This is a genomic window from Parabacteroides sp. ZJ-118 (assembly GCF_011038785.1).
Taxonomy (GTDB): Bacteria; Bacteroidota; Bacteroidia; order Bacteroidales; family Tannerellaceae; genus Parabacteroides.
In genome coordinates, this window is sequence record NZ_JAAKDT010000031.1 from 1 (window position 1) to 41,719 (window position 41,719).

Annotated in this window: 32 protein-coding genes and 1 tRNA gene; 23 read left to right on the forward strand and 10 right to left on the reverse strand. The window is 48.2% G+C overall.

Annotated features, from left to right (window positions below):
* Nucleotides 1-444: 444 nt before the first annotated feature.
* The 3 genes from G7Y39_RS09360 to G7Y39_RS09370 all read right to left on the reverse strand — a co-directional run bounded on the left by G7Y39_RS09360 (nucleotide 445) and on the right by G7Y39_RS09370 (nucleotide 2,594).
* Entirely contained in the window at nucleotides 445-1,923 is a 1,479-nt protein-coding gene (locus G7Y39_RS09360; RefSeq protein WP_165157201.1) for a lipopolysaccharide biosynthesis protein, read from the reverse strand.
* Between the two features lie 109 nt (nucleotides 1,924-2,032).
* Nucleotides 2,033-2,233 (reverse strand): hypothetical protein, encoded by a 201-nt coding sequence (locus tag G7Y39_RS09365; RefSeq protein WP_165157203.1) that lies wholly within the window; start codon nucleotides 2,231-2,233, stop codon nucleotides 2,033-2,035.
* 279 nt (nucleotides 2,234-2,512) lie between these two features.
* Nucleotides 2,513-2,594 (reverse strand) — tRNA-Leu (locus G7Y39_RS09370).
* Between the two features lie 191 nt (nucleotides 2,595-2,785).
* Between G7Y39_RS09370 and G7Y39_RS09375 the strand changes: the two genes are divergently transcribed.
* From G7Y39_RS09375 to G7Y39_RS09480, 22 genes are all read left to right on the forward strand, one after another.
* Nucleotides 2,786-3,307 (forward strand): shikimate kinase, encoded by a 522-nt coding sequence (locus G7Y39_RS09375; RefSeq protein ID WP_165157205.1) that lies wholly within the window; start codon nucleotides 2,786-2,788, stop codon nucleotides 3,305-3,307.
* A 3-nt stretch (nucleotides 3,308-3,310) separates the two neighbouring features.
* The gene (locus G7Y39_RS09380) at nucleotides 3,311-4,522 is read left to right on the forward strand and encodes an alanine dehydrogenase (RefSeq protein ID WP_165157207.1); all 1,212 of its coding nucleotides are present in this window, start codon (nucleotides 3,311-3,313) and stop codon (nucleotides 4,520-4,522) included.
* 96 nt (nucleotides 4,523-4,618) lie between these two features.
* Complete coding sequence (locus tag G7Y39_RS09385) at nucleotides 4,619-6,466, forward strand: 2-oxoacid:acceptor oxidoreductase subunit alpha (RefSeq protein WP_165157209.1); 1,848 nt, start codon at nucleotides 4,619-4,621, stop codon at nucleotides 6,464-6,466.
* A gap of 23 nt (nucleotides 6,467-6,489) precedes the next feature.
* Nucleotides 6,490-7,497 (forward strand): 2-oxoacid:ferredoxin oxidoreductase subunit beta, encoded by a 1,008-nt coding sequence (locus G7Y39_RS09390; protein ID WP_165157211.1) that lies wholly within the window; start codon nucleotides 6,490-6,492, stop codon nucleotides 7,495-7,497.
* Nucleotides 7,498-7,786: 289 nt separating this feature from the next.
* Nucleotides 7,787-9,394: a phosphoenolpyruvate carboxykinase (ATP) gene (gene pckA / locus G7Y39_RS09395; RefSeq protein WP_165157213.1), complete on the forward strand. Its 1,608-nt coding sequence runs from the start codon at nucleotides 7,787-7,789 to the stop codon at nucleotides 9,392-9,394.
* 192 nt (nucleotides 9,395-9,586) lie between these two features.
* The gene (locus G7Y39_RS09400; RefSeq protein WP_165157214.1) at nucleotides 9,587-10,687 is read left to right on the forward strand and encodes a TlpA disulfide reductase family protein; all 1,101 of its coding nucleotides are present in this window, start codon (nucleotides 9,587-9,589) and stop codon (nucleotides 10,685-10,687) included.
* Nucleotides 10,688-10,768: 81 nt separating this feature from the next.
* A complete protein-coding gene (locus tag G7Y39_RS09405; protein ID WP_165157216.1) occupies nucleotides 10,769-12,307 on the forward strand; it encodes a YifB family Mg chelatase-like AAA ATPase in 1,539 nt (512 codons plus the stop codon).
* A gap of 279 nt (nucleotides 12,308-12,586) precedes the next feature.
* A complete protein-coding gene (locus G7Y39_RS09410) occupies nucleotides 12,587-13,450 on the forward strand; it encodes a DUF6261 family protein (protein WP_165157218.1) in 864 nt (287 codons plus the stop codon).
* Between the two features lie 170 nt (nucleotides 13,451-13,620).
* Complete coding sequence (locus G7Y39_RS09415; RefSeq protein ID WP_165157220.1) at nucleotides 13,621-13,914, forward strand: nucleotidyltransferase family protein; 294 nt, start codon at nucleotides 13,621-13,623, stop codon at nucleotides 13,912-13,914.
* Nucleotides 13,915-13,957: 43 nt separating this feature from the next.
* Entirely contained in the window at nucleotides 13,958-14,293 is a 336-nt protein-coding gene (locus G7Y39_RS09420) for a DUF86 domain-containing protein (protein ID WP_241159995.1), read from the forward strand.
* Between the two features lie 133 nt (nucleotides 14,294-14,426).
* Nucleotides 14,427-16,466 (forward strand): methionine--tRNA ligase, encoded by a 2,040-nt coding sequence (metG, locus tag G7Y39_RS09425; protein WP_165157222.1) that lies wholly within the window; start codon nucleotides 14,427-14,429, stop codon nucleotides 16,464-16,466.
* A 76-nt stretch (nucleotides 16,467-16,542) separates the two neighbouring features.
* Nucleotides 16,543-17,673, forward strand: a complete 1,131-nt coding sequence (locus tag G7Y39_RS09430; protein WP_165157252.1) for a DegT/DnrJ/EryC1/StrS aminotransferase family protein — start codon at nucleotides 16,543-16,545, stop codon at nucleotides 17,671-17,673.
* Nucleotides 17,670-18,695 carry a Gfo/Idh/MocA family protein gene (locus G7Y39_RS09435; protein WP_165157224.1) on the forward strand — a complete coding sequence of 342 codons (1,026 nt, stop codon included), beginning with the start codon at nucleotides 17,670-17,672 and terminating at the stop codon, nucleotides 18,693-18,695. Before G7Y39_RS09430 ends, G7Y39_RS09435 begins: the two co-directional genes overlap by 4 nt.
* 82 nt (nucleotides 18,696-18,777) lie before the next feature.
* Nucleotides 18,778-20,220, forward strand: a complete 1,443-nt coding sequence (locus tag G7Y39_RS09440) for a lipopolysaccharide biosynthesis protein (RefSeq protein ID WP_165157226.1) — start codon at nucleotides 18,778-18,780, stop codon at nucleotides 20,218-20,220.
* A complete protein-coding gene (locus G7Y39_RS09445) occupies nucleotides 20,202-21,047 on the forward strand; it encodes a hypothetical protein (RefSeq protein WP_165157228.1) in 846 nt (281 codons plus the stop codon). The genes G7Y39_RS09440 and G7Y39_RS09445 overlap by 19 nt, the downstream gene beginning before the upstream one ends.
* A gap of 52 nt (nucleotides 21,048-21,099) precedes the next feature.
* Nucleotides 21,100-22,191, forward strand: a complete 1,092-nt coding sequence (locus tag G7Y39_RS09450; protein ID WP_165157230.1) for a glycoside hydrolase family 99-like domain-containing protein — start codon at nucleotides 21,100-21,102, stop codon at nucleotides 22,189-22,191.
* A gap of 6 nt (nucleotides 22,192-22,197) precedes the next feature.
* Nucleotides 22,198-23,322: a glycosyltransferase family 4 protein gene (locus G7Y39_RS09455; RefSeq protein WP_165157232.1), complete on the forward strand. Its 1,125-nt coding sequence runs from the start codon at nucleotides 22,198-22,200 to the stop codon at nucleotides 23,320-23,322.
* 6 nt (nucleotides 23,323-23,328) lie between these two features.
* On the forward strand, nucleotides 23,329-24,201 hold the full coding sequence (locus tag G7Y39_RS09460) for a glycosyltransferase family 2 protein (protein ID WP_165157234.1): 873 nt from the start codon (nucleotides 23,329-23,331) through the stop codon (nucleotides 24,199-24,201).
* On the forward strand, nucleotides 24,194-25,135 hold the full coding sequence (locus G7Y39_RS09465; protein ID WP_165157235.1) for a hypothetical protein: 942 nt from the start codon (nucleotides 24,194-24,196) through the stop codon (nucleotides 25,133-25,135). The genes G7Y39_RS09460 and G7Y39_RS09465 overlap by 8 nt, the downstream gene beginning before the upstream one ends.
* 164 nt (nucleotides 25,136-25,299) lie before the next feature.
* Nucleotides 25,300-26,562 carry a glycosyltransferase family 4 protein gene (locus G7Y39_RS09470; protein ID WP_165157238.1) on the forward strand — a complete coding sequence of 421 codons (1,263 nt, stop codon included), beginning with the start codon at nucleotides 25,300-25,302 and terminating at the stop codon, nucleotides 26,560-26,562.
* A 2-nt stretch (nucleotides 26,563-26,564) separates the two neighbouring features.
* A complete protein-coding gene (locus G7Y39_RS09475; protein ID WP_165157240.1) occupies nucleotides 26,565-27,341 on the forward strand; it encodes a glycosyltransferase family 2 protein in 777 nt (258 codons plus the stop codon).
* Between the two features lie 23 nt (nucleotides 27,342-27,364).
* On the forward strand, nucleotides 27,365-29,869 hold the full coding sequence (locus G7Y39_RS09480) for a YfhO family protein (protein WP_165157242.1): 2,505 nt from the start codon (nucleotides 27,365-27,367) through the stop codon (nucleotides 29,867-29,869).
* A 43-nt stretch (nucleotides 29,870-29,912) separates the two neighbouring features.
* Here G7Y39_RS09480 and G7Y39_RS09485 read toward each other — a convergent pair whose 3' ends face one another.
* The 5 genes from G7Y39_RS09485 to rpsO form a co-directional block, all read right to left on the reverse strand.
* Nucleotides 29,913-31,040, reverse strand: a complete 1,128-nt coding sequence (locus G7Y39_RS09485) for a glycosyltransferase (RefSeq protein ID WP_165157243.1) — start codon at nucleotides 31,038-31,040, stop codon at nucleotides 29,913-29,915.
* A gap of 21 nt (nucleotides 31,041-31,061) precedes the next feature.
* Nucleotides 31,062-32,480, reverse strand: a complete 1,419-nt coding sequence (gene ahcY / locus G7Y39_RS09490; protein WP_165157244.1) for an adenosylhomocysteinase — start codon at nucleotides 32,478-32,480, stop codon at nucleotides 31,062-31,064.
* An 80-nt stretch (nucleotides 32,481-32,560) separates the two neighbouring features.
* Complete coding sequence (locus G7Y39_RS09495) at nucleotides 32,561-34,210, reverse strand: AMP-binding protein (RefSeq protein WP_165157245.1); 1,650 nt, start codon at nucleotides 34,208-34,210, stop codon at nucleotides 32,561-32,563.
* Nucleotides 34,211-34,223: 13 nt separating this feature from the next.
* Complete coding sequence (locus G7Y39_RS09500; RefSeq protein ID WP_165157246.1) at nucleotides 34,224-34,805, reverse strand: helix-turn-helix domain-containing protein; 582 nt, start codon at nucleotides 34,803-34,805, stop codon at nucleotides 34,224-34,226.
* A gap of 159 nt (nucleotides 34,806-34,964) precedes the next feature.
* The gene (rpsO, locus tag G7Y39_RS09505; protein WP_165157247.1) at nucleotides 34,965-35,234 is read right to left on the reverse strand and encodes a 30S ribosomal protein S15; all 270 of its coding nucleotides are present in this window, start codon (nucleotides 35,232-35,234) and stop codon (nucleotides 34,965-34,967) included.
* A 170-nt stretch (nucleotides 35,235-35,404) separates the two neighbouring features.
* Between rpsO and typA the strand changes: the two genes are divergently transcribed.
* Nucleotides 35,405-37,201 (forward strand): translational GTPase TypA, encoded by a 1,797-nt coding sequence (gene typA, locus G7Y39_RS09510; protein WP_165157248.1) that lies wholly within the window; start codon nucleotides 35,405-35,407, stop codon nucleotides 37,199-37,201.
* A gap of 87 nt (nucleotides 37,202-37,288) precedes the next feature.
* Here the strand turns inward: typA and G7Y39_RS09515 are convergent, their stop codons facing one another.
* Complete coding sequence (locus tag G7Y39_RS09515; protein ID WP_165157249.1) at nucleotides 37,289-38,980, reverse strand: hypothetical protein; 1,692 nt, start codon at nucleotides 38,978-38,980, stop codon at nucleotides 37,289-37,291.
* 267 nt (nucleotides 38,981-39,247) lie between these two features.
* Complete coding sequence (locus G7Y39_RS09520) at nucleotides 39,248-41,497, reverse strand: trypsin-like peptidase domain-containing protein (protein WP_165157250.1); 2,250 nt, start codon at nucleotides 41,495-41,497, stop codon at nucleotides 39,248-39,250.
* Between the last annotated feature and the right edge of the window lie 222 nt (nucleotides 41,498-41,719).

A 41,719-nucleotide genomic window follows, 5' to 3' on the forward strand; every position in this document is an offset into this window, starting at 1 on the left:
CCTCAAGGCGATAGTAGGCTTTGCGTTCACCCTTGCTGTTGGTTTTATAGACTGTTCCTATGTGCATGGGACAAAGGTCGGCATTGTACCGACGACAGCCAAAAGTCTGGGGGTACTACAGAGGGGGTATGGAACCAAAATAACCTGATTTTAACACATAGACACAGCAAAAACCGCATAAAACCATCGAAATTAAAGATTGTTTAACCTTACGAAAGGTCTATTGTGGCAATGTGGGTTACGTTTAGGGTGACGCAATGACGAAGTCAGGAAATATTCATATCGCCATACTCGCCAAAGACAAAATTACAGGAATTTTTGTACTGATAGATGAATTCCGGAAAGTTTCTCATGATATTTCTGAAATGACTTATGATCAATCTTGACTGTGCTTGCTATAACCGACTGACTATCGTTTGATTGTTCTCATCGAACGTCACAAAATCATGTTGTTCCTGTTTTTCCAACTCGTAGCATTACCTCACGGCAGATTGTCCGAACTTTTGCTATAAAATCATACTCCTTGGTGCATTGCATATATGCGCAGGTGGTTATGGCGCAGCAAAAGGTCTTTGCGGCTAATGAAAAGAACAAGTTCCAATCAGGAATGAGCAAGGACAATGAATAGACTGCTGCTCCCGACAACACCCCAGCTAAGAGTGGGGAAAGTAGACAACGGTAGAACCGTATCATTCTCCGACGTAGCGTATAACGGTATAATTGTAGGTAACACTGTATGAAGTTTAGAGAGACAGCAATACAGATGCACCAAGCGGTTGCTTCGAGTGAATGGAAATAGAAAATACCTGTAAGGATGCCGATAACTCCGGTAAAAGAAGAGAAGAGACCGCAAATGAACATCCCACGTGTGCTGTTGCCGGCTTGGTAAAAGGAACCGGAAGAGGATAGTATGATTTGGATGCCAACAGTTAGTGATAAAATTTTGAATACGGGAATGGAAGAAGTCCATTGGGAACCGAAAAAAAAGAGAATTAGTTCGTCTGCACAAAGAAATAACAATGTACTGAGTGGGATACCGATAAAAGCCAAAAGGCGTACAAAGTGTTCGTGAATATGCCCCAGTCGGTTCAGATCATTCTGATAGTCACTCAGAAAAGGATGCATTACAGGAGTAATGACAAAGGTGATGTTCTGCATGGGCAACTGTATTAACCTGTAGGATTTTTCGTAATACCCCAACATGTTAATTCCCATGTATTTACCTATCAGTAGTTTGTCTAGATTACTACTGAAGTAGGTGGCCATATTAAACAGAAACTGGTAGAGTGAGTAACTCCATATTTTTCTTATGCTTTCAATGCCGAAAGTAAAGCGCAGTTTTTGCGGATGTTTTCGGAGTGAAATCCAATAAACCAGCAGACTTGACAATATGGGTTGTATGACCAACGTATGCAGTCCTGCCCCTGCCAATGCGGCACCTATCGCCAGCAGTCCGGTGGCAGTTTGTATGATGAATGAACGGAACGCTATGAATTTGAACTCTTTTTCTTTATAAAAGAGGATGTTGGGAACAAGTGTAGCAGAAGAGAAGAACAGGTTGACGGATAGTAATCGGCAAAGTGTAATAAGTTGGTCATTTTGGTAATACTTTGCTATACTTCCTGATGACAAGAAAAAGAGTCCTCCCAAAAAGATGCCCAACCATACGGTAAATGAATAAATGTTGCTTAAATCATCGGAGGTCAGTTCTTTGTTCTGGATAATGGCAGCGGAGAAACCTATGTCGGTAAAAATGTTGAAAAAATTGATAATGACCATTGCAACCGCTACTATTCCGAATTCATCGGGCGATAACAGGCGGGCAAGAATGGCGGTGACTCCTAACGAAATGAGGATGCCGGAGTATTTGGCTACCGCTGTGTAAAATGTTCCGGAGAGTATTTGTTGTTTGATACTTGCCATTTTCTTTTTATTATATTGATACCTTGCTCCTTGATGGAAGAGTTCGCTTTGTATCGAAGGGCTTTCAGTGTCTTTTGCAGGTCGCCAATCGGGTTAGAGGTCTCGTCATCTATACGGTTTTTTCTTGCATATAAGAACCGGATTTCTCTCTTGCGTACAGCGATAAGGTCAAATAGTTTGTCATACGATGGTGCAGTGATTCGCTCATTGGAGCGCTGCCCTCTTTGAAATTAATAAGGCGGTTACTCTTGCCGAAGTCCAGCAAAAGATTCTTCAAAGTCTCGATTCTTTTATGCAGTTCCTTCCCCATAACGCATAATAAATATTGCCCGATATTTCAGCGACAGCCTTAAATTGAGGTCTATCGCTCACAAAGATACGATAAATAATTCAATTCTTATCCCATTGGTTGAACTAAGATGGCAAAATATTTGTCTGCGAGGATTGGCACAATCGCTTGTCCGATACAAAGTTCAATATTGTCAGTTTCACCCGTTAAGACAGCAGATGAATATCTTCCTCCAATTCGGTATGAATCATGATACACTAAAAGACCTTGTAAGCACGCTTACAAGGTCCTCTGGATTTGTGCGGCTGAAGGGACTCGAACCCCCACGCCGTGAAGCATCAGATCCTAAGTCTGACGTGGCTACCAATTACACCACAGCCGCATTTGAACCGTGCGCAAAGGTAATTCTTTTTTGCAAACCTGCAAATATTTGTGTTGTTTTTTAGCGAATACTGTTTTAGCGACCCAAACCGTAAAAGCCATCAGTCTATGATTTTTTAATGGATTCTTAGAAATAAAGAAGATAGAGTTTCCGGAAAAAGTTTACATTTGCGAAAACTATTGTAATAATGTATGAAACGTATTTTTTTGGTCGGATATATGGGGGCGGGCAAGACTACGGTGGGAAAAGCTCTCGCCAAGCTCGCCGGAATCTCGTTCATAGATCTTGATTACTACATCGAAGGGCGTTATCATAAGTCAGTTTCCCAGATGTTCGCCGAGAGAGGGGAAGAGGCTTTCCGGAAGATAGAACGGAATATGCTTCACGAGGTCGCTGAGTTTGAGGATGTGTTGGTTTCCACGGGAGGAGGCGCTCCTTGCTTTTTCGATAACATGGAGTTCATGAACGCTTCCGGCACGACGGTCTATTTGAAGGTGTCGGTTGAGGAGCTGGCGAAGCGTCTGGAGTTGTGCAAACATACCCGTCCGGTGTTAAAAGGACGTTCCGGAGAAGAGCTGAGGGCGTTCATCGCCGAGAGCTTGGAGAAAAGGAATCCGTTTTATACGAAGGCGTCCATAACTTTTGATGCCGAGAAGATGTTAACAGAATCGGATGTACACGACATATCGGACGCGTTAATGAAAATCCTATAGCATATGGAAGCGAATGATGGCCGGCAGGCACAGGGGGCTTATATCCCGCAGGAATTATTGAAAGAGATCAGCAAGGTGAATAACCGTTTGCTTATCGGTATTCCTCGCGAACGACGCGAGGCGGAGAAACGCCTGCCGTTGACTCCGGAGGCGGTGGATATGCTGACCGATTGCGGACACCGGGTGTTGGTGGAAAGTGGCGCCGGATTAGGCATCAACTATTCCGATAATCATTTCTCGGAGGCGGGGGCGGAGATTGTCGATACGCCTGCGGAAGTTTTTCAAGCGGATCTGATTTTGAAGATATTGCCTCCGTTGCCGGTGGAAATCGCCCTTATGAGACCTCGTACGACCGTTTTCTCATTGGTGCAGTTTGGTTTGTTCGCTCAGGAGGCTTTCGAGTTGATGATGGCGAAACGGATTACCGCGATCTCGTATGAGTTGATGGCGGATGACAAGAATCGTTTCCCGGTGCTGAATGTCACTTCCGAGATCGAGGGGGCGGCTTCAATAACGATCGCTTCCGAGCTGTTGAGCAATACCCAAGGCGGTAAAGGGATCCTGTTGGGCGGTATTCCGGGCGTATCCCCTACGGAGGTGGTGATCATCGGGGCCGGAAACGCCGGGACCGTAGCCGCGCGCGCCGCGTTGGCCTTGGGAGCATCCGTGAAAGTATTCGATGATGATATCAATAAATTGCGTATGATCCAACAGGTCCTGGGACAGGGGCTTTTTACTTCCACGTTCCATCCGAACGTGCTGCGCAACGCGTTCCGTAGCGCTGACGTGGTGATTGGGGCGATGCGTTATATCAATACGAGACATCGCTATATTATCGCCACGGACTTGGTGCGTACGATGAAAAAGGGAGCTTTGGTGATCGATCTGAGGGTAAGCCAAGGCGGTTGCTTTGAGACGACCTGCTGCTTGTCGAGGGAAGATCCTGCGGTATTCGAGCAATATGGGGTATTACATTATTGTAAACCGAATATCAGCAATCGGGTGGCTCGTACCACCTCGATGGCTTACAGCAATATATTCGTACCCTTATTGTTGTCGTTGGGCGACGCCGGTTCCGTACAAGGAATGATCAAATCGGATAAGGGTTTTAGGGCGGGAGTCTATATGTATTATGGGAAGACCGTGAACAGTTATGTGTCTAACCACTTTAATCTATCATCCAACAATCTGGATCTATACCTCTCCGCTTTTTGATGTGGAAAAGTTTTGAACTCGCGAAGTTTATGCTTTACTTCGCGGACGATTTAAACGGGATGTAGACAAATACGTTAATTTATAATAATACTATGTATGGTAGAACATTCAAAAGTAACCTCGCTAGATGAGGTTGTTATTCGTTTTTCGGGCGACTCCGGTGATGGTATGCAGTTGGCGGGAAACATTTTCTCTACAATTTCCGCGACAGCGGGAAATGGAATCAGTACTTTCCCTGATTATCCGGCGGATATCCGGGCTCCGCAAGGTTCTCTTACCGGGGTGTCCGGATTCCAAGTTCATATTGGGGCCGGAAAGGTGTTTACTCCGGGCGACAAATGTGATGTGTTGGTCGCTATGAACGCTGCCGCCCTGAAGACTCAGTACAAATTCGCGAAGCCCACGGCTTGCGTCATTATCGATACGGATTGTTTCCAGAAGACAGATTTAGACAAGGCCGCGTTTAAGACAGACAACCCGATTGAGGAGATGGGAATCAAGCAAGATGTGATTGCCGCTCCGATCTCCCAAATGGTGAAAGATTGTTTGGCAGACTCCGGTATGGACAACAAGTCTATGCTGAAATGTCGTAACATGTTCGCGTTGGGATTGGTTTGTTGGTTGTTCAACCGGGACTTATCCATCGCGGAGAATTTCTTGCGCGAGAAATTCGCCAAAAAACCGGCTATAGCGGAAGCGAACATAAAAGTGGTACATGCGGGTTATGATTATGGACATAATACGCATGCCTCCGTAGATCATACGTATCGGGTGGATACCAAAGTGAAAGCTCCTGGAAAATATATGGATATCAGCGGTAACAAGGCGACTGCTTACGGCTTGATCGCCGCCGCGGAGAAGGCTGGCCTACGTTTGTTCCTCGGCTCATACCCAATCACTCCGGCTACGGACATACTGCATGAATTATCGAAGCATAAATCATTGGGCGTGGCTACGGTTCAGTGTGAGGACGAAATTTCCGGCTGTGCTACCGCTATCGGCGCTTCTTTCGCGGGAGCTTTAGCGGTTACCTCTACCTCGGGCCCCGGTGTTTGCTTGAAGTCTGAGGCCATGAACTTGGCGGTTATCACCGAGTTGCCGTTGGTCGTTGTGGATGTACAGCGCGGAGGGCCGTCGACGGGCTTACCTACCAAATCGGAACAGACGGATTTATTGCAGGCGTTGTTCGGCCGGAATGGTGAGTCTCCGATGCCGGTAGTGGCTGCCGCTTCGCCCACGCATTGCTTTGACGCGGCCTATGCGGCTTGTAAGATCGCGTTGGAACATATGACTCCGGTTGTGTTGATGACAGATGCTTTCGTGGCGAATGGCTCATCTGCTTGGCGATTGCCGGATTTGGCCGATTATCCTTCCATCAATCCTCCTTATGTGACCCCGGAGATGAAGGGACGGTACACGCCTTATCAGCGCGATCCGGAGACCGGAGTCCGTTACTGGGCCATTCCGGGGCAAGAAGGATATATGCATATTCTGGGAGGCCTGGAGAAAGATAGCGATACCGGCGCGATCTCCACGGATCCGGAGAACCATGATCTAATGTGCCGTTTACGTGCGGAGAAGGTGGCGAAGATCCCTGTACCCGATGTGGAAGTACAAGGCTGCGCGGATGACGCCGACTTGCTGATCGTCGGCTTCGGCGGTACATACGGGCACTTGTATTCCGCCATGGAGGAGATGAACCGAGCCGGAAAGAAAGTGGCCTTGGCTCACTTCACGTACTTGAACCCGCTGCCAAAGAATACAGCCGAGGTGTTGAGGAAATATAAGAAGGCCGTAGTGGCTGAGCAGAATCTGGGCCAGTTCGCCGGCTATCTTCGTATGAAAGTAGACGGATTTGTTCCTTATCAATACAATGTAGTGAAAGGTCAGCCCTTTGTTGTCAGCGAGTTGGTGGAGGCTTTCACCGGCATCTTAAATAAATAATAACCATAAAGAACGTAAAGGCAATGAGCGAATATACAGCAAAAGATTTCAAGAAAGGACAACCGCGTTGGTGTCCGGGTTGTGGCGACCATTTCTTTTTGGCCTCCCTGCACAACGCGATGGCAGAGTTGGGGGTAGCTCCGCACGATACGGCCGTTATCTCCGGTATCGGATGTTCAAGCCGTCTTCCTTATTATATGAATACATATGCCATGCAGACGATCCATGGCCGCGCGGCCGCCATATCAACCGGGTTTAAGGTGGCGAACCCGAAAATGACGGTTTGGCAGATCTCCGGCGATGGCGATGGATTGGCTATCGGCGGTAATCATTTTATCCATGCGGTGCGCCGTAATATCGATGTGAACATGATCCTCTTGAACAACCGCATCTATGGATTGACAAAAGGACAATACTCGCCTACTTCTCCGCGTGGATTCGTCAGCAAGTCCTCTCCCTATGGAACGGTTGAGGACCCATTCCATCCGGCCGAGCTTTGTTTCGGTGCCCGCGGACGTTTCTTCGCCCGTGCCGTGGCGACCGATGCCCAAGGCACGGTGGAGGTCTTGAAGGCGGCAGCCAAGCATAAGGGAGCCTCCGTCTGCGAGATCTTGCAGAACTGCGTGATCTTTAATGACGGGACGCATGAGTCTGTTTACTCGAAGGCCGGCCGCGCGAAGAACGCGATCTACTTGGAGCATGGCAAACCGATGTTGTTCGGCGAGAACAAGGAGTTCGGTTTGATGCAAGAAGGCTTTGGCCTGAAAGTGGTGAAGATCGGAGAGAATGGCATCACGGAGAAGGATCTATTGGTACATGATGCCCATTGTATGGATAATACGTTGCAATTGAAGCTAGCCTTGATGGAAGGTCCCGATTTCCCGGTTGCCTTAGGTGTGATCCGCGATGTGGAAGCGCCAACCTACAACGAGGCTGTCCATGAGCAGATCGAGGAGGTCTCCGGCAAGAAGAAATACCATAATTTCCAAGAACTGCTGATGACGAATGATATTTGGGAAGTGAAAGAGTAACCCTTTCCTCATCCGCGGCAAGAAGCCACAAGCCCGAGTGAAAAACGGGATTGTGGCTTTTTTATTTAGGATTTGTTAATTGCATGGAAAAGAGTAATCATTGCTGAAAAATTTCCTTAATAAGGTGTGCGCGATAAAAAAAAATATTACTTTTGTACGGCGGTTAACAAGGTGGCGTCGCGGCAAGTTCCGAAAGGTCGGAGAGCCTCACCGAGTCGAGCTGGAGGGAGTAGAGAGAAGAGAGAAGAGAGAGAAGTTATATAAGTCAATCATTTAAATTAAATTCAAGATGGCTAATTTAGATTTAAGCAAGTACGGAATTGTAGACGTGAAGGAAATCATGCACAATCCGTCTTATGATGTTCTGTTCGCAGAAGAAACTAAACCGGGTTTGGAAGGCTTCGAGAAGGGCCAGGTAACCGAGCTGGGTGCTGTAAACGTGATGACCGGTATTTATACGGGCCGTTCTCCTAAAGATAAGTTTTTCGTAAAGAATGAAGCCAGCGAGGATTCTGTATGGTGGACTTCGGATGAATATAAGAATGATAACAAGCCTTGCTCCGAGGCCGCTTGGGCAGACCTGAAGGCTAAGGCCGTAAAAGAATTGTCGGGCAAACGTTTGTTCGTTGTCGATACATTCTGTGGCGCTAACGAGGCTACCCGCCTGAAAGTGCGTTTCATCATGGAGGTCGCTTGGCAAGCTCATTTCGTGACAAATATGTTCATCCGTCCGACAGCCGAGGAGTTGGCCAACTACGGCGAGCCGGATTTCGTATCCTTCAACGCGGCCAAGGCCAAAGTCGAGAACTACAAGGAACTGGGCCTGAACTCTGAGACTGCCACTGTTTTCAACTTGCAGACGAAAGAGCAGGTTATCCTGAATACTTGGTACGGCGGCGAGATGAAGAAGGGTATCTTCTCGATCATGAACTACCTGAACCCGTTGCGCGGCATCGCTTCCATGCACTGCTCCGCCAACACGGATAAGGAGGGTACCAGCTCCGCCATCTTCTTCGGTTTGTCCGGTACAGGTAAGACTACCCTGTCTACGGATCCGAAGCGTCTGTTGATCGGTGACGATGAGCACGGATGGGATAACGAGGGCGTCTTCAACTACGAGGGGGGTTGCTACGCGAAGGTTATCAACCTGGATAAAGAGAGCGAGCCGGATATCTACAACGCGATCAAACGCGACGCCCTTCTTGAGAACGTAACCGTTGCCGCCGATGGCAAGATCGATTTCGCGGATAAGTCCGTTACGGAGAACACGCGTGTCTCTTATCCGATCTATCACATCGAGAACATCGTCAAGCCGGTTTCCAAAGGCCCGCACGCGAAACAAGTTATCTTCTTGTCTGCCGACGCGTTCGGTGTATTGCCCCCGGTATCGATCTTGACTCCGGAGCAAACGCAATACTACTTCTTGTCCGGATTTACCGCTAAGTTGGCGGGTACGGAGCGCGGCATCACGGAGCCGACCCCTACGTTCTCCGCTTGCTTCGGCGCCGCTTTCTTGTCATTGCACCCGACAAAATACGGCGAAGAGCTGGTTAAGAAGATGGAAATGACCGGCGCTAAGGCTTACTTGGTGAACACCGGTTGGAACGGTACCGGCAAACGTATCTCCATCAAGGATACGAGAGGTATCATCGACGCGATCCTTGACGGCTCTATCAACGAGGCTCCGACAAAGAAGATCCCCTATTTCGACTTCGAGGTACCGACCGCCTTGCCGGGCGTAGATCCGGCGATCCTGGATCCTCGCGACACCTATGCCGACGCCGCCCAATGGGATGAGAAGGCGAAGGATCTGGCTGCCCGTTTCATCAAGAACTTCGCTAAGTTCACGGGTAACGAAGCCGGTAAGGCATTGGTCGCCGCAGGCCCTCAGTTATAATCGCTTAAAAGATCCCGGCCCGGGAAGGCCGGGACTTGAAACTTGCTCCATGGTGAAGCGCGGAATCATTGGTTCCGCGCTTTTTTTAGGACAATTGCGTTAATTTTATTATAAATGTAAAGTAGTTTTAAAAAAATATGCCTACCTTTCGCCTGAATTATCTGTTAGTAGGAAGCGCTTAAAGAGAGAGTAATGGTAAAAAAACTGACACTTATCATTGGTTTTATAATTTGTCTGTCGTCTTGTGGCAAGGATTATGTCTACCGGATCGAGGGGGAGCTCTCCAATCTGGAGGACCAGACCGTATATGCCGTATTTGAGAAAGAGAATTACAAGGTGGTCGATACGGTGGTCTGCACGAAACCCGGACAGTTCCGGATCGACCAGAAGGAGGCGGGGTTCCATTGCGTGACGCTCTTTTTCGAGGGTAAAGCGCGTTGGGTCACGGCTTACCTGGAATCGGAGGGGACCGTGAGGATCGCGGGCGACGCGAACGCTCCGTCGCTGCTGCAGGTAAAGGGGGGGCGGATCAATGATAAGCTGACCGCCTTCAAGAAAAAACTCGCCCCGTTACTGACGGAATTGACAAGGTTGTCGGACGCCTTGAACAGCAAGGACCTGAACGATACGATCAAGGAGACCGAGATCACCGCCCGCCTGGCGAATGTCAACAGGCAACTGGGCGAGGAGGCGGTCCGGTACGTGAAGGAGAACCCGGATGAGGAGGCTTCCGCCGTCTTGATCCAATCGTTCTTCTCCGATCCCGATGATACCCGCAAGATCGACGAGTTGCTGGCGCTGTTGAACCCGCGGCTGAAGGACTTCTACCTGGTAAAGGAGCTGGAGCAGTACAGCGCCCGCGCGAAGCGTACGGCCTTGGGGGCGGAGGCTCCCGGTTTCTCCGTGAGGAATATCTACGGGAATACGGTCGGCCTGGATTCTTTCCCGCGGAAATATCTGCTGCTGGCGTTTACCGCGCCCTGGTGCGATATGTGCCAGACGGAGGATCTGTACCTGGACAAGGTGGCGATGAAATATCCGAAAGAGCGGCTGGATATCCTCCTGGTCAGCCTGGACGACGATCCGGACAACGTACGGGAGGTGCTGGAGAAGGACAGCATAGCCTGGAATCTCGTGACAGACTCGGCCGGGCAGGCGACCCTGCTGGTCGATTTGTATAACGTGAGCGCGCTGCCGCGCTGCTTCTTGATAGACGAGGAGCATAAGATCCTGATGAAGACCGAGAATGGCGTCGAGGTCAAGCGGACGTTGGAGAGCTTGCTCGACGACTGAGCGATCGGGAACAAGATGAGGGGGGCGGTGCTCCTTCCCCCCCGGCTTTAATGTGTAATCAGTAACTCAAAATGCTTGACTATGTTGGTAAAATCCTATGCCGCCGCCGTGCAGGGCATCTCCGCCACGGTGGTCACCGTGGAGGTGAACTGCTCCAAGGGCATCCAATTCTTCTTAGTCGGCCTTCCGGACGTAGCCGTGCGGGAGAGCCACGAACGCATCATCTCGGCCTTGCAGGTCTGCGGGTATAAGTTCCCCCGCAATCGAATCGTCATCAACATGGCCCCCGCGGACATCCGCAAGGAGGGCGCCTCGTACGACCTCCCCCTGGCGGTCGGCATATTGGCGGCGGCGGGGCAGATCGACCCCTCCGCCCTGCCCGGGCTCCTGATGATGGGAGAGCTCTCCATGGACGGGACGCTCCAGCCCATCAAGGGCGCCTTGCCGATCGCCATCAAGGCCCGCGAGGCGGGCTTCAGGGGATTCATCCTGCCGCGGCAGAACGCCCGCGAGGCGGCGGTCGTGAGCGGCCTGGAGGTCTACGGCGCCTCCACCCTCAAGGAGGTGCTGGAGTTCGTGGATGGGAAGCGCGCCCTGCCGCCCACGGTGATCGACACCCGCGAGCTGTTCCAGGAGCGGCAGCGGCTCTTCGACCACGATTTCTCCGACGTGCGGGGACAGGAGAACGTAAAGCGGGCGATGGAGGTCGCCGCCGCCGGCGGGCACAACCTGATCATGGTAGGCCCCCCGGGAAGCGGCAAGTCCATGCTGGCGAAACGCCTCCCGACGATCTTGCCGCCATTCACCTTGCAAGAATCCCTGGAGACGACCAAGATCCACTCGGTGGCCGGCAAGATAAGCGGAGGAGCCTCCCTGATGGCGCGGCGCCCCTTCCGCTCGCCGCACCACACGATCTCGAACGTGGCGATGGTGGGAGGCGGCACCTTCCCGCAACCCGGGGAGATCAGCCTGGCGCACAACGGGGTCCTCTTCCTGGACGAGCTCCCCGAGTTCAACAGGAGCGTGCTCGAGGTGATGCGCCAGCCCCTGGAGGATCGCCAGATCCACATCTCCCGCGCCCGCTTCTCGGTGGAGTATCCCGCGGGCTTCATGCTGGTGGCCTCCATGAACCCCTGCCCGTGCGGCTACTACAACCACCCGGACCGTCCCTGCCTCTGCCCGCCCGGCGCCGTCCGGAAATACATGAACCGCGTCTCCGGCCCGTTGCTCGACCGGATCGATATCCAGGTAGAGATCGTCCCGGTCCCCTTCGAGAAGATATCCGGGCGGCAGCCCTCCGAGCCGAGCGCGGCCATCCGCGAGCGCGTGGTCAAGGCCCGCGCGATCCAGCAGGAGCGCTTCGCCGCCCACGACGGCATCCATTGCAACGCCCAGATGAGCGCCCGGCTGCTCCGCCAGTACGCCGTCCCCGACGCCTCCGGCCTCTCCATCCTCGAGACCGCCATGCGGCGCCTCTGCCTCTCCGCCCGCGCTTACGACCGTATCCTGAAAGTCGCCCGCACGATAGCCGACCTGGAGGCCTCCGAGCGCGTCGAGGTACGCCACCTGGCCGAGGCGATCCAGTACAGGAGCCTGGACCGGGAGAATTGGGGGGCGTGAGCGGCGGACGGCCGCTGCCATCCGGGAATAATTTCGTATATTCGCGAAAACCCGTTCCGACCCCTCGAGATCCATTTCCCGCGAGCGGGAAATGACTTTCGAGGGCTCGAGATGCCTTCCCGGGACAAGAAAACGCGTTTCGCGGCCTCGAGATCCACCTCCCCGGACGGGGAAACGGCTCTCGACCCCTCGAAATCCGCCCTTGGAGACCGGGAGGGGCCTCCCGACCCCTCGAACGGGTAAAAAAACCAGTAATAACCTTTTAAAAAAAAACTGATTATGGGTACATTCACTTTGATTCCCCCGATGTCGTTGGGGAACTTGAACAAGGCCGAGAAACTGAGCCTGTTGAAACGCTTCATGAAACTGATGCCGGCCGGCCCCGCCGATTCCGGCTCGCCGGACGAGCTCTCGGCGCAGGACGATGACGGAGTGCCCGCGCTCAACATCTCCGCCGACCAGGTGACGCGCATGAACGCCATCATCGACGGGCTGACCGAGCTGACGATGCAAGCCTCCTCCTCGGAGGAGACCCCGGAGATGCAGCAAGTGGAGGCCGACCGCGACACGACGGGCAACTACATCGTCCGCCGCGTGCTCGATTACCCCAAGCTGCCCCTGGCCGCCGAGCGTACCGCCGCCCAGCGGATGGAACCCGCCTTGCGCGGTTACCGCGACTTCGCCAACCTGCCCACGGCGCAGGAGACGGAAGTGATCAACGGCCTGCTCACCGACCTGGCCAAGCCCGAGTTCGCCGACTCGGTGGCCACCCTCCAGCTGGCGCCATACATCGCCGAGCTGCGACGGCTCAACGACCGCTACGCCGAGCTGACCGCCCAGCGCGACAAGTCGAGATCGGAACGCGCCGACAGCGCGACCTCCAAGGAGCTGACCGCCGAGGCGCAAGACCTGCTGGACGACATGTGCGCCCTGGCCAACGCCTCCAGCCTGTTGCAACCCTCGGAAGAGGCGCGCGTGTTCGTACGCGACGCGACGCACCTCTTCGCCCAGGTACGGACCGCCTACAAGCAACGCTCCAAGGGCACGCCCCCTGCCGCCCCCGGCACGCCGGAGCCCGGCGAGGGAGAGGAGCCCGCGTCTCCCGACGAGATCGCCGCGGCGATCGCCGCCCCGTCCGAGTAGCCGACGGACATCCGGGCACGGGGGGGGAGGGACCTCCTCCCCCCGTGCCCAAAAGCAGATGCTCCCGGCCCCGGCACGGATAAACGCGCGTAAAGCCCCCCTTCCTTCCGCGCGGAGTGACCCGCCGAATCGAATTATTCCGTATCTTTGTCCCAAAATCCGACATACTTATGCGATCGAAAGAAGAATACATAGAATTATTACGGAGCTATTTCTTGAGCAAGGCCAAGGCTTATGGAGTAGTTCGTATGGCTTTGTTTGGATCGGTGGCCCGTGATGAGCAAACAGATTCCAGTGATATCGACATCGCCTACGAGGGAAAGGCGGATATCCTCTTACGCTGCCGGATGAAGCAGGAGCTAGAGGCCTTGCTCGGCTGTAAGGTCGATATCATCCGTCTTCGCGAGCAGCTTGCCGGTACGGATTTCTTACGTAATATCTCAAAAGATCTGCTATACGTTTGAGTTTTCTCGCGTCCAGACTTTATTGAGCCGGATAGAAGGCGCGGTGCTTTTGATCCAGGATAAGGCATCTCAAGTCAAAAAGCCCGATGATTTTCTATTGGACCAGGAAGGTACCTTCCTTTTGGGGGGTATTTGCATGCAACTGATCTTTATCGGCGAGAGTGTCAAGACGATAGATCGTAAAACCTCCCATCGTTATTTGACGAACTATCCTGACATACCTTGGGGGCAGATCATGGGGCTACGTGATATTATTGCCCATGAATACCATCGTATCGATGAGGAAGAGATATTTAATATAATCAAAGTAGAGTTATCCCCTCTTTTATCGACCGTCCGGCGGATGAGACGGGAGTTGCCGGACTATATGCCTGAATGATATTCCATCCGTTTTCGCCGAATCGAATTATTCCGTACCTTCCCGCCGAAGAAAAAACAGATTCTTTGTCCTGCCGGTGTAGGATTCCCACGGTTTTTACCTAAATTTGCCCCCCGAAAAGAGAACATAAGGTATGGAAAAACATTTTAAGAGAACGCTGATTACTACGGCGTTGCCGTACGCGAACGGGCCGGTGCATATCGGACACCTGGCCGGGGTGTACGTGCCTGCGGATATTTACGCCCGTTACCTTCGGCTGAAAGGAGAGGAAGTGTTGATGATTGGCGGCTCGGACGAGCATGGGGTACCCATCACGCTGAGAGCGAAGAAGGAGGGAGTCGCGCCGCAAGACGTGGTGGATCGCTACCACGGTATCATCAAGCGATCGTTCGAGGAGTTCGGCATCACGTTTGACATCTATTCCCGTACCACCTCCGCCACGCATCACCGGATGGCCTCCGATTTTTTCCGCGCGCTGTATGATAAAGGCGAGTTCGTCGAGAAAACAAGCGAGCAATACTACGATGAGGAGGCGAGGCAATTCCTGGCCGACCGCTACATCACGGGCACCTGCCCGCATTGCGGGAACGAGAAGGCCTACGGCGACCAGTGCGAGGCCTGCGGCACCTCCCTCAGCCCGACGGACCTGAGAAACCCGAAATCCGCCATCAGCGGCAGCGAGCCGGTGATGCGCGAGACGAAGCACTGGTACCTGCCCCTGGACAAGTGGGAACCCTTCCTGCGCGAATGGATCCTGGAGGGTCATAAGGAATGGAAGCCGAACGTATACGGGCAGTGCAAGAGCTGGCTGGATATGGGGCTGCAGCCCCGCGCGGTGAGCCGCGACCTGGATTGGGGCATCCCCGTCCCCGTGGAAGGGGCCGAGGGAAAGGTGCTGTATGTCTGGTTCGACGCTCCGATCGGGTATATCTCCAACACGAAGGAGCTGCTGCCGGACAGCTGGGAGAGGTGGTGGAAGGACCCGGAGACCAAGATGGTCCACTTCATCGGCAAGGATAACATCGTGTTCCATTGCATCGTGTTCCCCGCCATGCTGAGAGCGGAAGGCTCCTACAACCTGCCGGAGAACGTCCCCGCCAACGAGTTCCTCAACCTGGAGGGCGACAAGATCTCCACCTCCCGCAACTGGGCGGTCTGGCTGAACGAGTACCTGGTGGACATGCCGGGCAAGCAAGACGTGCTGCGCTACGTCTTGACGGCCAACGCGCCGGAGACGAAGGACAATGACTTCACCTGGAAAGACTTCCAGGCGCGCAACAACAACGAGCTGGTCGCTATCCTGGGAAACTTCGTGAACCGCGCGTTGGTCCTCACGGATAAGTATTTCGGGGGCAAGGTGCCGGCGGCCGGCGAGTTGACGGACCCTGACCGGCAGACCCTGAAGGAACTCGCGGAGGTGAAAGCGAACGTGGAACGCCTGCTGGATACCTACCACTTCCGCGACGCGCAGAAAGAGGCGATGAACCTGGCCCGCGTCGGGAACAAGTACCTCGCCGACGCCGAACCCTGGAAGCTGGCGAAGACGGACATGCCCCGCGTCGCCACCATCCTGAACATCGCCCTGCAGATCACGGCCAATCTGGCGATCGCCTTCGAGCCCTTCCTGCCCTTCAGCATGGAGAAGCTGAACAAGATGCTGAATGTGGAGCCGTTGGGATGGAACCGCCTGGGCGCCGCGGACCTGTTGGAGGCCGGCCATCCGTTGGGCAAGGCCGAGCTGCTGTTCGAGAAGATCGAGGACAGCGTGATCGAGGCCCAGGTGCGGAAACTACTGGATACGAAGCGGGCGAACGAGGAGGCGAGCCACAAGGCGAACCCGATCCGCGGGCAGATCGAGTTCGACGATTTCACGAGGCTGGACATCCGCGTGGGTACGATCCTGGAATGCGCGAAGGTGCCGAAGGCGGACAAGCTGCTCCAGTTCCGTATCGACGATGGCCTGGAGAAACGCACGATCGTATCGGGCATCGCCCAGCATTACAAGCCCGAGGAGCTGGTGGGCAGGCAGGTATGCTTCGTCGCCAACCTGGCCCCCCGCAAGCTGAAAGGCATCGTCTCCGAGGGCATGATCCTCTCCGCCGAGAATTTCGACGGGAAGCTGGCGGTCATCACCCCGGAGAGGGAGGTGAAACCGGGTAGCGAGGTGAAATAACGAGGCAAACGCAATAACGAGGGGGGCCGTCCCGTTCTAACGACGGGATGGCCCCGCTTTTTGGATGGATAAGAAGATGCTTGAGAAACCGATACAGATGGTAGACCTGCGGAGGCAGTACGAACGCCTGCGCGGCGAGATCGACCCCGCCATGCGGGCGGTGATGGAGGCCTGCGCCTTTATCAACGGCCCTCAGGTGAGGGAGTTTTGCGACCGTTTATCCGATTATCTGGGTGTCCCCTACGTGATCCCGTGCGGCAACGGTACGGATGCCTTGCAAATCGCCCTGATGGCCTCCGGCCTGCGTCCGGGCGATGAGGTGATCGTCCCCGCCTTCACCTATATCGCCGCGGCGGAGGTGGCCCTGGCGCTTGGCCTGGTGCCGGTGCTGGTGGATGTGGATCCCCGGACATTCAATATCGACCCGGAAAAGATAGAAGACGCCCTGTCCGAGAAGACGAGAGCCATTATCGCGGTCCACCTTTTCGGGCAGTGTTGCGATATGGAATCGATCGCGCGCGTCGCCGGCCGCCATCAGCTGTCCGTGATCGAGGACAACGCCCAATCCCTCGGCGCGGATTATACCTTCTCGGACGGGACGGTGAGGAAAGCCGGTACGATCGCCTCCATCGGGACGACCTCCTTCTTCCCCTCGAAACCGTTGGCCTGCTATGGCGACGGCGGGGCGATGTTCACCTCCGACGCGCGCCTGGCCGAGCGCCTGCGGATGATCGCCAACCATGGGCAGAAGGCGCGGTATCATCATACGCTGGTGGGTCGCAACTCCCGCCTGGACAGCTTGCAGGCCGCCGTCTTGGCGGTCAAGCTCCGGCACCTGGAGGAATTCGCCGCCGCGCGTCGCGAGGTAGCCGCCGGATACGATGCCGCCTTTCGCGGCTCGGATGCCGTGCGCGCGCCGCAGCGGTCGGCCTTCTCGTCGCATGTCTATCATCAATATACGATACGGCTGGACGCGGATAAGCGGGATCGGGTACAAGCCGCGCTGAAAGAGCGAGGCGTCCCTTCCATGATTTATTATCCGTTGCCCCTGCAGGAGCAAGAGGTGATGCGGTGCCGGTGCCGGATCTCCGGAGACTTGGACGTCGCCTCGCGCCTGAGCCGGTCCGTTTTATCCTTACCGATCCATACGGAGATGACGGAAGAGGAGCAAGCCTATATTATAGAATCTATAAAGAGTGTCTTATGAGTAAGAAAATACGTTTCGCCGTGGTCGGCTGCGGCCATATCGGTAAGCGCCATGCCGAGATGATCGCCCGGGATGAGGGGGCGGAGCTGGTCGCTTTGTGTGATATCCGCCCAAGGGAGGAGCTGGGGATCGAGGCTTACGCGGTCCCCTTCGCCCGGGATATGGAGGAGCTGCTCCGCCTGGGATTGGAGATAGATGTGGTGAATATTTGCACGCCCAACGGCTTGCATGCCGCGATGGCGATCCGGGCGATAGAAAGCGGGCACCATGTGGTCATAGAGAAGCCGATGGCCTTGACCTTGGCGGATGCCGAGAAAGTGGTCTATACCTCGTTGCGATTCCGCAAGCAGGTATTTTGCGTGATGCAAAACCGCTATTCCCCGCCTTCGGTCTGGATGAAGGAGATGGTCGAGTCCGGAAGGCTGGGTAAGATTTACATGGTGCAGCTGAATTGCTACTGGAACCGTGACGAACGCTACTATAAACCCGGAGGATGGCATGGCGACGCCGCCCTGGATGGTGGCACCTTGTTCACCCAGTTCTCTCACTTCATCGACATCCTGTACTGGCTGTTCGGGGATATCTGTAACATCCGGACCCGTCTCGCCGACTTCAACCACGAGAAACTCACCGCCTTTGAGGATTCCGGTCTCGTGAATTTCAATTTCGTGAACGGTGGGATGGGCTGTTTGAACTACTCTACGGCGGTGTGGGACAAGAACCTGGAGAGCAGCATGCTGGTCGTGGCCGAGAACGGCAGCGTGAAAATCGGCGGCCAATATATGAACGCGGTGGAATATTGCCATATCAAGGATTATGAGATGCCGGAATTGGCCCCTACCAACCCCGGTAACGACTATGGCCCCTACAAAGGCTCCGCCCAAAACCACAACTTCGTGATCCGTAACGTGGTCAACGTCCTTTCCGGCGCCCCCGGCGAGATCATAACGACCAACGTCCTGGAAGGCATGAAGGTGGTGGACATCATACGGAGGATTTACGCGGGGAAAAGCGCGAGATAGCGGTGCGTTTGAAAAGTCGCGTTTTTTTAGTGTCAGCCAAAGGTAAATGCTTATCTTTGCCGCACTTTACCATACGTATCAAATGGCGGAACAATCACTAAAAGATAAGACAGCGAAAGGCCTCTTCTGGGGAGGAGTGAGCAATGGCGTGCAACAGATACTCGCGTTGCTGTTTGGAATCTTTTTGTCTCGTATATTATCGCCGGGAGATTATGGGATGGTTGGGATGTTGGCGATTTTTACGGGTTTTGCGAATGCTATTCAAGAAAGCGGCTTCTCGGCAGCTTTGACAAATAAGTTGGATATTAAGCATGAGGATTATAACTCTGTATTTTGGTTTAATATAGTCGTAGGGATCGGCCTTTATGTGGTTTTGTTTTTCTCGGCGCCTTTGATTGCCGTTTTTTTTGACCAGCCGGATTTGTTGTGGGTATCCCGTATCGTATTTTTAAGTTTCTTGTTTGGTTGTTTTGGAACGGCACAAGCCGCTTACTTGTTTAGAAACTTGATGGTCAAGGAAAGGGCTAAGATTGATATCTATGCGTTGTTACTATCCAACACCGCCGCACTGATCATGGCGTTGAATGGTATGGCCTATTGGGGGATTGCCATTCAAGGAGCATTTTATATCTGTTTAGGTACTTTTCTCAGGTGGTATTATTCACCTTGGAGACCTACATTCTCTTTTAACCTTCAGCCTTTGAGGAAGATGTTCCCGTTTAGCGCAAGGTTGTTATTGACAAATCTGTTTAGCCAGATGTCTACGAATATCTTCTCCATCCTATTGGGTAAATTCTATACGGTTCAGCAAGTGGGTTATTATTCCCAAGGCTATAAATGGACGAATATAGGGGGTGGATTGATCACGGGAATGGTTTCGGGAGTAGCTCAGCCGGTATTCGCACAAGTCTCTTATGAAAAAGAAAGGCAAGTACAGGTTTTAAGGAAAATGATCCGTTTCACGGCCTTTATATCTTTTCCATTGATGTTTGGCATGGCATTGGTCGCAAATGAGTTGATCCTGATTACGGTTACGGAAAAGTGGGCGCCTTGTGTCCCTATCTTACAATTACTGTGTGCTTGGGGAGCTTTTTCTCCGATATGCGAGCTTTATAAAAATATCGTGATCAGTCATGGGAAATCTAATATTTATTTGCATGCGAACGTAATATTTGGCATACTCCAGATACTATTGTTAATAATCATGTTACCTTATGGGATTTTGTGGATGGTTGCGGCTTATGTAGTTGCTTACCTTTGCTGGCTGCTTGTATGGCATCGTTTTGCGAGCCGTTTGATGGGTGTTAGTTTATATCATGTAATAAGAGATATATCACCTTATTTTCTTATCACTCTCACCGTTTTGGGCTGCGCTTGGTGGGTCTCTCTTTTCTCGGAGAATATATATGTACGGTTTGCTTTGAAGGTTATCGTATCTGTAATCTTATATATAGGAGTCATGTGGAAGACACAGTCTGTGATATTTAGGGAATGCATAGAGTTTATATGGGAAAAAAGAAAATGAAAACGTTATATTTAGTTCCAGTGGGGGGATTGGCTAATAGATATTATGCTATTTCATCGGCCATTTCGTTCTGTCGAGATAACTCGATAAGGCTTCGGGTGATTTGGTTCAAGGATTGGGGGATGGGAGCAAATTTTCATTCTTTATTTCATATTGATATTGCTCCATCGGAAGTAGAGGTTATAGACGCGTCTTTCTGGCATTATATTTATGACCGTCCACGAAAACGTAATTTTTGGTTGCCTTATTTATATCAGAGAATGCGTTTCCCGGAGAGAATTTATGAGAAGCATGTCTATGCATCATTCTCTTCTTCAACTTTGTTGAAATCATTTCAACGGTATAATTCTGTGTATTTGGTTCAATTTCAATCATTTTATAAGCATGATAATACTTTTCGATATATTTTGCCGCTAGAAACGCATCAAAGGCAAATAAAGGCTCGTATCTCTGCGTTTACGAATCATCGTGTCATAGGGGTACACATTAGGCGTGGAGACCATTTGGCACCTACTTTAAACAGCCCGTTATCCTTGTTCACGATGAAGATAAAAGAAGAGATCGCAATTGATCCTAATACGTTGTTTTATGTGGCGTCTGACTCATCCGAGGAAAAAAGAAGACTTTTAGATTTATTTGGAGACCGGATAATAACTAGCTTAAAAGAAGTGCGGAGAGATAATGAGAATGGTATAGTTGATGCTTTGATTGAATTATATACATTGGCGCATACTGAGAAAATATATGGTTCAATGGCGAGTACTTATTCTACGTTAGCTGCCGACTTATTTTCAATTAAGTTGGAGGTCTTATCTTTAGTTCGGTGATGATTTTTTATTTTACATCTTGAGTTAAAATATTATTTTATTATTGGAGGTAATGAATAGAAATAAAATAAGAGTCTTAGCATTTTATTTGCCGCAATTTCATCCAATACCCGAAAATGATGAGTGGTATGGGAAAGGTTTTACGGAATGGACGAACGTAGGTAAAGCCAAGCCTTTGTTCAGGGGGCATTATCAACCACAGGTTCCGGCAGACTTGGGATATTATGATTTGCGAGTTCCGGAAACTCGCCAGGCCCAGGCTGATATGGCAAGAGAGTATGGGGTGGAAGCATTCTGCTATTGGCATTATTGGTTTGGGAATGGAAGGCGTTTGCTGGAAAGGCCCTTTAATGAAGTATTGCTTTCAGGCAAACCGGATTTCCCTTTTTGTTTAGGGTGGGCAAATCATTCATGGAAAGGTATTTATAATGGAGTTAAGACGAAAGAGTCATTGATTGATCAAACTTATGGCGGACTTCTTGATTATGAGCGTCATTTCTATGACGTACTACCAGCGTTTGAGGATAAGAGATATGTGACTGTTGACGGGAAACCTTTTTTCTTAATTTTCGCTCCAGCGGAAATTCCGGATTCTAGGGAGTTTATAGACTGTTGGCAACGTTTGGCTGCCCGGAATGGTTTAACGGGTATTCATTTTGTCGCTCATACGTATCAACCCAATGATATAGATGATTTTCGGTCGATGGGATATGATGCGGTAAATGTCGTGAGACTATTTGAATACCAGAGAATAGGTTTGTCTTTTTTTCAAAAGGCAGTTAATAAGATAAATAGAGAGTTTTTTAAACATGGTTTCTGGTGTAGATATAAGGATGCGATGAGGTACTTTTCTGGTAAAGAGGATGAGAAGGAAAATGTTTATCCTACAATAATTCCCAATTGGGATCATTCTCCTAGGACAGGACGTTATGGTGCTATTTTAAAAGGTTCGACTCCTCAACTTTTTCAGAAACATGTAGAGCAAACGATTCGTTCGATCCTAAATAAGGACGATGATCATCGGATCGTGATTCTGAAGTCTTGGAATGAATGGGCTGAAGGAAATTATGTGGAGCCGGATTTGAATTTTGGCAGAGGCTATTTGGAGGCTTTACGTACGGCTTTGCAAAAGGATATCAGATAGAGTCATATGAGAAAACGAGCGATTATATTACATCCGGCGATAGCTCCTTATCGAGTTGATTTTTTTAACTCGTTAGCTAAAGAGTTTGATGCAAGCTTTTATTTTGAGTTTGATAATGCTTTGGAACAGGCTTTTGATCAGGAAAAACTTAGAAAACGATTGTGTTTCGCACCTCATTTTCTTTCTTCAGGTTTTATGGGCATTAAGAATCTGAGGCTTGGGGTACTGACTATTTTGTGGAAGAATAAGGCTGATGTTGTTTTTGTTTCAGAGTATAATTTGTTAGGACTTTTAGTATGTTTTTATAAGTTGTTGTTTAACTGGAATCTAACGGTGGTATCTATATGCGATGATAACGTATCGATGGTTCAAGGAGCGCATTTTGTTAAAAAGCTTACCCGTTACGTTATGTTACATATCCTTTCGATCGTGATACTAGCTGATAATGATGTGCTGACTTGGTATGAAAACAATTTGAGATTTAAATCGAAATATATTTATTTTCCTATTATTCAGTCAGATAGTTTTTTTAGAGAACGGTTGCTGAAAGCTTTATCAATTTCTGCCTCTGTTGCTAATAAGTATAGTTTAATAGGGAAAAAAAATATTTTATATGTGGGGCGTCTGGTTGAGATAAAGAATGTATCTCTTTTATTAAAAGCGTTTCGTCATGTTAACGCTGATTTCCCTGATGCTAGGTTGTTAATTGTAGGTGATGGAGATTTACGTAAAGATTTGGAGTCTCAGGTACAAGACTATATATCTGCAGGTTTAATACGGTTTATGGGAAAACAAGAAGGCTTAGACCTGTTGGCTTATTATAATTTATCACAAATTTTTGTTTTACCTAGTTTATATGAACCTTTTGGTACGGTTGTGAATGAGGCGTTATTATCCGGTTGCTATACTTTATGTTCATCTATCGCAGGATCGGCTTGTTTAATAGATGAGCCCCAAAATGGTTTAGTATTTGACCCTTCTAATGAATCCGATTTATGCCATAAGCTAAAAAAAGCATTGATGGGTGTTGTTGGACTTGAAGAGATAGCGTTGAAAGGTAATAAGATGCAAATTCGATATGCGGAGAGGATGGATTGTTTGTTAAAGTGTTTATATTTGGCAATTAATTAATACAAAATGGATATTCGTTTAATTTGGGAAAGGCTGTATTGGGCGTTAGTAAAGCGTTTTTTTAAAAAAAAGCAGAAAACGTATGAAGACTGGAAAGCGAAAGGATACATTAATGATCCAAAAGTGAGTTTTATCATACAGTCTCATAATAAAAGTATACAGGTAAAACATGTTGTTGATAAATTGAGAAGCTATCCGAAAGCTGAGATTGTTGTGATTGATGATGGTTCAGATCGTAATCATTATATCTCCTTGGCACGTTATTTAAATAGAGGTAATGAGTTTCTATTAAGGGCAAATGATTTGTATGAGAATGTGATGTATGACAAAACAATTCGCATGGCAAACGGGCGATTTGTGGCTTTATTACAGGATGATGACGATTTTAAGGATTTGTCGTGGGTAGATAACGCAGTCTTTTATTTTGAGAAATATCCTGAGTTGGCCATTTTAGGAGGACGAGATTGCCTTGATTTTGCTATAGATAAACAAAAAGGCAGATTCGATATATTAGATTATGATCTTCCTACGAAGGATATTGATTTTTGTTTTGTTCCTCATGTTAATAGAGCTCCGATGTGGCTTAACCGTTCTCTTTTTTTAGAGAAATTAAAGCATATTGATTTTGATTTTGCTCCATTCCAATTCGATGATGTAGAACTGTGTTTACGTGCATGGTTGAATGGTTGCCAAGTGGGTTGGTATAAGACGGGGTTTTCTTCTTTGAGTGCAGGAGGTATGCGTATTTGGAATAACGTTTTTACGCAGGAACAATGTAAAAAGAATATATGTAAGCTGTATGATCTTTATTCTGATAAAGATCTAGAGCTTCATCAGATAATCAATACTTCTAATAATAACTTAAGATGCCATGGATAAATTATATGATAATTGGCTTAACCTGAACAATTCCTTTTATCGGCGCCTAGTTTATCGCGTTGGGATAGAGGCGGGATTCTTCTCTGAGTATAATAATATGATTCTGTCTATGTTATATTGTTTAACTCATAGGTATCGTTTTTTATTAGATAGATATTCCAATTTTCATACGGCAGGATGGTGTGGATTTTTTGAGCCTTTTTGCGATATGGTTATAGACCATCGTATGCATAGACGATCCTCTGACTGGCGTTATAGTATAAAAAAAACATTAAGAAGTCATTCCTTGAAATACCTTTCTGATATAAAACCTTATTTATGTATTTGGAGAAAGGATTTATTAACTCAGGATGTCTTTGGCAAAGCTAGAGATCCGAGAATGGCTGAAAAGCATTATTTTATTCCAGAGTTAGGAATTGATGGAAATCTACAGCAAGCATGTTCTCAGTTGATAAAGTTGACATGGAGATATAATAAAGATACAAAGATTTGCGTGGATACGCTTATCCATGATTTGTCGTTGCCTGGTGAGTACATAGGAATGCATATTCGGGGCGGTGATAAGTTTATAGAACATAAGATAGAGGCGGTAGATAAATATTTTGATTGTGTACGTGAAACTATAACTACTAAAAATTTATTTGTATTGACAGATGATTATAGTGTTATAGAAGAGATTTCTGTTAGGTACCCCGAATGGTCTGTTTATACCCTTTGTTCGAAGGAAGAGAGAGGATATTTTCATTCTTCTTTTATGGAAGAATCAGAAGATTTCCGTCAAAATCAATTGATTAAGTTATTTGCGTCTGTCGATATTTTATCTAATGCGCAGCAATTTATAGGCACTTATAGTTCTAATCCCGGAATGTATATTGGAATGAGAAACCCTAATATTTGTACAGGGGTTGATTTTGATCATTGGTTGTTATGGTAACTCTATGATCACAATGTCATTTTCAAAAAGTGTATGGACAATTTCTCTTTGAGATGTATTAAGGTTCACTCCTCTTCGGATTTAAAGATACTATACGGAAAAATAGTGGTAACAGCGGTGGTTTGGCGTAGGGTTCCTATTTTTGCAAAGAGAATAGAGAAAGAATGAATATATTGATATTAAATACCTCTGAATTAACCGGTGGAGCGGCAGTCGCCGCAAACCGGTTAGCGAAAGCATTGGGTAAATCTGGTGTAGAAGTTTCTATGTTAGTACGTGATCGGAAGACGGATCATGTAAAAGTTTTCTCTGTAAATAATTCATGGATTTTACATAGGCTTAATTCTTTTCGCTTCATTTGGGAACGACTGGTAATCTTTATCTGTAACTTCTTTAGCAAGAAGAACCTCTTTCAAGTTTCCATAGCCAATACAGGCACGGACTTATCGAAGCACCCGCTGGTACAACAGGCGGATGTGATTCATCTGCATTGGATCAATCAAGGATTTTTATCTCTTTCTGATATCAAGAAATTAGTAAATACCGGAAAACCTATTGTGTGGACTATGCATGATTTGTGGCCTGCTACGGCTATTTGTCACTATCCGGGAGAATGTGAGAAGTATATATCGAATTGCCACCAGTGCCCGATGCTGAAACGAAATCCGTTTTTTGATTTAGCGGCTTTTGTTTTTAAAGAGAAAGGGAAAATTGGGCTATCTAAGATTACGTTTGTCGGTTGTAGTCGATGGATAATGGAAGAGGCCCAAAAAGGCAATTGGTTGAGAACAGCCCGTTTTATCTCGATTCCTAACCCGATTGACGTGACAGCCTTTAAGCGTATGGAAAAGCGGGTGGCCCGTAAACGATTCTGCCTGCCGGAAGATAAGTTCCTTCTTCTTTTTGCCGCCGCTAAGCTTTCAGATACCCGGAAAGGAGCGATTTTTTTGATCGAGGCTTGCGAAAAACTAAAAAAGAAATATCAAGATCGCATAGAAATCGTGTTGATGGGAAATAGCTCGGAAGAATTGATTAGCCAGTTTCCTTTTAAAGTGAATACGCTGGGATATATATCGGATCAAGACTCTATGATTTCCGCTTATGCCTGTGCCGATATGTTCGTTATTCCTTCGTTGGAGGATAACTTACCCAATACGATTATGGAATCGATGGCATGCGGTACGCCTTGTGTGGGATTTGAGACAGGAGGGATTCCGGAAATGATAGATCATTTGAAGAATGGGTATGTAGCCAAATATAAGAATACTGAAGATCTTACAATGGGGATAGAGTGGATCTTAAATAATAATGCAACTTTGAATCTTTCTTCTGCTTGTGCGGATAAAGTTCGCAATTGTTATGCTGAAGAGGTCGTTGCCGGACAGTATATTTCTTTGTACAAGCAAGTCTGTGATAGTAAGAATTAGATATGAGTGAGAAATTAAACAACTTGCAGCCTACATTTTCGATCATAACGATTACCTATAACGCGGAGCGATGGTTGGAGCGTACGATATTGAGCGTACTTAGCCAGTCGTATCCGAATATCGAGTATATATTGATTGACGGGGCGTCGAAGGATAAGACCGTAGAGATCATCCAGCAATATGAGTCCGGTATCGCTTCTTGGATAAGCGAGCCTGATAAAGGCTTGTATGATGCTATGAATAAGGGGTTGAAGCGGGCTACGGGGGATTATGTGTGGTTCTTGAACGCGGGCGATACACTTTATACCGCAGATACCGTACAAAGAATTGTGGCGTCTTTGAAAAAGAAAGTATCTTTGCCGGACGTGATTTACGGAGAGACCCGGATCGTTGACGCGACAGGCAAATCGTTGGGGATGCGCAGGTTGAAAGCACCGGATAAACTGACTTGGAAAAGCTTCCGGATGGGGATGTTGGTTTGTCACCAGTCGTTTATATCAAAACGGGAGATCGCTCCGTCGTATAATACGGATTATCGTTTGACGGCCGATTATGATTGGTGCATTCAATGTCTGAAACGATCGAAAAGAATACATAATACACGTTTGATCCTGTCTGATTTCTTGGAGGAAGGGTTAAGTAGTGTGAATCGGAAAGCTTCTTTAAAGGAGCGATATGAGGTCATGTGTAAGTATTATGGCAAGATGTCGACGATTCTGTTGCATGGTTGGTTCGCCGTGAGGTTCTGTTTTGCCAAGTGGTTTAAAGGTAGAGTATAAATAATAAATTATAGATAAGTTTTATGCGGAGTATGATGAGTAAATGGGGAAAACATGTCGCTGCCGTGGCTGTGTTCTTGGTGCTGACAGTGGTTTATTTTGCCCCGGCCGTGTTTGAGGGTAAATCGATCCGTCAGGGAGACATGGAGAAAGCGGTTGGCATGGGAGGTAGCCAGATGGAGAAATATGAGAAATCTGCCCAGCCCGGTGAATTTAGCGTTTGGTCTGATGCCATGTTTGGAGGAATGCCCTATGCGGGAGGATATGGGAATCCTTCCCCCAGGTTGCCTGGGTATACTTTATTAGAGACGCCATTAAAAGGTGTCGGTTATTTGAATGCGGGCATGGTATTTACCGGATTGGTGTGTTTTTATATATTGATGTGTGTGATGGGGGTGAATTGGTGGCTGGCTCTTGCGGGTTCGATCGCTTTCGCGTTAGCTTCTTATAATATCATCATTATAGAAGCCGGGCATATAACGAAAGCGTATGTAATCGCTTATATGCCGCTAACCCTTGCGGGTATGGCGCTCCTGTTCAAACGTAAGTATTTATGGGGAGGAATCGTATTCTTGTTAGGTGTTGCGCTATCCATCTCGAATGGACATATCCAGATCACTTATTATTTATTGTTGCTTTGTTTGTTTGTTTATCTGGGATACGTATTCGCTAAGCTACGGGAGAAAGCATACAAAGAGTTAGGCAAAGTGACGGCGATTATGGTTGGTTGCGTTATCTTGGCGATCCTTCCCAACGCCCAGAATATGTACGCTCAATGGGATTTGGGACAGAACTCTATTCGTGGGGCTACGGAATTAACGACAACGACCCCTTCGGGTGAGAAGATTTCCTCCGGCCTGGATAAGGATTATGCTTTTGCCTGGAGCTATGGTAGAGGTGAGCTATTGACATTGCTGGTCCCTAATGCTTATGGCGGGGGATCTGGAGGTGTGTTAGGACCGGATTCGGAGTTATATAGGGAACTAAGGGCGAAAGGCGCTCAAGTAGGAAAAGAGGTGCAAGCTCCTACCTATTGGGGAGAGAAGACATTTACCTCCGGGCCGGTTTACTTCGGGGCATTGGTCTGCTTCTTGTTTGTCCTGGGCATGTTCGTGATCCGGAATCCGATGAAATGGTGGTTGCTCGGAGGTTCTGTCTTTTTGATATTGTTGGCATTGGGACGTAATTTTGATAGCTTCAATGACTTTATGTTCCATTACCTGCCGATGTATAATAAGTTCCGTACCGTAGAGATGGCATTGGTTATTCCGGGTATGGTATTTCCTATTATCGCTATATGGGGGCTGAAAGAAGTGTTGTCCGAGACCGTGAGCGATGCCTTGCTGAAGAGAGGATTGATCGCTGCTTTGGTTATCACGGGGGGGCTTTCCTTAATTCTTTGGTTGATGCCGAGTATGCTGTTGGATTTCCGTTCTTCTTTCGACACTCAATATCAGTTGCCGGATTGGTATTACAACGCCTTGTTGATAGATCGTGCTTCCTTGGCCTCGGCGGATGCGTTGCGCTCTTTGGTCTTTATTTTATTAGGGGCGGCTTTGTTGTGTTGGTTCTATACCTCGAAAGATCGGAAAAAGGTGGCGACCTTCGTAGGAATCGGTGTTACGGCCTTGATGTTGGTCGATTTGTGGGTGGTGGATAAACGGTATTTGAACGATAGCAACTTTATCCGCCAGAAACCTGCAGAGGTATATAAGGAGACGGTAGCCGATCAGGGAATCATGAAGGATAAAGATCCTTCTTATCGTGTAGTGACGTTAAATAATCCATTTCAGGAGACTAGTGTATCTTATTATCACCACTCTATCGGTGGTTATTACGCCGCAAAGCTGAGACGATACCAAGAACTGATCGATCACCGTCTGCAAGGAGAGCTTAACTCGATTATCGGGGCTTTCCAGAAAGCGCAGACCGCCGAGGACTTGATGGGGGCGCTCGCTGCCTGCCCTTCCTTGAATATGCTCAACACACGTTATGTTATCTATAATCCGGAGCAACCGCCTTTGAGGAATCCGTTCGCTTTCGGCAACGCTTGGTTTGTGGATAAAGTGGAGGTCGTGGAGAATGCGGATGCGGAAATAGCGGCGTTGAATACGATCAATCCGTTAACGACGGCGGTTGTCGATAAACGTTTCGCTGATGAGGTGAAAGGTTTCACGCCTCAAGTAGACTCAACGGCTACGATAACGCTGGATAGTTATCGTCCCAATAAGCTAGTCTATACGACGAAGGCCAATTCAGAGCAATTAGCGGTATTCTCTGAGATCTATTATCAACCGGGATGGGAGGCAACGATTGATGGTAAGCCCGCCCCGCATTTCCGGGCGGATTGGATATTACGTGCGATGCTGGTTCCGGCGGGTGAGCATCAAATCGTATTTGAATTTAGACCGCAAGGTTATATTACGGCGGCGTATATTACTTCTTTCAGTTCATTGATTATTCTGTTGTTATTGATGGGTGCGGTAGGATATTCGGTTTGGAAAGCCAGAAAGCAAAAAGAGATATAAATTCCGGTTGGTTGTGGAGACGGGGCATGCCCCGTCTCCACAACTACAAGAAGCCGCTATTGGCAAAATCGAGCAGTTTTCTCGTCAGGGTTTCCCACGAGAGGGCTGCTTTTTCTTTGGATATGTTCGCGGGGATGGTGGCTTGCCGTGTGGGTGCGAAAAGTTCCTCGATACCTTGGGCGAGGGCTGTCGCGGATATCTCAGGCACTACGATGCCTGTACCCGGCTTTTCGATACTGTTCTTGAAATCGCCTACGGGAGTACTTAGCATAGGTAGATCGTAATTGTAGGCTACGGATACGACACCGCTTTGAGTGGCGGAGCGATAGGGGAGTACCAAGGCATCCGCCGCTGAGAAATAAATGGGGATTTCCTCGTCGCTGATATATTCACAGTGGACAAATATACGCTCTTTTGCCGGAGATGCGTTGATCAGAGCCTGATACTTCTCGAAACTGCCGTAACATTCGCCGGCAATAATGAGCTGGTACTCCTCGTTAAGCTGTCCCATCGCCTCGATTAGCAGGTCCAATCCTTTATAGTCCCGTATCAATCCAAAGAATAAGAGGTTCTTTTTGGACGGGCTGATACTTAATTTCCGGCACGCCTCGTCTCTTTCGATCTTACTCCCGAAATGATTGTAAAGCGGGTGTGGATTCTGGATATATTTAGCGCCCGGATAGAGCTCCCACAAATCATGCCGCACGTTATCGCTCATTACGATAAAGCCATGGCACTGCCTGAAAAGTAACGAAGCTAAAGGTTTATCAAAGAAGCGTGGCTCATGGGGAATCGCGTTGTGGATAAGCGCGATTACCTTACAATGCTTTTTCATCCGGCTCGCTACGTGGGCATATCCGGGAACAAAAAAGGACATCCAATAAGAGATAATCAGCACGTCCGGCGCATAGGAGCGAATGGCGTTTACGGTGCTGAAATAACTAACCGGGTTGACGCTATCTAATACTCGCACGCTCTCGATCTCGATCGCACGGTCTCCTCCCTCTACATATTGGGTCTTGCCGGGGAATAAGATATCCGGATAGAGGCGTTTGAAGTTGAAAGCTTTCACTTCATGGCCTTCCTTTACCAATTCCGTATAAAGCATCCCGCTGAATTGGGCGATACCGCCACGATAGGGATAAATAGGGGAGAGAATAGCGAAACGCATGGTATAATTATTCTCAATTAATTAGTATCTGTAATGATCAGCCTTATACGGTCCTTCTATCGGTACACCGATATAATCAGCTTGTTTTTGCGTCAGGTGGGATAGTTTTACGCCGATGCGTTCCAAGTGCAGGCGGGCAACTTCCTCATCCAAACGTTTCGGCAAACGATATACGCCTACCTCATAGGCCATTTGCCATAAGTCCATCTGGGCAAGAACTTGGTTCGTAAATGAGTTGCTCATTACGAATGACGGGTGTCCCGTGGCGCAACCCAGATTTACTAAGCGACCTTCTGCCAGCAAGAAGATAGAGTTTCCATTCGGGAACGTATATTTGTCTACCTGCGGCTTGATATTCGTGTGCTTGATATTCGGATAGTTGACAAGCTTGTCCACTTGGATCTCGTCGTCGAAATGACCGATATTGCATACGATCGATTGGTCTTTCATCTGCGTCATATGCTCGATCGTGATGATATCGCAGTTCCCGGTGGTCGTAACGAAGATGTTACCCTCTTTCACGGCCTCTTCCATGGTCGTAACCTCGAAACCTTCCATAGCGGCTTGCAGGGCGCAGATCGGATCGATCTCGGTCACGAGTACACGAGCCCCATAAGAGCGCATGGAGTGAGAGCAGCCTTTACCTACGTCACCGTATCCGGCAACGACTACCACCTTACCGGCGATCATAACATCCGTAGCACGCTTGATGCCGTCCGCCAAAGACTCGCGGCAACCATATAAGTTATCGAACTTGGATTTCGTCACGGAGTCATTTACATTGATAGCCGGAACCAGCAACTCTCCCTTCTCCATCATCTGATACAGACGGTGAACGCCGGTGGTCGTCTCTTCCGATACCCCTTTCATCTCGGCTACCGTACGGTGCCAACGGTCGTTATCTTCTTGGAGTATACGATTTAATGTATCCAGGATTACCTGTTCCTCATGATTCCCACCTTCGCGGTTGATGGTCTCCGCATCGTTCTCCGCTCGATATCCCATATGAATCAATAAGGAAGCGTCACCGCCATCGTCAACAACCATGTGAGGACCTTTGCCTTCCGGGAAACGAAGCGCCATGTCCGTACACCACCAATACTCCTCCAGCGTCTCGCCCTTCCAAGCGAATACCGGTACGCCGTCCGCCGCGATGGCTGCCGCCGCATGATCCTGTGTGGAGAAGATGTTACAGCTAGCCCAGCGAACGTCCGCTCCCAACGCAACTAATGTTTCGATTAACACCGCCGTCTGAATAGTCATATGCAGTGAGCCGGTGATACGTGCGCCTTTCAAGGGTTTCTGATCGGCGTATTTCTGGCGTAGCGCCATTAATCCCGGCATTTCGTGTTCGGCGATCTCGATCTCTTTGCGACCGAATTCAGCCAAACTCATATCTGCCACTTTATAAGGCAGATTGGTTGGAAATAATTGTGACATAAATTAATACTATAAACGATTGAGACGCGAAGGTACGGAAAACCTGTGATATAGTCAACCTCCCACTGTCCACCAAATCGTCAGACCGGCGTGATACCTTGCTCCTGCAAAAGTTTCAGCCCGAGGTCTTTCAACTTGAACTTCTGTATCTTTCCGCTTCCGGTCATCGGGTAGGTATCGACGAAGAAGATGTATTTCGGGATCTTGTGCCGGGCGATCTTTCCGCGGCAGAAGTCTTTCACCTCTTCCTCCGTAGCCGTCACGCCATCGTGAAGGATGATAAAGGCGCCCACTTCCTCTCCATATTTCTTGGAAGGGACAGCGGCTACTTGCACGTCTTTCACGCCAGGGAAATGATAGAGGAACTCCTCCAGCTCGCGGGGATAGATATTCTCGCCCCCGCGGATGATCATGTCCTTGATACGGCCGGTGATGCGGAAGTTGCCATTTTCATCACGAACACCCAAGTCGCCGGAATGCAGGAAGCCGTTCTTGTCGATCGTCTCGTTGGTAGCGGCTTCGTTTTTATAGTAACCTTTCATGTTATTATAACCGCGGTTACACATCTCGCCCTGTACACCAACGGGGCATTCCTCGCCGGTCTCCGGATCGATAACCCGTACCTCGGTAAATTCGAATTCGTGGCCTACGGTATTATAACGCACTTCGGCCGGATCTTCGATACGGGAGTGGGTCATACCCGGTGAGGTCTCTGTCAATCCATACACGCTGGTTACACGCATATGCATCTTCTCGTCCACGGTTCTCATGAGTTCAACGGGGCAAAGCGAACCTGCCATGATGCCGGTACGCAACGACGTAAGGTCGAACATCCCGAACATCGGGTGGTTCAGCTCGGCGATAAACATGGTAGGTACACCATATACGGCCGTGCAACGCTCTTTATGTATGGAAGCTAATACCAATAACGGATCAAATTTCTCGACCATCACCTGCGTACACCCGTGCGTCAAAACGTTCATGGAAGCCAATACCACACCGAAGCAATGGAAGAGAGGTACGCAGCAACAAAGCTTATCGGCGGCGGTGAACTTCATATGCTCACCCGTTAAGAAACCGTTGTTGGCGATGTTGTAATGAGTCAGCATGACTCCTTTCGGGAAACCGGTTGTACCGGACGTATATTGCATATTGACAACGTCGTGGCAATTTACTTTCGCCTTGGCGGCCTCTAAGGTCTCATCCTTGATATTTTGTCCGAGGAGCAACATCTCGGGCGTATTGTACATACCCCTGTATTTTTCCTGTCCGATATATACAACGTTTTTCAGACGAGGAAAACGCTCGCTTTTCAAATATCCCCGTTGGGAGGTCTTCAATTCCGGCAACATGGTATAGACCATGTCTATGTAACTTCCGTCGAACACACCGTCCGTGATACACATCGTATGGATATCGGCGTTCTCAACCAGATATTCCAGTTCGCTTTGCTTATAGTTGGTGTTGATCGTGACCAGTACGGCACCGATCTTGGCTCCGGCATACAAGAATGTCAGCCAATCCGGTACGTTTGTCGCCCATACGCCGACATGCGTACCATGTGTGATACCGATCGCCAACATCCCTTTCGCCATGTCGTCCACACGCTTGTTGAATTCGCTCCAAGTGAAACGTAAGTCACGGTCTGAGTAAACGATATACTCTTTATCCGGTGTAGCCTCGGCCCAATGTTCCAGCCATTGGCCAAGGGTTCTGTTATGTAATTCCATAAAAAAGCAGGATTTAATAAGGTGTATAGACAACTCCTAAGATTCGAGCCCTGCTGTCGGCTGCCGCGTGTACATGATGCGCCACGATAGAATCATAATAGATGCTATCTCCTTCCTCTAGGATATAGGTATTTTTCCCGTAATTGATCTCTACGACGCCACTCAATACATAGATAAACTCTTCTCCCTCATGCGTGGACAGAACGAAATCTTCGCCTTCCTCGGAAGGAGCGATCTCGATCAAGAAGGGTTCCATATGACGGCCGGACTTGTCTTGCGAGAGCGAGTGGTAATCCATATGCTTGTGTCCTTGGGTCGCGTTGTTCGTGAACCCGATGCCATCGGCCTCGCTGTCCTTTTTGCGGCATACGACCGGGCCTAGCTCCGCTTGATCGTCCAAGAATGTACCCAAACGTACTCCTAATACTCGTGCTATTTTGATAAGGGGAGCTAAAGATGGAAAATCCAAGTTACCCTCGATACGCTTGATCTGTTCGATACCTAACCCGGAGCGCTCGGCTACTTCCTCGATAGAGAGTTGTTTCGATTCTCGGATATTTTTAATTTTCGCACCTATAATTTTGTTGTTTCCCATATGTATGATTTGTTATTTATAGTCCTTTAATAGTTGATAAATTGATACTAAACGGCGCGAATTTACATTAATATTTTATTATATCTAGGATTAAGGCAAATAAAAAGGGGTAATCCCTGATAAGGACGGCCCCTTTTATATTCTCGAGTAAGTTCTTTCTTACTTTCTGATGCCAAGTTCTTTGATGATAGCGCGGTATCTCTCGATGTCAATCTTGATCAGATAGTCCAACAAACGACGGCGTTTACCTACCAATATTTTCAATGATCTTTCCGTAGCGTAATCTTTGTGATTCACCTTCAAGTGCTCTGTCAAGTGAGAGATACGGAATGTGAACAATGCGATTTGGCTTTCCGCAGAACCTGTGTTAGTGGCTGATTTGCCATACTTTTCAAATAATTCTTTTTTCTTCGCTGAATCTAAATACATGATTCCTTCTACTTTAATAAATTAATACTATGTTATCTAAGCGGTCGCAAAGGTAGACATTCCTTTTGGATTTGCAATAGGCTTTATTATCTTTTTTGTGTTTTGAAGCATGAATGTCATATATATATCGTAAAAATATCGTATTTTTGTCGCCAATAAATTAGTCTTCAATGCAAAAGATCAGAAACATTGCGATTATCGCGCACGTAGACCACGGCAAAACGACGCTTGTGGATAAGATGTTATTAGCCGGTAAACTTTTTCGTGAAGGACAGGCAGAACCGGATCAGTTCATGGATAACAACGATCTGGAACGGGAACGAGGTATCACGATCCTTGCCAAGAACGTGTCTATCAATTATAAGGGATATAAGATCAATATTATAGACACTCCGGGTCACGCTGACTTTGGTGGCGAGGTGGAACGTGTCTTGAATATGGCGGATGGTTGTTTGCTATTGGTGGATGCCTTTGAGGGACCTATGCCGCAGACTCGTTTTGTTTTGCAGAAAGCAATTCAACTGGGCTTGAAACCGATCGTGGTGATTAATAAGGTGGATAAGCCGAATTGCCGCCCGTCGGAAGTGCAGGAAATGGTATTCGACTTGATGTTTAGTCTGGACGCTACCGAGGAGCAGCTCGACTTCCCGACTATCTACGGTTCCGCTAAGCAGGGATGGATGTCGGAGGATTGGCAGAGACCGGCTGAGGATATCTCTGCTTTGCTGGACGCGATCATCAAGTATATCCCCGAACCGCAGATGTTGGAGGGTACGCCTCAGATGTTGATTACTTCTTTGGATTACTCTCAATATGTAGGTCGTATCGCCGTAGGGCGTGTACATCGTGGTGAGTTGAGAGAGGGCCAAGATGTCATGCTTTGTAAGCGCGACGGTAGCCTGGTGAAATCAAGGATCAAGGAAGTGGATGTATTCGAGGGCTTGGGACGTACGAAAGTTGATTCCGTGCAGTCCGGGGATATTTGCGCTATTATCGGTATCGAAGGTTTCGAGATCGGTGAGACAATCGCCGACGTGAATGAGCCGGAGCCATTGCCAACGATCGCTATCGATGAGCCTACGATGTCTATGCTTTTCACGATCAACAATTCTCCGTTCTTTGGTAAGGATGGTAAGTTTGTTACTTCCCGTCATATTTTTGACCGTTTGCAGAGAGAATTGGATAAGAACTTAGCTTTACGTGTAGTCCCTACCGATTCCGCTGATTCTTGGTTGGTATATGGTCGTGGCGTGCTTCACTTGTCTGTATTGATCGAGACGATGCGTCGTGAGGGATACGAGTTGCAGGTGGGTCAGCCGCAAGTTATCATCAAAGAGATCGATGGCGAGAAATGCGAGCCGGTAGAGCAATTGACGGTGAATCTTCCGGAGGAATGCTCTAGCCGAATCATCGATATGGTGACGAAGCGTAAGGGCGAGATGACCATGATGGAAAGCAAGAATGGTCGCATGCACCTGGAGTTCACGATTCCTTCCCGTGGTATTATCGGTTTGAATAACGCTGTATTGACTGCCTCTGCCGGTGAGGCTATCATGGCACACCGTTTCTTGGAATATCAACCGTGGAAGGGTGATATCGAACGACGTGTGAATGGTTCGATTATCGCTATGGAGACCGGCCAGGCTTTCGCTTATGCCTTGAATAACTTGCAATCCCGCGGGCGTTTCTTCATCGCTCCGGGTGAGGAGGTTTATGCTGGACAGGTGGTTGGTGAGCATACCAAGGACAATGATTTGGTGGTAAATGTTACCAAATCCAAGAAGTTGACGAATATGCGTGCCTCCGGTTCCGATGATAAGGTCTCCTTGGCTCCCCCCGTCGTATTCAGCTTAGAGGATGCGCTTGAGTATATCAAGGGGGATGAGTATGTGGAGATTACCCCGAACAGTATGCGTATGCGTAAGATCATCTTGGATGAGACAGAGCGCAAGCGTCAAGGTCGGTAAGTTCTTAATTGAATAAAAATAAAAAAGGACCTCATCCTTCCCGGATGGGGCCCTTTTTTATTTTTATTATTTAGAAAGAATATATTCTTATTTTACTAAAGTAGCGAAGTCAGAGTTGGTCGCATATTTAGCGAACTCTAAGTCGATAGCAGCCTCCTTAGCCAAGCTCTTGTCAGCGGCGATAGCGGCCTTCAAGTTGCTTACTACACCGTTAGCGTCGTTTGTACGAGCTGCAACAACAGCCTTCAAGTAAGAAGTGATAGCGTCAGGTTTAGCGACGCCGTTCAAAGTCTGAGAAGCCTTGCTGTAATCCTTAACCAAAATCTGAGCCAAAGCAGCGTTGTTAGTCTTAACAGAACCGAAAGAGTTAACAGCCTTGGCATATTCGCCCTGCTCTAAGTAAAGAACACCAAGAGCCTCGCTCAATTCGTTTACACCGGCAGCGTTACCGAACAACTGTTGAGCCTTGGCTTGGTCACCCTTCGTTAGCGCGATCAAACCTAAGTTCATGTTAGCGGAAGCATTATTCTTAACAGAATTAGACTTGTTAAACATTTGCTCAGCCTTAGCCAAATCTCCAGTCTTGAACGCCACCATACCGATGTTGTTCCAAGTACGGCAGCAGTTAGGATACAATTCAGAAGCTTTTGTATAGATGGCCATCTTCTCATTGTCGTTGTTCGTCAATGTGGCAGCGTAAAGGATTTCCTCGATATTCAACTCAGAAGGATTGCTCTTAGCCAAAGCGCTGATCTCGTCGTCAGACTTGCCGATGATCTCGATGTTAGCAGTCAAACGAGAACGACGCAATTGCGGAAGGATTGTCTCAGCCAGGTCAGAGTAAACGGCGGAAATATTCTTGATTTCTTTCTCTCTTGTCTCGGGATCTTGATACATAGAAAGAACGCGTAATACTAAGTCTTTATCTTGCAAGTTGGAAGCAGAAACTAATTCCTTGAAGCCTTCCCAGTCCTGAGCTGTGTAACGAGCGTCAACCGGAACGTCAACCTTCATTTTCTTCAATTCCTTGTTCAAATATTTCGTAGTGTTTCCTTCGCGATTCTCAGCCAACGTGTTGTTCAATTTGAAACCACCATCAGGAGAAGCGTAAGCACTGATCTCAATAGCTACATTCTGGTTTGGAGCTTCGTCAGCGTTCTTAACAAGATCTTTCCATTCTTTGATAGCGTCAGAGTTCAATTCTTTAGCACGAAGGTTGGCTTGTTGGATCAAGAACATGATATTAGCGTCATGAGCCTCTTTGATGATACGTTGGAATTTATCAGCTGCGATAGCTGCCGTAGCGGTAGCCGCATCAGCCAATTCGGAAGTAGCGATAACGCCTTCTCCGATCTTTACATCCGGCAATTTAACAGTCTTGTTTTTGATCTTTGCGTCGAAAGTCAAATACAATTCTGATTTTTTCATCTCAGGTTTGTAGGTGAAAGAAGACTTCATAGTTACGTTAGCGCCTTCTTTTTGAGGGATTACTTGGTTGTTACCTTTTACTTTCTCACCTTGGTAAGTGTAAGCAGTTCCCCAAGCTTCTCCACCCTGGTAACGCAGTACCGGTGTTACAGTTACAACAGCTTTCTTGTTGAACCATTTAGCGGGGAAGGTCGCATTGATCGTTACAGGGACTTTGCCTCCGATGGCCTCTAGCGGTTGCGGCTCTGCTTTAATGTACTGTTCTGCCAACGGTTTCAACTTGTTTGAACAAGAAGAAAGAGTTAAAATGGCTGCCAATACGAAGAATGGCAATAAAAATTTTTTGTTCATAATCTTGATGTAAGTTTAAAATGTTACTATGTTAATATATTCACTTCCAAATTATCCCTTAGCCATTGTCGTGCAAAACTAAAGTATTTTTTTTGTTATGGATAGCAAAGAAGCGATAAAATCTTTTTAATTAATACTTATTAATGAATCCGAGGCTTGTTCTATACATGAAATATGGGGAGGATTATTGAAAAAACAAGACCCTGTACCTCTTGTCTCCCTTCCTCATATGGATGGTCTCCTAGGACTCTTATTGTATATTTTTGATTAAAATATAATCTTTTGTGTATGATGCTTCCCTTCATAGTACACGGTTAGAAAATAAACTCCGGATGTTAAATTCAGGAAATGGAGTGTGGTCTGTCTGCCTGTGATCTCTCCGTTTTCCGACACTTTGCCTTGCGCCGAGTGCAGTGTATAAGCCGCTTTCTCTATTCCATCCGGCAAAACGAGGTGCACCATGCCTTTTTCCGGACCGAGGTGAATGAGTACCTGCTCATCCAGCTCGATCTTCTCGTTACTGACAGGGTTGCCGTATTGAATGACGGGATCGATAAACAAGGAGGTGTTAAAACCTGCTTGCGTATATTCGGTAGCTTGTCTCCAGCCATTTTTATCATGAACCCAAGCCGTATTCCGGGTCGTTTTGCCTTGGGGCAGATTGTAAGCGGAGAAATACGTGTTCTCCGGAACGCTTTTGAGCCTATAGCCGATGTAGAACTTTCCACTGACGTTCAGTGGTTTGGAGAAATGAATGTAACTTTCCTGTGCCCGATTCAGGGATTTGGCGGTTTCAATAAACGTATCGTCCAATATCGATTGATTGCTGTAGGTGGGTTGGAATGTCTCCGTATATATTAGTGTGGAAGGTTTTGAATCGCCGCTGTAAACGGTAACTTCCACTTCCATCTGTTTGTAGTTCGCTCCGGCAGGCGGTGTTACGAAATAAGCTCCGTATAAGGTACCCGCTTCGGCTACTTGGTAAGCTTCCGCGTATTCCGTGATATTAGCAGGGTTGTTCCCGAACAAATACGCTTTTTCAGACCCGGGATAAAGCGTACATTCGGCGTTTTCTTGATTACCGGAGTCATAGATGTTGCTCAACCGGAAACAAGGGGCCGATTTGTACGGATCAAGTCCCTCGCAAACCTTGGTCTCGTCATTGGATGGGTTCAGCCAATATTTAAGCTGTTTCTCAGGGGTATCGATCGCATCCCAAGGTTTCATCAAAGAGAAGAAGTAGTCATTCTCCGGACTAGTCTCGTTGGACTGCCCGCCGGATAACGCTCCGATAATCTCTCCATCAGCATTGAATAAAGGAGATCCAGAGGAACCGCTGGCCGTATAACCTATTCCCCAAGTCTGGACATGCCAATGAGCGTCCTCGTAAAAAATCATATTTGGATCTGTCAAGGTAAAGGGGGTCAGATCCTCATCGGATATACTGATTCGCTTCACCGAATATTGGGGATGTTGGATACACGTATAGGGGGCAGGTCCTACCTCTCGCACATTCCAGCCTGCATAATAAGGCCTGTAGTAAACCGGAGGTGTGGCGGTAAGTTCCAATAAGGCCATGTCTGCCATCTCATTAACCGCCTTGAAATAGGTGGATGCGGTAGACATCTCTTCCGTTCCCCTTAGGATCGGGTCGCAGAAAGGGCTGTTGAAGTTGAAAAAGCAGACGATGCTTCCGGCTATTTTCTCATAGTCGGGGTTCTTTATCGTGAATTGCCTGTTCAGGCAATGGGAGGCGGTAAGTAGATAAGGCTTTCCGTCATTGTCGGTATTATTTATCAGGGTACCCGTGCACCCTACGCTTCCGTCTATGATCAGGAGAACGACACTTTGCCCCCATTGGGCGTAATCGTTTGTCCTATCCTGATAACAAGCTAAGGGTGGGATCTTGCCGATTTGTGAAATGTTGTCTCCCGGTTCTAACCTCCGTAAGCTCCGGTAGCCATGGTTGACTTCCCCGACGGTCAGTCTTCCTTGAAAAGAGGCGTTGGCCGGCTCTTGATATTCTATGATCAAGCGATCTCCTTGGATAGGAGAGATCGGCAATAGGTTTAACTCCGAGTTGTTTAGGTGATTGAACGAACCTAATATTTGTGTCTGGTCTTCATTGTACAGGAAGAGCTGGGCACCTTCCGGCAGTTCATATTCCGTGAAGAGCACGTTGATGGAAAGGGCTCCGGGCGAGTAGATGCCGAGTCTCCATACACGTGTCCCATCCGGTCCGGAGAAGGTGACTCCCGAGTTGTACCGGTTATAATCCGTCATGAATTTATAGGCGAAACGGAAGCCGCTTCTCAGGTCGCTCTCATTCAGCGAGTCGACACGCAACTCTTCTTGGACGTCGAACGGAGGCATTTCTTTAAACATCTGTCCGTTTGTACTTCGCATGAGCGATAGCGGAAGCGGGCGGCCTCCGTGGCTAACCTGCGCTTTCAGATTTCCTTGAAAACCTAGCATTGTTAGCAGGAATACAATGTATAAAGAGGTCAACTTTTTCATATTGGGCAAATATAGCTATATTTCTTTACCCCATGATCTATATATCAAGTTTTTTCGCTAAGTTTGCCAATTGAAAAGTACGGACAAACTTACATCAATAGTTCGTTAAATTTAGAATGAATCAGGCAGAATCTCGGACTCCGAAAAACAACAAGTTAGGCGGAATCTCATCCGTTAGGATTTGTTTATTTTGCGGATTGCCCGATTTCTGACCCTCAATAA

Coding starts and splice junctions, on each gene's coding strand:
- G7Y39_RS09450 (WP_165157230.1), top strand. CDS start 21,100: ATGAATAGAAATAAAATAAGAGTCTTAGCATTTTATTTGCCGCAATTT.
- G7Y39_RS09500 (WP_165157246.1), bottom strand. CDS start 34,805: ATGGGAAACAACAAAATTATAGGTGCGAAAATTAAAAATATCCGAGAA.
- G7Y39_RS09475 (WP_165157240.1), top strand. CDS start 26,565: ATGAGTGAGAAATTAAACAACTTGCAGCCTACATTTTCGATCATAACG.
- G7Y39_RS09385 (WP_165157209.1), top strand. CDS start 4,619: ATGGTAGAACATTCAAAAGTAACCTCGCTAGATGAGGTTGTTATTCGT.
- G7Y39_RS09520 (WP_165157250.1), bottom strand. CDS start 41,497: ATGAAAAAGTTGACCTCTTTATACATTGTATTCCTGCTAACAATGCTA.
- rpsO (WP_165157247.1), bottom strand. CDS start 35,234: ATGTATTTAGATTCAGCGAAGAAAAAAGAATTATTTGAAAAGTATGGC.
- G7Y39_RS09470 (WP_165157238.1), top strand. CDS start 25,300: ATGAATATATTGATATTAAATACCTCTGAATTAACCGGTGGAGCGGCA.
- G7Y39_RS09375 (WP_165157205.1), top strand. CDS start 2,786: ATGAAACGTATTTTTTTGGTCGGATATATGGGGGCGGGCAAGACTACG.
- G7Y39_RS09430 (WP_165157252.1), top strand. CDS start 16,543: ATGCTTGAGAAACCGATACAGATGGTAGACCTGCGGAGGCAGTACGAA.
- G7Y39_RS09485 (WP_165157243.1), bottom strand. CDS start 31,040: ATGCGTTTCGCTATTCTCTCCCCTATTTATCCCTATCGTGGCGGTATC.
- G7Y39_RS09405 (WP_165157216.1), top strand. CDS start 10,769: ATGTTGGTAAAATCCTATGCCGCCGCCGTGCAGGGCATCTCCGCCACG.
- G7Y39_RS09400 (WP_165157214.1), top strand. CDS start 9,587: ATGGTAAAAAAACTGACACTTATCATTGGTTTTATAATTTGTCTGTCG.
- metG (WP_165157222.1), top strand. CDS start 14,427: ATGGAAAAACATTTTAAGAGAACGCTGATTACTACGGCGTTGCCGTAC.
- G7Y39_RS09445 (WP_165157228.1), top strand. CDS start 20,202: ATGGGAAAAAAGAAAATGAAAACGTTATATTTAGTTCCAGTGGGGGGA.
- pckA (WP_165157213.1), top strand. CDS start 7,787: ATGGCTAATTTAGATTTAAGCAAGTACGGAATTGTAGACGTGAAGGAA.
- G7Y39_RS09410 (WP_165157218.1), top strand. CDS start 12,587: ATGGGTACATTCACTTTGATTCCCCCGATGTCGTTGGGGAACTTGAAC.
- G7Y39_RS09415 (WP_165157220.1), top strand. CDS start 13,621: ATGCGATCGAAAGAAGAATACATAGAATTATTACGGAGCTATTTCTTG.
- G7Y39_RS09460 (WP_165157234.1), top strand. CDS start 23,329: ATGGATATTCGTTTAATTTGGGAAAGGCTGTATTGGGCGTTAGTAAAG.
- G7Y39_RS09365 (WP_165157203.1), bottom strand. CDS start 2,233: ATGGGGAAGGAACTGCATAAAAGAATCGAGACTTTGAAGAATCTTTTG.
- G7Y39_RS09380 (WP_165157207.1), top strand. CDS start 3,311: ATGGAAGCGAATGATGGCCGGCAGGCACAGGGGGCTTATATCCCGCAG.
- G7Y39_RS09495 (WP_165157245.1), bottom strand. CDS start 34,210: ATGGAATTACATAACAGAACCCTTGGCCAATGGCTGGAACATTGGGCC.
- G7Y39_RS09435 (WP_165157224.1), top strand. CDS start 17,670: ATGAGTAAGAAAATACGTTTCGCCGTGGTCGGCTGCGGCCATATCGGT.
- G7Y39_RS09440 (WP_165157226.1), top strand. CDS start 18,778: ATGGCGGAACAATCACTAAAAGATAAGACAGCGAAAGGCCTCTTCTGG.
- G7Y39_RS09455 (WP_165157232.1), top strand. CDS start 22,198: ATGAGAAAACGAGCGATTATATTACATCCGGCGATAGCTCCTTATCGA.
- G7Y39_RS09360 (WP_165157201.1), bottom strand. CDS start 1,923: ATGGCAAGTATCAAACAACAAATACTCTCCGGAACATTTTACACAGCG.
- typA (WP_165157248.1), top strand. CDS start 35,405: ATGCAAAAGATCAGAAACATTGCGATTATCGCGCACGTAGACCACGGC.
- G7Y39_RS09515 (WP_165157249.1), bottom strand. CDS start 38,980: ATGAACAAAAAATTTTTATTGCCATTCTTCGTATTGGCAGCCATTTTA.
- G7Y39_RS09480 (WP_165157242.1), top strand. CDS start 27,365: ATGCGGAGTATGATGAGTAAATGGGGAAAACATGTCGCTGCCGTGGCT.
- G7Y39_RS09465 (WP_165157235.1), top strand. CDS start 24,194: ATGGATAAATTATATGATAATTGGCTTAACCTGAACAATTCCTTTTAT.
- ahcY (WP_165157244.1), bottom strand. CDS start 32,480: ATGTCACAATTATTTCCAACCAATCTGCCTTATAAAGTGGCAGATATG.
- G7Y39_RS09390 (WP_165157211.1), top strand. CDS start 6,490: ATGAGCGAATATACAGCAAAAGATTTCAAGAAAGGACAACCGCGTTGG.